Origin of the sequence: Tropicibacter alexandrii (genome assembly GCF_003667315.2) — a bacterium.
GTDB classification, from domain to species: Bacteria; Pseudomonadota; Alphaproteobacteria; order Rhodobacterales; family Rhodobacteraceae; genus Tropicibacter; species Tropicibacter alexandrii.
This window is the reverse complement of record NZ_RCTZ02000020.1, coordinates 1-55,464: the sequence shown is the minus strand read 5'-3', so window position 1 is coordinate 55,464 and position 55,464 is coordinate 1. Positions and strand designations below refer to the sequence as shown.

Below are 55,464 nucleotides of genomic sequence, written 5' to 3'. Positions count from 1 at the left end.
CGCCGCCCTGCCGACGCTTCTCGTCTACATCGTGGCCGGACGGTATTTCGTGCGTGGCCTGATGGCCGGATCCGTAAAGGGATGAATACCATGGGTTTTCTCGACATCCGCAACGTCACCAAGTCCTACGGCGCGGTCGAAGTGCTGCATCAGGTGGACATTTCCGTGCAAGAGGGCGAGTTCCTCGTGCTCGTCGGCCCTTCGGGCTGTGGCAAGTCCACGCTACTGAACATGATCGCCGGGCTCGAAGGGATCACCAGCGGCGAGATTGCCATCAACGGGCGCGTGGTGAACGCCGTGCACCCGTCGAAACGCAACATCGCCATGGTGTTTCAAAGCTACGCTTTGTACCCGAACATGAGCGTCGCGCAGAACATGACCTTTGGCCTCGAAATGCACGGCGTGCCCAAGCCCGAACGGGACAAGGCGCTGAAGGACGTGGCCGCGCTCCTTCAGATCGAGCCGCTTCTGGACCGCAAGCCGGGGCAACTGTCCGGCGGGCAGCGGCAGCGCGTCGCCATGGGGCGCGCCTTGGTCCGCGATCCGGACGTGTTCCTGTTCGACGAACCGCTCTCGAACCTCGACGCCAAGCTGCGCGTCGACATGCGGACCGAGATCAAAAAGCTGCATGAAAAGCTCAAGACCACCGTCGTCTACGTCACCCATGACCAGATCGAGGCGCTGACCCTGTCCACCCGGATCGCGGTGATGAATGGCGGCTATGTCCAGCAGCTTGGCACCCCGCAAGAGGTCTATGACGACCCGGCAAACGTTTTCGTCGCCAGCTTCATGGGGTCGCCCTCGATGAACCTGATCCCGGCCCGGTTGCGGCTGAACGGGCAGGCTGCGGTCGAGATCGCGGATGGGGCCGGTCAGCCGGTGGCGCTGCCCCTCACCGGCACGCCGGGGGGCGCGCAAGATGGGGATGCCCTGCTGTTCGGCCTGCGCCCCGAGGCGCTGACTGACACCGAAGGCGCGGACCGCCACGCCCGCAATATCGTGACCTTTCGCAACCCTGTCGACGTGGTCGAACCGGCCGGCTCCGATACCTTCGTCACCACGACGCTGGGCGGCAAGGATGCCATCAGCCGCATGCGCGCCGACACCCGCCTGACCCCCGGCCAAACCTGCGATTTCGCCGTGAACATGGACAAGGCCGTGCTGTTCGACCCACGCACGGAGCAGCGCCTCCGTCTCACCTGAGCCGAACCACAGGCCAAACGCCTGCGCCCGCCCTCATACGGCCACGGGCACCAGCCAGACCGGCTGTTCGCTTTCGGCGCTGTCGACCACGGCCTCGACGAATGCCACCCCCTTGAGCCCGTCATAGGCCAAGGGCAGGTTTTGACCCAAGAGACCCGGATCACGCCCGGCGGTACGGGCGCGGATGGCCTCGGCAAAGCCTGCATAGAGGTTGGCAAACGCTTCGAGATAACCTTCGGGATGGCCCGGCGGGGTCCGCATCCGCACCTGTGCATCCATCGACACTTCGTCAGAGCCGCGCTTGATCAGCTGCACCCGACCGCCCAGCGGCTGGTAGACCAACTCGTTCGGCTGCTCCTGAAACCATTGAAACGAGCCCGTCTCGCCAAAGACCCGCAGCCGCACGCCGTTGGAATTCCCCAAGGCCACCTGCGACGACCATAGCAAGCCCCGCGCGCCCCCGTCGTAGCGCATCATCACATGCGCATTGTCATCCAGCGCGCGGCCATCGACAAAGGTGGCCAGATCGGCGGTCAGGCTTTCCAGCGTCAGACCGGTGACGAACCCGGCCAAGTGATAGGCGTGGGTGCCGATATCCCCGATGGAGCCGCCGCGCCCGTTCTTCGTCGGGTCGGTGCGCCATGCGGCCTGCGCATTGCCCTGCTGTTCGATGGCCGTGGCCATCCATTCCAGCGAGTATTCCACCTGCACCGTCCGCACCGCGCCGATCTCTCCGGCGGCGATGCGCACGCGGGCCTCGTGGACCATCGGGTAGCCGGAGTAGGTATAGGTCACACCGACGAACCGGCCCGAGCGGCGCGCCAGCTCTTCCAGCGCGATGGCGTCCTGCAACGTGGCCGTCAGGGGCTTTTCGCAGATGACGTCAAAGCCAGCTTCGATCAGCGCCTTGGCGATCGGGTAATGGGTGAAATTCGGGGTGCAGATGGCGACCGCGTCGACGCGATCGGCGCGCGCCGCCTCGCCCGCGATCAGGGCCTGATAATCGCCATAGGCGCGGGTCTCGTCCAGCCCTTGCGACAGCGCAAAGGCGCGGCCCTTGTCGGGGTCCACATCGAAGGCCCCCGCCACCAGATCCCATTGCCCGTCCAGACGGGCGGCGATGCGGTGGATGTTGCCGATATAGGCCCCCTCCCCGCCGCCAACCATGCCGAGGCGCAGCTTGCGTTCGTAGCTCATTCTCAGTTCTCCAGTCCAAGCATCGCCCGGTTTGCCTGACGGTCCGCGCCGGATTTGACAAAATCGTCAAACGCCCGGTCCGAGACCTTGATGATGTGATCGGCAATGAAGCGCGCACCTTCGGCGGCGCCGTCCTCGGGGTTCTTGATGAAACATTCCCATTCCAGCGTGGCCCAGCCGTCGAACCCATAGGTCGACAGCTTGGTAAAGATTGCGCCGAAATCCACCTGTCCGTCGCCGGGGCTGCGGAACCGCCCGGCCCGTTTCGACCACGGCATGAAGCCGCCATAGGCCCCGGATTTGCCGTCGGGGCGGAACTCGGCATCCTTGACGTGGAACGCCTTGATCCGGTCGTGATAGTGGTCGATGAAGGCCAGGTAATCCAGCGCCTGAAGCACGAAGTGGCTGGGGTCATACATGATATTGGCGCGGGGATGCCCGTCCAGCTTGTCGAGGAAATACTCCCACGAATGGCCGTCATGGACGTCCTCGCTGGGATGGATTTCGAAACAGGCATCCACCCCATGCGCGTCGAAATCGTCGAGGATCGGCCGCCAGCGCGCGGCGAGTTCGGTGAAGGCCTCGTCGATCAGTCCCTCGGGCCATTGCGGATAGGGATAGATATAGGGCCAAAGCAGCGAGCCGGGAAAGGTCGTATGCGTGGTAAGCCCCAGCTTGGCCGAGGCGCGGGCGGCGTAGCGCAGCTGGCGCTCGGCCCAGTCGCGCCGGGCGGTGGGATTGCCGCGCACGGCCTCGGGGGCAAAGCTGTCCATGATCTGGTCATGCGCCGGATGCACCGCCACCAACTGCCCGGTGATATGCGAGGCGAATTCGGTCAGCACCAGCCCCTTGTCCGCCAGCATCCCCTGAAGGTCGTCCAGATAGCTGTCGCTTTCGGCGGCCTGCTGCATGTCGATCAGGCGCGTGTCCCATGTGGGGATCTGCACCCCCTTGAAGCCCTTGGCCACCGCCCAGTCCGCAAGGCTGCCCAGCGAATTGTACGGCGGCTCATCGGCGGCGAATTGCGCGAGGAAGACCGCCGGTCCCTTGATCGTCTTCATGTCACAGGGCCTTGTCCGGGGTCGGCGCATCGTCATAGGCGCCCCAGATCGACTGGTCGAAATTGACGATGGCGCCGGTCATCATGCCGCTGTCGTCGGAGGCCATCCAAAGCACCGCCTTCGCGACCTCGACCGGGTCGAGAATCCGCCCAAAGGGCTTGCCCGCCGCCGCGCGGTCGATAAAGCCCGCATCGCCGGTTTCCGCCTCGATCAGCTTGCGCTCATGGTCGGAATTCATCCAGCCGATCGCCAGTTGGTTGACGTGAATCCGGTTGCGCATCAGCGCGTAGCCCGCATTGCGCGTCAGCGTCGCCAGCGCGCCTTTCGAGGCGGAATAGGGCGCAAGGAACGGCTGGCCCGCATGTTCGGACATCGAGCCGATATTGACGATGCGGCCCTCGATGCCTTCGCGGATCATCACCTTGGCCGCGTCTTGGATCAGGAAGAAGGGCGCGCGGGTGTTGACGGCGAACATGCGGTCGAACAGCTCGGGCGAGGTATCGAGGATATTGCCGCGATCCGTCAGACCGGCGGCATTCACAAGGATATCGACCCGGCCAAAGGCGGCGTCGACCTGCGGGATGAGGGCCTGCACATCGTCGATCACGCCCAAATCGGCGGCGACGACGCGCACATCGGTGCCATGCTCGGCCTTGATCGCATCCGCGACGCGCTGGCCCTTTTCGACGCCGCGCCCGACCAGCACGATGCCCGCCGCACCGGCGGCGGCAAATACCCGCGCGATGGCCGCGCCCAGACCTTGCGTGCCGCCGGTGATCACGGCGACCTTTCCATCGATGCTGTTCATGTCGTCACCTCGTATCCGCTTGCGTCCATGACGCGTTTCAGTTCCTTGCGCCCCTTGATCGCCATCTCAAGCGGCGGGCTGACCTTCGGGTCCTGTTCCGCTTCGATGACGAACCAGCCCTCGTAGCCCGTGTCGGCCAGCGCCCTGACGATGGCCTCGAAATCGAGCGAGCCGTCGCCGGGCACGGTAAAGGCCCCCTTGATCACCGCTTCGAGAAAGCTTTCCCGCGTGCGGTCCAGCCCATCCACCACGGCGCGGCGAATGTCCTTTGTATGCACATGGGTGATCCGGGCGTGGTGATTGTCGATCACCCGGAAATTGTCACCCCCGGCAAAGGCCATGTGGCCTGCGTCGAACAACAGCGACACCGAGGAATGCTTCATCAGCAGGTCAAGTTCGGCCTCGGTTTCCACGACCGCCGCCATGTGGTGGTGATAGGCGATGGGCATCCCCTCGCCCGCGCACCAATCGGCGAAATCGCTGATCTTGCGCCCATAGGCAGCCATCTCGGCCTCGGTCAGGACCGGCTTTTGCGCCAGCGGCGTTTGGCGTTCGCCCTGCACCGACCGCGCCGTTTCGCCATAGACGATGCAAGGCGCGCCCGCCGCCTTGAAGAACGCAAGCTGCTGCGCGATCCGCTCTTTCTCGACCTCGATATCGCCGTCCAGAAGCAGGCCGGAAAACCAGCCGCCACACACAGACATCCCGTGCCGCGCAAGGACCGGCCCCAGTTCGTCCATGTCCATGGGAAAGCGCCGCCCGGTCTCCATCCCGGTCAGGCCCGCCTCGGCGGCCTGTCGCAGGCATTCGTCAAGGCTGACATCGTCGGACAGCTCTGCCAGATCGTCATTCCACCACGCAATCGGCGCGATGCCCAGTTTCGCCTTTGGCATCAGACCCCCCGTCGCTGCTTGGCGCGGAAGGCTTCCTGCCCCTCGCGGGCCTTGCGGATGCTGTCGCGGTCGTTGATCTCGGGCACGCCGACATACCAATCGGCCCCGCCATCGGTCCATTTGTAGGCATCCGAGTTGATCACCAGAACGGTCGTGCGGTCGGTGCCCTGCGCCCAATCCATCGCGTCGCCCAGATCGGCGAGGCTTTCGCAGAACCGCGCCTCGGCCCCCATGGCGCGGGCATGGGCGGCGAAGTCCACGTGTTGCGGGTTGTCCTTGTTCTGGATGCGCGCATCCTTGAGCAGGCAGTTGAACCCCGGCACGCCCATCCCCGTCTGAAGCCGGTTGATGACCCCGAACCCGCCATTGTCGCAGACCACGACGATCATCTTGTGGCCGGTCAAGACCGTCGAGTAGATATCCGAGTTCATCATCATGTAGCTGCCATCGCCGACCATGACGATGGGCACGCCCTTTTGGGTGCCATCGGGCTGGACCTTGGCCATGGCATGGCCCCAGCCCCCGGCGATCTCGTAACCCATGCAGGAAAAGCCGAATTCCAGATCATAGGTGTTGGGCGCCTTCACCCGCCAGTTCTTGGCCGTCTCGCCGGGCAAGCCGCCCGCTGCCGTGACCATGGTATCGTCCACCGTGGCGTGATCGTTCACCACCTTGATGACCTGCGCATAGCTGGGCACCTCGGCGTTGTCGGCGGCCTGCCACGCGTCGAGCCCCTTGTTCCACTCGGCATAAAGCTCCTGCGCGCGGGTCATCTGCGCCGGATCGCAGGCCCAGTCCCCCAGCGCCGCATCCAGCTCAGACAGGCATTCCAGCGCATCGCCCACGACCGGCTGGGCAAAATGCTTGGACGCGTCAAAGCGCGCGGCGTTGATGTTGATGAACGTCGCATCCTTGGCAAAGGTCGTCCACGACCCGGTGGTGAAATCCTGCAAGCGCGTGCCCACGGCAATCACCACATCCGCCGTCTCGGCCATGGCTTTCGCCGCGTCGGTGCCCTCGATCCCCATCGCGCCGGTATAGGCCGGGTGGTCATGGACCACCGCCGCTTTGCCCGCGATGGTCTCGGTAAAGGGGATGCCGCGTTTCACCGCGAACTCCGCCAGCGCCTGACCGGCCCCGGAATAGCGCACGCCACCGCCCGAGATGATGAACGGCGCCTTGGCAGTCTTCAGCAAGGCCACCGCCTTGTCGATCTCGCTGCGCGCGGGGCGCGGGCGCGGGATTTCCCAGACCTTCTCGGCAAAGAACGCCTCGGGATAGTCGTAGGCGATTTCCTGAATATCCTGCGGCAGCCCGATGAAGGCCGGGCCGCAATCGGCGGGGTCCAACATGACGCGCAGCGCATTGGGCAGCGAGGACAGGATCTGCGCCGGATGCACGATCCGGTCCCAATAGCGCGACACCGCCTTGAACCCGTCATTCACCGTGATCGTCGGATCGCCGTAATGCTCGACCTGTTGCAACACCGGGTCCGGCAGGCGGTTGACATAGGTGTCCCCGGCCAGCAGCAACAGCGGCAGGCGGTTGGCATGGGCCGTGCCTGCGGCGGTGATCATATTCGTCGCCCCCGGCCCGACCGAGGAGGTCGCGATCATGATCTGACGGCGCAGTTTCGCCTTGGCAAAGCCCACCGCCGCCAGCGCCATGGACTGCTCGTTCTGGCCGCGCCATGTCGGCAATTGGTCCTGCACCTGTTCCAGCGCCTCGCTGAGGCACGTCACGTTGCCATGGCCGAAGATGCCGAACACGCCCGCGAACAAAGGCACCTTTTCGCCGTCGATCATCGTGAATTGCGCACACAGGTAGCGCACCACAGCCTGCCCCATCGTCAGGCGAATTGTCCCGTCGGCCATGAGCCGTCCTCCCGTCAGATTCTCCTCATTTCAGAAATGTATATTGACAAAGTTTTCATTCCGCAACGATCATTGCACAAATTCCGAGGGAGGATTCCATGTTGAAAATCGCCGTGCTCGGCTGTGGCCGGATTGGCCGCATGCATGCCGAGAACATCCACACCCATCCCCGCGCAACGCTGGCGGGGGTGTTCGATGTGGTCGACGCCGCCGCGCAGGATATTGCCGAAACACTGGGCGTGACCAAGTTCGACAGCGCCGAGGCGGTGCTGGCCTCGACCGAGGTCGACGCGGTGCTGATCGCCACCTCGACGCCCACCCATGCGGACCTGCTCGAAGCGGCCATCGCGGCGGGCAAGCCGGTGCTGTGCGAAAAGCCCATCGACCTGTCGCTGGACCGGGTCAAACTCTGCGCCGAGCGGATCAAGGGCACGGATTTGCCGATCATGCTGGGCTTTGTCCGCCGTTTCGACCGTGGTCATGCGGGCGTCCGGCAGGCGATCGAGGCCGGGCAGATCGGCGAGGTACATCAGGTCACGATCACCTCGCGCGATCCGGGCATGGCCCCCGCCGCCTATATCGAGGTCTCGGGCGGCATTTTCCGCGATATGACGATCCACGATTTCGACATGGCGCGCTTCATCATGGGCGAGGACTTCACCACCGTTTCGGCCATCGGCGCGCGCCTTGTCGACCCCGATCTGATGGCGCGCTGCGACGATTACGACACGGTGACCGTGACCATGACGACCGCCAGCGGCAAGCAATGCGTGATCTCCAATTCGCGCCGCGCCGTCTATGGCTATGACCAGCGGGTCGAGGCCTTTGGCGATGCGGGCATGGCGCTTTCGGAAAATCACCCCGAGCGCACGGTGCGCCTGTTCAACGCAAGCGCCACGGAGAGCCAACCGCCGCTGCTGAACTTTTTCATCGAGCGGTATGCACAGGCTTTCGCCGCCGAAATCGACGCCTTCGTCGATGCGGTCGAGCAGGGCAAGCCCGCCCCCGTCGGCTTTGACGACGGGGCCAAGGCGCTGGTTCTGGCCGAGGCCGCGATCCTGTCGGTCCGCGAAGGACGCCCCGTCAAAGTGGAGGAACTGGCATGACCCTTTACGCCGATTTCGGCTGTTTCATCGGGGGCGGCTGGCAGGCGGGCGGCGCCGATTTGGCGGTCTTCTCTCCGGTATCGGAAAAGCCGCTGGGGACGCTGGCCGCCGCCACCGCCGACGACACCCGCGCCGCCGTCGATGCCGCCGCCGATGCCCTGCCCAAGCTGCGCGACATGGGTGGTTTTGACCGCGCCGATGCGCTGCACAAGGCCGCCGATGCCATGCTGGCGCGCACCGATGACGCCATGCAGATGATCTCGACCGAGACCGGCAAGCCGCTCGCGCAGGCAGGCCGTGAATGGGCGCTCGCCTGCGACCAGTTCCGCTGGTACGCCGAAGAGGCCCGCCGCATCTATGGCCGCATCGTCGAGGCCCGCGTGCCCGGCGGGCGCTTCGAGGTGACGCAGGAGCCGGTCGGCATCGTCGGCGCCTTCACCGCGTGGAACTTCCCCGCCGCGCTGCCCGCCCGCAAGCTGGCCCCGGCGCTGGCTGCGGGATGCCCGGTGGTGCTGCGGCCCTCCTCGCAGACGCCGGGTGTGGCGATGATCATGACCGACTGCCTGCGCGATGTGGGCCTGCCCGAGGGGGCCGTGAACCTTGTCGCAGGCACGACCGCCGCGACCTATGACGTGATCATGGCCGACACGCGCGTCCGCAAGGTGTCGCTCACCGGATCGACCCGCGTCGGTCAGCAGATGATCCGCGACGCCGCCGAGACGGTGAAGAAGGTCTCGATGGAACTGGGCGGCAACGCGCCGTTCATCCTCTATGACGATGCCGATCTGCAGGCGGCGCTGGACGCGGTCGTTCCGACGAAATTCGCAAATTGCGGGCAGGTCTGCGTCACGCCGGACCGCTTCTTTATCCACGAGTCGCTGCATGACGCCTTTGTCGAGGGCTTCGTGACCCGGGCGCGGGCCATCACGCTTGGCGACGGGCTTGCGCCTGCCACGACCATGGGCCCGCTCATCAATGCGCGCCGCCTGTCCGAGATCGACGGCATCGTGCAGGACGCGGTTGCGCAGGGCGCGCGGCTGGAAACCGGCGGTCAACGGGCGGCGGGCTTCAACGAGGGGCATTTCTACGAACCCACCGTGCTGACCCATGTCACCGACGACATGACCGTCTTTGCCGACGAGAATTTCGGCCCCGTCGCGGCGATCACCCGCTTTGCCGACGAGGATGAGGCGCTGAGCCGGGCCAATGCCTCGGATATGGGGCTGGCCGCCTATGCCTTTACCCGCTCGCCGGACCGCGCGCGCCGCACGCAGGCCGCGCTCAAGGCCGGGATGGTGGGCATCAATTCCTTCGCGCTGGCCGCGTCCGAGGTGCCCTTTGGCGGTACGAATTTCTCGGGCATGGGTCGCGAAGGCGGCGTCGAGGGGATTGCCGATTACCTCGACACCAAGCTGACCCAAATGGTCTTTTGAGGGGGGAAGGACATGATCGAGAACAAGGTCAAGGGCCTGTGGGATCAGGGCAAACCGGTGCTGCATGGCTGGCTGTCCATCGCCAGTCCCTTTGTCGCGGAAATCATGGCGGCGCAGGGCTATGACGCGATCAGCATCGACTGGCAACACGGCGCGGTCGATTATTCCGACCTGCTGCCGATGTTTCAGGCGATGCGGGCCAGCGGCGTCACCATCGGTGCGCGCGTGCCGTGGCTGGACCCGGCCGCCATCATGAAGGCGCTGGATGCGGGCGCGATGCAGGTCATCTGCCCGATGATCAACACCCCCGAACAGGCCGCCGAATTCGTCAGCTATCTGCGCTATCCCCCCCTGGGCCAGCGCAGCTTTGGCCCGACGCGGGCGATGTATGCGCAGGGGGCAGGCATCCCGCAGGAGGCCAATGACAAGATCATCGGCTGGGCCATGGTCGAGACGAAACAGGCCATGACCAATCTCGAAGCCATCGCCACCACGCCCGGACTGGACGGCATCTATGTGGGCCCTGCGGATCTGACCTTTTCGCTGCATGATGGCAAATACCCCCCCGGTTTCGACCGCGAGGAACCCGAGATGATCGAGGCGCTTCAACGCATCGTCGCGGTATCGCACGCGCAAGGCATCAAGGCGGCGCTGCATTGCGGCACGCCCGACTATGCCGCGCGCGCGGTCGGCTGGGGCTTTGACATGGTGACGGTGTCCGGCGACACGCGGTTGCTGGCCGGGGCGGCCAAGGCCTCGGTCGATGCGTTCCGAGGGCTGTCGGCGCAGCCGGACAAGACCCCGACCGAAGGGGCCTATTGATGCCACAGGTACTAGTCGCGGGAAAACTGCACCCCGTCGGGCGGGCCGTTCTGGACGGCGCTCCGAACATGTCCGTGCGCTATATCGACGAGATTTCAGAGGAGAGCTACGCCCCCTTCATCGCCGAGGCCGACGCGCTGCTGATCCGCACCCAGCCGCTCAGCGCCGAAACGGTGGCAAAGGCGGACCGCTTGCGCATCGTCTCGCGCCACGGGGTCGGCTATGACGCGGTGGACGTGGCGGCGCTGACCGCGCGGGGCATTCCGCTGGCGGTTTGTGGCGATGTGAACAGCTATTCGGTGGCCGAGCATGCCTGCATGATGATCCTCGCCTGCGCGAAACGCGCAGTGCGGGCCGACGCATCGGTGCGCCAAGGCCCGTGGGGCTGGCGCAACACGCTCGAATCCCAAGACCTACGCGGGCGCTGCCTGCTGATCGCGGGCTTTGGCCGGATCGGGCGGCACGTGGCGCAGATGATGGCGGGCTTCGGCATGGACATCCGCGCATATGATCCGTGGCTGTCACGGCACGGCTGGCCCGACGGGCCGGTCGCCGCGATGGACGATCTGGCCGAGGCGCTGGCCTGGGCCGATGTCGTCTCGATCAGCGCGCCCAAGGGCGAGCGCCCGCTGATCGGCGCGCCCGAACTGGCGATGATGAAACCCGGCGCGATCCTCGTGAACACCGCACGCGGCGGCATCGTCGATGAGACCGCGCTGGCAGACGCCCTGCGCAGCGGCCATCTTGGCGCCGCCGGGCTGGATGTGTTCGAGCAGGAACCCCCTGCCCCGGACCACCCGTTGCTGCAATTCGACCAGCTGATCCTGTCCCCGCATATCGCGGGCGTGACCGAGGGCGCGGCGGAACGCATGGCCATCGGCTCGGCCCAGAACATCCTCGATTTCCTGTCCGGGACGCTGGACCCGGACCTGATCGTCAACAGGACCCAGATATGAAACCGACCCTGACCATCGGCCTGATCGGATCGGGCTTCATGGGCAAGGCCCATGCCTTTGGCTATGCCACCGCCGAGAAAGTCTTTGACCTGCCCTACCGGCTGGCCTTCCACACGCTGGCCGACGCGACCATGCCCTTGGCCGAACGCGCCGCCAGCGCCTTTGGCTTTGCCCATGCGACCGACGATTGGCGCGCGATGGTCGCAAACCCCGAGATCGACGTCATCAACATCACCGCCCCAAATGCCCTGCACAAGGAGATGGCGCTGGCCTCCATCGCCGCCGGGAAACACGTCTATTGCGAGAAACCGCTGGCCCCCTTGGCCAGCGACGCGCGCGCGATGGCCGAGGCGGCAGAGCGCGCCGGGGTGACAACGCAGGTCGGCTTCAACTATCTCTGCAACCCGATGCTGCGGCTGGCGCGCGACATGATTGCCGGTGGCGAGCTGGGCGAGATCCGTGGCTATCGCGGCCTGCATGCCGAGGATTACATGGCCGACGCCACCGCCCCGTTTACCTTTCGCCACGATCCGGCGGGGGGCGGCGCGCTGGCTGACATTGGCAGCCACGCGCTTGCCACGGCGGAATTCCTGCTGGGGCCGATCACCCGCGTCATGGGCGATTGCGTGACGATGATCGGCACCCGCCCCGACGGCCAAGGCGGCACCCGCGCGGTCGAGGTCGACGATGTGGGCCGCGCCTTTCTTCGGTTTGAAAACGGTGCCACCGGGTCGATCGAAGGCAACTGGATCGCCACGGGCCGCAAGATGCAGCACGATTTCGAGGTCTACGGAACGCGCGGCGCGCTGTGTTTTTCGCAGGAACGCTTCAACGAGCTGCATTTCTACAGCACCGGGGACGCCCCCGGCAGGCAAGGCTTTCGCCGGATCGAGGCCGCGCCGGATCACGCGCCTTATGGGCGGTTCTGCGTCGCGCCGGGGCACCAGATCGGCTTCAACGATCTCAAGGCAATCGAGGCGGCGGGCTTTCTGGACGCGGTGGCGGGCAACACGCCCGAGCCGTTCAACTTTCGCGCGGGCGCGCGCATCCAGCACCTTGTCGAGACGATCCAGTCCTCGTCCCGCGCGGCGGCTTGGAAAGACGTCTGACACCGGGCTTCGCGCCCTGCTTCCAGACAAGGCGACACCAAAAATTGCAGAAATTCTCGAAACGGAATAGAATTTGCCGGAGTTCCAATCAATATGGAACCTGCGAGGCTGCGAGGGATCGATGGACAGAGCGGAACAGAAGCCACCGGAAGATTACGAGGCGTTGATCCGCCTGATTCATGAACGTTTCGACGGCATGAGCAAGACCTATCAACTGATTGCCGAGTATCTGACCCAGAATCCGAACGACGTTGCGGTGTTGGCGGTGAACGCCATGGGCCAGCAATGCGGCATTCACCCGTCAAGCTTCGTGCGCTTCGCCCAGAGTCTGGGATATTCGGGCTTCAAGGATTTGCAATCGCTGTATCAGCGCCGGTTGACCACCGCCGCCCCCGGCTTCGAGGCCCGCAAGAAGGCGCTCGAAGGCGAGTTGTCGCTGCGCGACGGCGAATCCGAATTGAATGTCCTGCGCGACCTCGTGGTGCGCGACATCGCATCGCTGCAAGACCTGCTGGACAAGGTCGATGCCGCCGATTTCAGCCGGGCCGCCCAGATGATCGAAGAGGCGCGCACGGTCTACCTTGCAGGGCAGCTTCGGTCCGAGCCGATCGTGATCCTGCTGCGCTACATCCTGACGATGCTGGGCCGCCCCTGCGTCTTGCTGGATTCCAGCGGTGGGCTGGCCACCCATGTCGCGCGCACCATGACATCGGAGGATCTGCTGATCGCGGTCTCGTTCCGGTTCTACGCCAACGAGGTGGTCAACATCGTCGAAGAGGCGTCCAAGGCCGCGGTGCCGATCATCGCGATTTCCGACAGCAGCCTGTCCCCCTTGGCCAAACCCGCCGCCTTGCTCTTTACCGTGGCCGAGCACGAATACACGTTTTCACGCTCGCTCGCCGCGCCCATGTGCCTGGCACAGGGGTTGATGGTGGCCTTGGCCGCGCGGTTGCAAAAGGACGACACGGAACCGCGCATCCCCTTCGTCACGGCCCGGCCCTAGCGGCTGGGTCACCGTTCCACGGGCAAGCCGGACGGCACCGAGGCGGGGATGCCCATACGGCCCCCGGCGCGCGCCACCGGGTCCTCCAGCGTCGACAGAAACGCGACCAGCGCGTCCAGATCATCAGGGTCCAGCGCCCCGCGCATCTGCGAGGCCGCAGCGATGGCCGTGAAATCCGCCCCGTCGGCGCCCGGTGCCAGATCGGGTTTCGGCCCCTCCAGCGGCACCAGCACCGCGTCGCCCAGATCGTACTGCGCCAGCGCCTCCCCACCCGAGCCATGCTGCGCCAGATAGGCCCGCAGGTCGCGCACCGCCCCCGCATGGCCATAGGGCGCGGTCAACGTCACGTTGCGCAGCGACGGCGTCCGAAAGGCATAGGCATCCTCCGCGCGTCCCGTCACGCGCATCCGCCCGGTGTCGCGCTGGTGGCTTTCAAAGCGCTCGCTCTTGCCCGGACCGATCTGCGCGTCACCCATGGCATGAAACCGCATATCCGTCAGCAGCGGGCCGGAATGGCAGGTCGCGCAGCCCGCCTCTCCGTAGAACAAAAGCGCCCCGGCCTGTGCCTCCGGCGGCAAGGGAGCCTCGGCGCGCAGGGCCGCATCGAAGGGGCTCGTGTCGGACCGGAAATCGAAGGTCATATAGGCGGCGATGGCATTGGAGATATCGGTGAAATTCAGCGCCCGCCCCTGCGCCACCTCCGGGTAGACCCGTTCGAACCGCTCTTGATACTCGGGAATGGCCGCGATGCGCGCAGAGATCGCCGCCCATGCGCCATCCTCCCCGGTCAGCCGCCCTTGCCGCACCAGCCGCGAGATCTCGTTCTCTTGGTAATGCCCGGCCATCTCGTCCGGGGACAGCACCGGGAACATGGTCTGGGCCGACAGAAGCGAGGCGAAACCCGCCACCATGTCATCCTCCAGCGGGGTGCGAAAGCCGGTCGGGCGGGTCGGATCGCGCTCGATCCGGCCATCGTGAAACATCACGGTAAAGCCCTCCGCCCCCACGTTCCACAGCGCCGGGGCGTTGCGCGGGATGCGCTGTTCGGGCAGGTTCGACGGGTCGGCGCGGCGGTCGGGGCCAAGGCCGGTGCCGCCCTCGCCCATGCCCAGCGACAGCCCGTCCGAGGTGCCAAAGCGCGGGTGGTGGCAGGTGGCGCAGGAAATGTTGCGGTTGCCCGACAGCTCCGCATCCCAGAACAGCAATTGCCCCAGCGCGACCTCTTCGGCCGGATGCTCTGGGAAATCCGCATCCGTCAGCGGCGGCGGCAGATCCTGCGCCGCCAGCGGCGCGGCCAGAACCGCAAGCAGGACAAGGTGTTTCATGGCTCCCCTCCGGTGCGGGTGATCCGCACGCTTGCATCGGCCGCGACACGCTGCCAGTCGCCGGTCTGCCCATCGGGCCAGATCACGCGCAGCTCCGCCTGCTCGGCCGCACCCAGCCCGAAATGCTCGGGTCCCAGCGTGCCCGAGGCATGACCGCCGCCCGAGGTGATCTCGCGCGTTTGCAGCCTGTCGCCGCTGCGCACCTCGATGAAGGCGCCGATGGCGCGGGTATTCGGCCCGGGCTGCCGCAGGTCCACGGCCAGCCAATGCCCCGCGCCCTCGGTCACGTTTTGCCAGACCTCCAGCGGCGCGCGCCGGTTGTTGACCACGAGGTCCAGCAACCCGTCGCCGTCGAAATCCACCAGCGCCGCGCCGCGCGCCCGCGCCACAGACCCGACCCCCGCCGTATCGCCACGCTCCACGAACCGCCCGTCGGTCTGCTGCATCAGCAGGTTGTTCGGATCGGCCATGGCGTTGGAGGGCATCTGGTCGACATTGCCCTTGGCGATGAACAGATCGTCGCGCCCGTCATTGTCCACGTCGCCCCATTGCGCCTGCCAGCCGGTCGAGGGCCGACCGTCATCGCCCATGTAAGGGGTCGTCGCATAGGTGCCCATGTCATAGGGCGCAGGCTCCATCACGCCCTGCCCCCGGTTCAGCATCAGCGGCTGATCCCCCATCGAGGTCAGCGCCACCTCGGGCAGACCGTCACCTGTGATGTCCCGGCTGGCGATGCCCATCCCCCAAAGCTTCATCGTGGGCCAGCCATCCGCCTCGGTATATTCCCGCAGCGGGTCCAGCGCGAACATCTGCTCGCGCCCGTTGCTGACGTAATATTGACGGTCGTTCGAGATGCGCAACTCGGGGCGCCCATCGCGTTTCCAGTCAGAGATCAGCATGGACAGCGCGCAAAAGCCCGGCTCCAGCGGCTGGCGCGGGCCAAAGGCGCGACCCGCGGGGCGCATCAGGTGATTGACGTCGCAGGCCTCGAACGGGCCGTCCGGGTCGGTCTCGTCCACGTAATTGCCAAAGACGAAGGTCGGCCAGTCCTGCCCCGCCTCGAATGTGGCGGAAAAGGCGGTGGTCCATTCCGTGCCGCCGTCGAAATTCCACGCGGCGGGGGCCGGGGTGAACTGGCAGGTGCCGTCGCCGCGCAGCAACAGGTTCTCGCCCGCGCGCAAAACGACGAGGTCCAGCAGGTCGTCGCCATCCACGTCGAAGGGATAGGCGCCGGTGGTTTCCACGATCTCCGGGAAAGCGGCGGTCTCGAAGGACACCGCGCCCTCATCCGAGGTGTTGCGCAGCAGCAGCGCGGGCGCGCTGCCCCCGGCGGCGAACAGGTCGGGCCGGGCGTCGCCGTCACAGTCGAACACCGCCACCCCGCCGCCGACGAAATGCGTCCAACCGCCGGAATATTCATGCGCGACGGGCAAGGACACCGGGGCAAAGGCCACATCGGCCCGGGCGCTGCCGCCCGTGCCAAGCATGTGAAAGGTCAGCAGAACTGCCAGCAGACGCGACATCACGCCGCCAGATGCGCCGGTTTCTTGCCGAGGATGATCATGCCGAGAATGTCGTCATCCGTCACCTCGTCCACGTTCACCGTGCCCACCAATTCGCCATTCTTCATGACGCTGGCGCGGTCGCACAGCTTCATCACGTTGTGGATGTCATGTTCGATCAGGAAGATGCCAAGGCCCTGCGCCTTCAACTCGCTGATCAGTTCCGCCACCATCTGCGTCTCATGCGGACCCAGCGCGGCGGTGGGTTCGTCCATGATCAGGATGCGGGCGTTGAAATACACCGCGCGGGCGATGGCGACGGATTGGCGCTGACCGCCCGACAGCGCCGAGACCGGCACGTTGAACTTCTTGAAGTTGGGATTGAGCCGACCCATGATCTTGCGGGTCTCCGCCTCCATCTTGGCATCGTCGACCAGCCCGTTCTTCACCAGTTCGCGCCCGAGGAACAGGTTCGACGCCGCATCGAGATTGTCGGCCAGCGCCAGCGTCTGGTAGATCGTCTCGATATTGTGGGCGCGGGCGTCGCGCGGGTTCTCGATCGTGGCTTTCTTGCCGTTGATGCGGATCTCGCCGGCGTCCATCTGGTAGGCGCCCGACAGGATCTTGATCAGCGTCGACTTGCCCGCGCCATTATGGCCCAGCAGGCCCACGACTTCGCCCGGGTAGAGGTCGATGGACACGTGGTCCACCGCCTTGATGCCACCGAAAGAGATCGAGACGTCCTTCATCTCGACGAGGGGTGTCTGTCCGTTGCGGTTCATTTCGTGATCCCCATGCGCTTGCGATAGATGATGTCGACCCAGACGGCGATGATCAGCACGAGGCCCACGATGATGTTCTGAAACGGCGTGTCGACCCCGACCATCGCCATGCCCGATTGCAGGCTTTGCATGATCAGCGCGCCCAGCACGGCGCCGTAGATCGTGCCCACGCCGCCCGAAAGCGCCGTGCCGCCGATGACCGCCGCAGCGATCACGCGCAACTCTTCGAGCATGCCGATATCGTTGCCGTGGCTTTGCAGGCGGGCCTGCGCGATCAAGGCCGCGAGGCCGCACAGAAAGCCCATCAGCGCAAAGATCTTGACGTTCAGCAGGCGGGTGTTGATGCCGGACAGCTCGGCCGCATCCGGGTTACCGCCCGCCGCAAAGATGTAGCGGCCAAACCGGGTCTTGCGGGCCACGACGGTCATGACGACCGCCACGAGGATCAGGATCAGCACCGAAATCGGCAGGCCATGCATGGCGGTGTAGCCCTCGGGCACGGTCTCGCCGCGCGCCTCGAACATGCGGCGCAGCTTCGATGGCGGGATGGGGTAGCGCGACAGCCATGTGACGAACATCATGATCGCGGCCACGATCACCGCCATCATGGCGGTCTCGGCCCACATCGGCTTGACGGTGAAGCCATGGCCGACCTTGTTCTTGCGGGCGGCGAGGATGACCAGCACCGCAACGACGGAGGCCGCAACCCCCAAGGCGTAGCTGACCGGCGCGCCAAGGACGCCTTCGGTGCCGCCGAACATCAGCAGGTTCGGATCGGTCAGCGAAACGGATTGGCCATTGGTGGTGAACCAGTTCACGTTGCGCCAGATGAACAGCCCGCCCAGCGTCACGATGAACGAGGGGATGCCCTGATAGCCGACGAGCCAGCCGGTCGCCGCCCCCATCAAGGTGCCCGCGCCAAGACCGATCAGGATCGTCAGGATCAGGATCAGCGGATTGCCGTATTCAAGGCCAAGCAGCGACGGCAGCCAATAGGCCTGCATCATCGCCATCACGGCCGAGCACATCGCCAGCATGGAACCGACGGACAGGTCGATGTGACGGGAGACGATCACGAAGACCATGCCGCAGGCCATGATCGCAACGGGCACCGTCTGCACGGTGATGTTGAAGATGTTGCGCGGGATCAGGAACGTCCCGCCCGTCCAGATGGTAAAGATCACGGCAATCGCGAAGAAGGCAACCAGCATCCCGAGCAGCCGGATATCCAGTTCCAGCACGTCGATCAGGCTGCGCTTCGTCGCCGAGTGGCCCGGTGCCTGCGCGGTGTCAGTCATTTATGAATCCTCCCTCGGGCGTGGCCTTGGCCCCGCGCCCGTTCTCCCTTTGAACGATGCCCGGGACACACCCGGGCATCGTCGCTGTCATCGTGACGAGACGGTTACTCGCAGACGGCTACGCCGGAAACGCCAGCGCAGAGGGCCTCCTTGGAGATCCAACCGGCTTCGAGCACGAGGTTCAGATTGTCCTTGGTGATCGGCTGCGGGGCCAGCAGGGTGGCGGTCAGGGTCTTGCCGCTGGGCGAGGTAAAGGTGCCCGCGCCCTCGACATCGGCCATCGCGGTGCCAGAGGCCAGCGCCACGGCGATCTCGCCCGCTGCCTTGCCAAGCGCACGGCTGTCCTTCCACACCGACACGGTCTGGGTGCCCAGAGCCACGCGGTTCAGCGCGGCCATGTCGCCATCCTGACCGGAGACCGGGATACCTTCCATGCCCTGCGCGGTCAGCGCCGCGACCACACCACCGGCGGTGCCGTCGTTGGAGGCCACGACCGCATCGACGCCGTTGTTGGTCTGGGTCAGGATCTGCTCCATGTTCTTCTGCGCGTTGGCGGGCTGCCAGTCATCAGTGTAGGACTCGCCCACGATCTCGATGTCACCGGCGTCGATGGCCGCCTGCAGGACTTCTTGCTGACCGCCGCGCAGGAAGTCTGCGTTCGGATCGACGGGCGAGCCCTTGATCATGACATAGCGGCCCTTCGGCTGGGCCTTGAGGACTTCGCGCGCCTGCATGCGACCAACCTCGACGTTGTCGAAGGTCAGGTAATAGGCGCGGGGATCGTCGATCATCCGGTCATAGCCAACCACGGGGATGCCCGCATCCTCGGCCGCATCCAGAGCCGGCCCGATCGAGGCGGAGTCCTGCGCCAGAATGATCAGCGAGTTGCACCCTTGGGTGATCATGCCTTCGATATCGGCCAGCTGCTTGGTCGCCGAGGTCTGCGCGTCAGCCGAGATGTATTCTGCATTGGCCGCATCCAGCGCGCCCTTGATGGCGGCCTCGTCCGTCTTCCAGCGCTCTTCGCGGAAGTTCGACCAGCTGACGCAGACCTTCAGATCTTCGGCGGCAACGGACGTTGCCAGAGTTGCGATCGCGACACTCGCGAACAGGATCGTCTTTTTCATGTAATTCCTCCCTGGAACCAAGGGCCCCTCCGGCCCTTCAGGCGAATATCGCCTGCTCTTTCATCCCCGATTCATGGGTTGTTGTCAATTTTTGATTTGCTGCAATTTACGTTGCAACTCATGTCGCAACTGCGTTTCCATCCAAACCCGTCATTCGGACAGGTTGGATGACGGGGCTGCAACCCCTCTTGATGACCGTTTTGCCAGTTTGATCTTGGGCAATAGGCTCTGACAAGGCGTTTGTGACCTGTCGGCCCACCTGTGGCCGGGGTGTGACCCCAAGGGCTGCACCGTGCCGGTGGGCTCAGTGCGTTGCGGGATGGTCGGCCCGGCGCGGCGCCGTGCGGGTCAGCACCTCCATGAAGGCCGTGGCCGCCGGGGACAGCGACCGCCCCGGTTGCCGCACCAGCCCGATCCGGCGCCGGATGCCGAAGTCGCGGATTTCGCGCCGGACAAGCCGATCCGAGGGCAAGACCGCAAGCGCCAGTTCGGGCAGCGCGGTCACGCCCAGCCCCGCCGCCACGAAGGCACCCGCCGTGGCCAGATGCGCCACCTCGAAGCGCGGCGACAGCGGACGGCCCAGCCGCAGGCAGGCGCTGTCCAGAAGCTCGCGCACCGACGTGCCCCGTGCCATGGCGATGAACGGCATCTCGACCAGTTCGGCCCAGTCATAGGCCCGGTCCTCGGCCAGCGGACCATCCGCCGCGCCGATTGCCAGAAACGCGTCCTCGGTGACCGGCTGGAAGGCCAGCCGCGACCGCGCCGACCCGGTCCCGGCGGTGAACCCGATCTCGGCCCGCCCGGATTCGACCACGTCGATCACGCTGTCGGACAGGGCGTCGATGATCTTCAGGTCGATTTCGGGATGGGCCACGGCGAAGCGGCGCAGGATGCCCGGCAGCAGCGCGGCGGTGACAGAGGGCAGGCCCGCAATCGTCAGATGCCCGCGCCGCGCCGACAGATGCGCGTCGAATTCGGCCTGCGCGTCCTCGGCGGTGTTGACCATGCGCTCGGCGATCCCGGCCAGCACCGCGCCGCTGGCGGTTAGGGCGACGTTGCGCGTATCCCGGTCGAACAGCCGCGTGCCCAGCCGCGTCTCCAGCGCCGAGACCTGCCGCGACAGCGCAGAGGGCGACAGCTTCAGCGCCTCGGCGGCGCTGCGGAACGTGCCGGTCTGCTTGAGGACAAGAATGGCGTGATAATCCGCCAGAGATATATTATTGCGATTCATGCATCAATTATGCAGACATTGTCTATTTTCGCAACAGACGCCATGGCGCACCATGGTCGCGATCCGCAAGGACATGTCAGGGAGGACACCATGAAACATACGCTCGCCGCGCTTTTGGGCGCGACCCTTCTCGCTTCGCCGCTGGCCGCGCAGGAAACAGACCTGCTGATCGGCTCGACCTCGGCCTCGTCCAGCCATTACGGCTATTTCGTCGCCGTCGGCCAGCTCATCAACGAGAATGTCGAGGGGCTGAAGGCCTCGGTCGTCGAGACCGGCGCGACGCTCGACAACATCCGCCGCATGGCGCGCGGACAGATCGACCTCGGGCTGGTGACGACCAATGCCGTGCAACATGCGGTGGCGGGGACCAATGCCTTTGACGGCAACCCGCAGGACCTGCGCCTGCTCTGGGTCTACACCAACGCGCCGCAAAACGTCATCGTGCGCGCCGATAGCGGTGCCGAAAGCCTCGCCGATCTGGCGGGCAAGCGGTTCAACCCCGGCATCAAGGGCGGCTCGACCGAGGCCACGACCGAGGCGGTGTTCGCCACGCTCGGCCTGTCCGCCGACTATGTGCGCGGCTCGACCACCGACATCGTCGGCGCGATCAAGGACAACCGCGTGGCGGGCTACGTCAAATCCGGCTCGGGGACAAAACTGGACGGCTCGACCATGGACATCGCCGTGGCGACCGACATCAAGGTGCTGGGCCTGTCGCCCGAGCAGGCCGACAAGCTGCGCAGCGACATGCCCGACATCTCGGTCGTCGAAATCCCCGAAGGCGCGGCTGACGGAATTCCCGCCTACAGCACATGGGCCTTTGGCGTCGGCGTCGCTGCCCCCGCCAGCATGGATGACGAAACCGCCTACCAGATCGTCGCGGCGATCATGGCCGACGACTCGGCACAGGCCAATGCCATGGCCAGCCTCAAAGGCGCCGATCTGGCGCAGATGACGCTGGATTACGGCACCGTGCCGCTGCATCCCGGCGCGCTGCGCTGGTTCGAGGAACAGGGCATGGATGTCCCGGCCAAGCTGAAGGCCGACTGACATGGGTCTCGCGCAACTCCAGACCATCCAGAAGGGGCTGGCAATCCTTGTCGGTGTCTTCGTCTTCTACACCGCCGCCACCGGCCCGTTCGAGGGCCTGATCCAGCGCGCCCTCTTTCTGGCACTGGTGACGGCTCTGGGGTTTGCGCTGTATCCGCTGGGCGCCGGCAAAGGCTGGCGCCCGGTCGGGCTGGCAATCGATCTGGCGCTCTGCGCCGTGGTCCTTGCGGCCTGCGGCTACGTGGTCTGGCACTATGACGAGATCATGACCTCGCTGCCTTGGGCCACCGCGCTGGACAAGGCGCTGACCGTGGGGCTGGTCCTCGCCGTGCTGGAGCTGGGGCGGCGCACCGTCGGGCTGATCTTTCCGGTGCTGGTGCTGGCCGGGATCGGCTATGCGCTGTTCGGCAACCTGCTGCCCGGTCCGCTGCGGCATCGCGGCTTTGACACCGCCTTCGTGACCGAAACCATCTTTCTCGGCGATCTGGGCATCTGGGGCATGCTGACCGGCGTCGCCGCCACCGTGATCGCCGCCTTTGTGCTGTTCGGCGCGCTCCTGCTGCATTCGGGGGGCGGGCAGGCCTTCATGGACCTTGCCATGCGTCTGGGCGGCCGCCAGCCCGGCGGCGCGGCCAAGATCGCCACCATCGCCAGCGGTCTGTTCGGGATGATCTCGGGCTCGGCCGTGGCCAATGTCGCCACCACCGGCAATTTCACCATTCCGATGATGATCCGGCTGGGCTACCCCCGCCCCTTCGCCGCCGCGGTCGAGGCCGTGGCCTCGACCGGTGGGCAGATCGCGCCGCCGATCATGGGGGCCGCCGCCTTCGTCATGGCCGAGATTCTGGGCGTGCCCTACACCACCATCATCCTTGGCGCGATCGTGCCTGCGGTGCTGTTCTACGCCTCGGTCTTCGTCACCGTGCATTTCGTCGCGATCAAGCGCGGCCTCGCCATCGTCCCCGAGGACGAGCTGCCCGCGTGGAAAGCCATCCTCGCGCCGCGCCGCGTCGCGCCGATCCTCTGCGCGCTTGGCGGTCTTGGCATCGGCATCTGGCTGGGCCGCTCGATCGCCACCGCCGCCTTCTACGGCGTCGTGGGCCTGCTGATCGCCTTCGTCGTGACCGAGGCCGGGCGGCTGTCGCCGCGCCAGATGGTCGCCAAGATCGTCGACGGGCTGGAGGATGCGGGCAAGGGGCTGGTCATCATCGGCGTGCTGCTGGCCGGGGCGCAGATCCTCGTCTCGATGATCAACCTCACCGGCATCGGCGTCACCCTGTCGTCGCTGATCGTGTCGATGGCCGGGGACAGTGTGCCGCTGGTGGCGCTGATCGTGGGGCTTGTCTGCCTCATCATGGGCATGGGCCTGCCCACCACCGCCGCCTATGTGCTGGTGGCCGCCGTGCTCGCGCCCGCCATGACCGCCGTGGGGGTCGATCCGCTGGCCGCGCACTTGTTCGTCTTCTACTTTGCCACCATCTCGGTCATCACGCCGCCGGTCTGCGTTGCCGTCTTCGTCGGATCGGGCATCGCGGGCACCAACTGGCTGCCCGCCGCCGGTCATGCCGTGCGCCTTGGCGCGGTGACCTATCTCGTGCCCTTCCTCCTGCTGCTCTATCCCGGCATGTTGCTGCAAGGCGGGCCGCTGGCCATTGCCGATGCGCTGATGGGCGGTGCCGCGCTGGTGCTGGCCGTCCCGGCCCTGCTGGTGGGCGCCGCGCTGACCGGTTCGCGGCTGCTGGACACCGCCATCCTGCTGGTGGTGATCGGGCTGGCGATCTGGCCCAACCCCGTGACCCCCCTGCTGGCGCTGGCGCTGCTGATCGGCGCGTTCAAGCTGGGCCAACGGCAAAAGGGAGCGATCGCATGAGTTTTCGCATCGGATGCGGCGCAGGCTTTCAGGGCGACCGCATCGACCCGGCCCAAGACCTTGCCGAACGGGGCGCGCTGGATGTCCTCGTGTTCGAATGTCTGGCCGAGCGCACCATCGCGCTGGCCCAGCAGGCGCGGCTCGCCGATCCGGGCGCGGGTTTCGACCCGCTGATGGAGCGCCGCCTGCGCGCCTGCCTGCCCGCCTGTGCCCGCAACGGCACCAAGATCGTGACCAATATGGGCGCCGCCAACCCGCGCGCGGCGGCACAGCGCGCCCGCGCCATCGTGGCCGAGCTTGGCCTGTCGCTGACCGTGGCCGCGGTGACCGGTGACGACGTCTCGGACCGCGTCGCCAAGCACGTGCTGGACGAGACCGGCCAACCGGCAAGCGCGCTTGGCCCGCGTCTGGTCTCGGCCAATGCCTATATCGGCGTCGGCGCCATCGTCGAGGCGCTGGCGCGCGGCGCCGATATCGTGATCTGCGGGCGGGCCTCCGATCCGGCGCTGTTCCTTGCGCCCTTGGTGCATCACTTCGGCTGGGCGATGGACGACTACACCCGCCTCGGGCGCGGCACGCTGATCGGGCACTTGCTGGAATGCTCCGCGCAGGTCACCGGCGGCTATTTCGCCGATCCCGGCGTCAAGGACGTGCCCGATCTGGCGCATGTCGGCTTTCCGCTGGCCGAGGTCGGGGCCGACGGCAATGCCACCCTGACCAAGCTGCCGGGCACCGGCGGGCTCGTGACCCCCGCCACCTGCACCGAGCAACTGCTCTACGAGATCCACGACCCCGCCGCCTATCTGCAACCCGACGTGATCGCCGATTTCTCGGGCGTCACGCTGGAGCAGACCGGCCCCGACCGGGTCGCCATCGGCGGGGCGACGGGGCGCGCACCGACAGGCACGCTCAAGGTCTCGGTCGCCTATCGCGATGGCTGGCTGGGCGAGGGGCAGATTTCCTATGCCGGGGCCAATGCCCGCGCCCGCGCCGATCTGGCCCGCGCGATCCTCGACGAACGGCTGACCGCGCCCGGCATCCAAGACAGGCTGGCCCATGTGATCGGCAACGACACCGAACAGCGCCTGCGCTACGCCACGCGCTGCACCGACCGCGCCACCGCCGAAAGCGTCGCGCAAGAGGTCGAGGCGCTGTATCTCTGCGGTCCGGCTGCCGGGGGCGGCGTGACCAAATCGGTCAAGGAGATCATCGCCATCGCCTCGACCCTGATCCCCGCCAGCGCGATCACCCCGCGCGCCGACCTGCTGGAGCCGCTCCATGAGACTGCATGACCTCGCCCACGGACGCACCGGTGACAAGGGCGATGTCTCGAACATCTCGGTGATCGCCTACCGGCGCGCGGATTTCGGGCTGTTGCGGGACAGGCTGACCGTCGCCCGTGTCGCCGCCCGCCTTGGCCACCCGCCCGAAGCGGTGACGCGCTACGACCTGCCGCAACTGGGGGCGCTGAACTTTGTCCTGCGCGGCGCGCTCAAAGGCGGGGTGACGCGGTCGCTGGCGCTGGACGCCCATGGCAAATGCCTGTCCTCGGTGCTGCTGGACATGCCGCTGGACCCCTAGCGGCCCCGACCCCGCGTCCACGGCTCGGCCCCTTCGGCATCGACGAAGACGCGATAGACCGAGGAGGTGGCGGTGATGAACATCCGCCGCCCGTCCACGCCGCCGAAACACAGGTTCGACACGGTTTCCGGCACAAGGATCTTGCCCAGCAGCGTGCCATCGGGAGCAAAGCAATGCACCCCGTCCGCCGCCGAGGACCACAGGTTGCCCGCGCTGTCACAGCGCATCCCGTCGGGCAGCCCCGTGTCGATGGTGGCAAACACCCCTTGGTCGGCCAGCCGCCCACCCTCGACCGCGAATTGCCGGATCACGGACGGCACGCTGTCATCATGGCTCGACCCGCTTTCGGCGATATAGAGCACCGTCTCATCGGGCGAGAAACACAGCCCGTTCGGCTGGGTGAAATCATCAACCACCACGGTCAAGTCCCCTTCGGGCGACAGGCGAAAGACGTTGCGCGCGTCCTGTTCCGGCGCGCTGCGATAGCCCTCGAAATCCGAGATGATCCCATAGGTCGGATCGGTGAACCACACCGCCCCGTCGCTGCTGACCACCACGTCATTGGGCGAGTTCAGCCGCTTGCCGCCATACTCCGACGCCAGCACCGTCAGCCGCCCGTCATGCTCGGTCCGCACCACGTCCCGCGCGCCATGGCGACAGCCCACCAGCCGCCCCTGCCGGTCGCGCGTATTGCCATTGTTGAAGCCGCTCTCGCCCCGGTACAGCGTCACGCCGGTGGTCTCGCTCCACATCAGGATGCGCCGCGAGGGAATGTCTGAAAACAGCAGCGCGTCGCGATCCCCGAACCAGACCGGCCCCTCGGTCCAGGTAAAGCCCTCGGCGATGCGGTCCAGCCGCGACATCGGGTGAACCAGCGACAGGAACCTGTCGTCCTGAACCTGCAAATGCGGGGGAAGGGTGATCATGCGCGGGGTCTCCGGGTGCTGGCGGCAATGACGATGGCAATGATGATGGCGCCGGTCAGGACGCTCTTGACGCCCGCCCCCGCGCCGTAGCTGTTCAGCATTGACACCACGAGGAACATGAACAGCGACGCGCCGATGACGCCGGGCACGTTGGAATTGCCCCCGGCGATGGAACTGCCGCCGATGACGACGACGGCGATGGACATCAGCAGGTACTCGGCCCCCATATTCAGCGCCGCGCCGCCGGAAAAGCTGCTCAGCAGGTAGCCCGCCAGCGAGGCGAACACCGCCACCGCCACATAGGTCGCCGCGCGCACCGCCTGCACCGGCACCCCGGCCAGCCGTGCGGCGCGCAGGTTCTGCCCCGCCGCCAGCAGCCACCGCCCCCAGACCGCGCGTTCCAGCAGCACCCAGACGACAATCGCCAAGACCAACGTCACCCACGCCACGTTCGGCACGCCCAGCAGGCGGCCCGTGGCGAAATCCGCCAACCCCTCGGGCGGCTTGATCCGCAGGCCCCGGTTCGACCAGATCGCCACCGATTGATAGACCAGCGACGCCGCCAGCGTCGCGATGATCGGCGGCAGCCGCAGCAGCCAGATCAGCGCGAAATTCGCACAGCCCACCGCCAGACCCACGCCAAGCGCCACGATCAGCCCCAGCCAAGCCGTGCCGGGGTCCGACCCCATCACCTTCAGCGCAAGCGTGCCCGCCAGTGTCATCGTCGCCGGGATCGACAGGTCGACATTGCCCGGCCCCAAGGTGATGACCAGCATCTGCCCCATACCGACGATGGCCGCAAAGGCGCCAAAGGACAGCGCCGCATAGGCCAGCTCCCCTGCCCCGCGCCCCGAGGTCAGCACCAAGGTCGCCGCGAAGGCCTGCGCGGCAGCCAGCCACGCCCAAACCCACGGTTTCACACTCATAGTCATGCCGCCGCCCCCCTGCGTGAGAACAACAACCGCGCCGTCAGCACAAGGATCAGGATCGCGCCCTGCGCGCCGATCTGCCAGTCCGGCGACAGCCGCAGGAAGGACAGGAAGGACGCCGCCAGCGTCAGCGTCAGCGCGCCGATCACCGCGCCCACCGGGCTGACCTTGCCGCCGATGAACTCGCCCCCGCCAAGGATCACGCCCGCGATGGACAGCAGCGTGTAGCGCAGCGCGATATTGGCATCCGCCGAGGTCGTCAGCCCCACCAGCGCCATCCCCGCCAGCACGCCGAACAGCCCAGCCAGCCCGTAGGCCGTGGCCTTCAGCACCGTCACGTTCCAGCCCGCCCGCGCGATGGACCGCGCATTGCCGCCGACCCCGCGCAAGACCGTGCCCAGCCGCGAGCGGATCACCAGCAGATGCGTCACCAACGCGATCAGCACCGCCGCCAAGACCGCCATCGGCACCAAGGCCGGCTTGACCGTCATCAGCGTCCGGATCCAGCCCGGCGCGGCGCCGCCCGGCGTCGGCAGGATGAACAGCGCCAGCCCGCCCCAGACGAACGACATGCCCAGCGTCACCACGATGGCGGGCAGGTCCAGCGTATGGATCACCGCCCCCATCAGAGCATAGCTCGCCACCAGCCCCAGCAGGATCAGCACCCCCAACAGCGGCGTGTCGTTCAGGTAGGTCGCCGTGATGCAGGCCGCGAGGCTGACGAAGGCCCCAAGGCTCAGGTCGATATCGTTGACCATGATGATCATCATCTGCGCAATCGTCGCCAAGGCGATCGGCACCGCGAGGTTGAACAGCAGGTTCAACCCGAAATAGCTCATGGCGCGGGGCTGCATGTAGAAGGTCGCGGCCAGCAGCACGGCCAGCGACACCACCGGAAGAATGATCCGATATCGGGAAAGCATCACGACGCCTCCTGCATTTCAAAGGACGCTTCGAGGATGCGCTCCTCGGTGATCTGCTCGCCCGTCAACTCGGCGCTGATCTCGCCATTGCGGAACACGAAGACCCGGTCGCACTGACAGACCTCTTCGGTCTCGGTCGAGTACCAAAGGAAGGTGCGGCCCTTGGCGGCCTCGGCGCGGATCATCGCGTAGACATCCTGTTTGGTGCCCACATCGACGCCGCGCATCGGGTCATCCATCACCACGATGGGCGCGTCACTGGCCAGCGCGCGGGCAAACAGCACCTTTTGCTGGTTGCCCCCCGACAGCGACAGGATCGGGTTGGTCAGGTCGTCGGTGCGGATGCCGATCCGCTTGCGCCAGTCCTCGGCCAGCCTGCGTTCCGCCGCACGGTCCACCAAGCCCCGCCCCAGCACCGAGATCGAGACATTGCGCAGGATCGACCACAGCGGCAGCACCCCGTCGCGGGGCCGGTCCCCGGCGACGAACACCGCCCCGGCCCCCCTGCCCCGCCGCCAGTCGGAACTCAGCCCCAGATACAGCCGCGCCAGCGCCGCCGCCTGCCCGTGGCCCGCCAGACCCGACAGGCCAACGACCTCGCCGCGCCTTGCCTCCAGCCCCTCGGCGCGCAGGATCACCTCGCCCGGGGCGCTGCGGGCGGCCTGTTGCGCCGCGCCCTCGGTCGCCACGTGGCCCATGGCATCGACCAGCCCGGCTCGCGTGAAATCCCCGACCGGGCGATCCGCCACCACGGTGCCATCCTTCAAAACGACGATGCGCGAGGACACGTCGAACACCTCGCCCAGCATATGAGAAATGAAAATCACCGCGCCGCCCGCCGCACAGAACGCCTTCACATGGCTCAGCAATTGCCGCGCGATCCCCTCGTCCAAGGAACTGGTCGGCTCGTCCAGAATGACCAGCCGCGCCGCGCCGCCACGGGGGGCAAAGCCGATGGCGATCTCGACCATCTGCCGTTCGGCAATCGTCAACGTATCCACCTCGGCATCCGCATCGATCCCGTGATCGGGGAACACCCTGTCCAGCGCCGCCCGGATTTCAGCCCCCGCGGGCCGCCGCCAGCCCACCCCCTTCAACGCGGGATGCGCCATGGCGAGGTTCTCGGCCACGGTCAGGTTCGGACACAGGGACAGTTCCTGAAACACCGCCCGCACGTCCCCTGCCCCGCCGGGAAAGTCGACCGTCCCCGAAGACGGCCCGAACGTGCCGTTGATCAGGTTCACCAGCGTCGATTTCCCCGCGCCGTTATGGCCCACCAGCCCAAGACACTCGCCGGGCGCAACGCTCAGCGATACGCCATCCAGCGCCTTGACCGGGCCAAAATGCTTTGCCGCGTCGCGCAGGGCGACCACGGGCTTGTCCGTCTCTGTCATGTCGATCCCATGCGGCCAAAAGCGCCCCGCACCCATCCGGGGCGCGGGGCGTCAGCAGTCTCAGGCGCTCACTTGGCGTCGGCGATCACGCCCTGCGCATCCTCAAGCGAGTAGGACACGTTCGCCACCGATCCTTCGGGGGTGGAGGCCAGCGCCGCGTCCAAGTCATCTTGGGTGATCTTGAGGAATGGCACGGTCAGGTCCTTGGGCACCTCTTCGCCCGCGAGGATCTGCTGCGCGACCCAGAAGGCCAGCGAGGCCACGCCCGGCGCAATCGACAGCGACAGCGTTTCATAGCCGTTGGCGTCGCGCTGCTCGGCCCACCATTTCAGCTCGTCCTGACGGTTGCCCAGCACGATCAGCGGGGTCGGACGGCCCGCCGCGGCAAAGGCCTGCGCCGCACCGTAGCCATCGCCGCCTTGGGTCACGACGCCGACCACCTCGGGCAGCGAGGGCAGGATGCCCGCCACGGCCTTTTGCGCCACGTCCTGCGCCCAGTCGCCATGGACCGAGCCGACGATCTCGAACTGGCTGTGCTCGGCCACGCCCTCGTGGATGCCCTTGGAAATCTCGTCATCGACAAAGACCCCGGCAAGGCCGCGGATTTCCAGCAGGTTGCCGCCATCGGGCAGGCGCGTTGCCAGATAGTCGACCTCTTCCTTGCCCATGGCCGCGAAATCCACCGCGATCCGCCATGCGCAGGGTTCGGTGACGATGCCGTCAAAGCTGACGACCACAACGCCCGCATCGCAGGCTTCCTTGACCGCGCCGTTCAGCGCCGTGGGCGAGGCCGCGTTCAGCACGATGGCGTCATAGCCCTGCAGGATCATGTTCTGGATCTGCGCCGCCTGTTCGGTGGCCTGATTTTCCGAGGTGGTAAAGGCATCGCCCGCCGCCACGACCCCGTCGGCCACGGCCTGCGCGGCGGTGTCCTCGTAGGTCTGCAACATGGCCTGCCGCCAAGAATTCCCGGCATAGTTGTTTGACAAGGCGATCCGCTTGTCACCCGTCGATACAAGATGGCTTTCGGCATGCACGGCCCCAGCCAGCAGGGCCAGCGTGGCTGCGCCCGTCAGTAACGTCTTCATGGTTGTCCTCCCTTTCGCGCGCATCGCGCTCTCCATCCCCGGCCGATCTTATGCTGTTCGGTTCCGGAACTGGCGGCGATGGTGCCGGGGGGCAATCGACCTGTAAAGGCTGTCAGCCGCAGAAGTGTTGCGGGAACCCGCAAGAGGGATGCGGGTTCGGGTGTTTTCTTTTGCCCTCAATGGGCGCAAACTTGCGGGATCGCGCAAAGACCCACCCAAACGGCCCGCGCGAGGGAGGATACATGACCGCAGCACCCCGCCTTGACCGGGACCCGCCCGACGCCGTCTTGGCGCAGATCGCCGCGCGCCTGTCGGACCAGACCGACATCGCCACCGCGCTCGGCGCGGTCGAGGCGGATATCGCCGCGCTCATCCCCTTTGTGCATTGCGACATCTGCCTGCTGGACCGCCCCGGCTGGCTCGTCAGTTTCGAGGTCGGCATCCGCACCCGCTGGTCCCGCGCCTCGGGCCGGATCGACCACGCGCCGATCCGCGAGTTGCTGCAGGGCCACTGCCCGCACATGCTGACCGAGGACGCCACGACCGATCCCCGCTACACCTATCCCGGTGCCGCCTGCGAGCCGATCCTGAACCACAACCTGCGCAGCCGCGTGAACGTGCCGCTGCGGGTCATGGGCGCGCTGATCGGGACGCTGAACCTGTCGGATACGCGGATCGGGGTCTACGACATGTCAACCGTCACGCTGGCGCAGCAGATCGCCGATGTGCTGGCGCCGTGGTTCCACATCCTGCACCTCGCCGAACGCGCCCGCCGCACCGGGCGTGCCCCCGAAGCCGGGCGGGCCTCCGAGGAAGGGCTGCGGCGGGGGGCGCTGGAACTGACGCAGGCGCTGGAGCACGAACGCCAGCGCGTCGGCATGGACCTGCACGACCAGACGCTGGCCGACCTGTCGCGCCTGCTGCGCGAGGTCACGTCAGAGCCTCCCCTGCCCCGCGACCTGCTGGCCCGCCACCTGCGCGAGACCATCACCGACCTGCGGCGGATCATCGACGAGGCGGTGCCGACCCTGCTCGACCTGTTCGGCTTTGCCCATGCGGTGCGGGTGCATCTGGAACGCGCCTCGGGCGATGCGGCCACCGAACTGGACGTCACCGACCGCACCGACGGCGCCCCCGACCAGCTGGACCCGACCGTGCGCAGCGCGCTGTTCCACATCACCCAAGAGGCGATCAACAACGCCACCCGCCATGCCCGCGCCAGCCGCATCGCCGTGACGGTTGACAAGCCCGGCCCCTCGACTCTGACCGTCACCGTGCAGGACGATGGCTGCGGCATTCCCGCGACGCCCGCCCGGCAATCCGGGCTGATGCACATGCGCACCCGCGCCCGGCTGATCTCGGCCGGGTTGGACATCATCCCCGATCAGGGCACCACCATCCGCGTCACCTTGAGGGTCCAGTCATGAAGGTCTTGCTTGTCGAGGACGACCAGTTCCACGCCTCCTACATGGAGGATGTGCTGGTCGAGACCCTGCCCGAAGTCACCCAGATCTTTCACGCGCAGAATGGCGACGAGGCCGAACAAGAGGCCCGCGCCATGGCCATCGACGCCGTGGTGATGGACCTGCGCATGTCCCAGCGCAACGGGATCGAGGCGGCCCGGACGCTGTGGCAGGAACGCCCGGAAACGCGCATCCTGTTCTGGTCGAACTACGCGGACGAAGCGTATCTGCGCGGCATATCTGCCATCGTCCCCGAGGACAGCGCCTATGGCTACCTGCTCAAGACCGCGCCGCGCGACCGGCTGAAACTGGCGCTGCGCGCGGTGCTGATCGAAGGCCAGATCATGGTCGACCGCGAAATCCACCGCCTGCAACGGGCCAAGGGCCAGCCCCGCACCTCTCTCGATGACAGCGAGTACGCGGTGCTGCTGGACCTCGCCATCGGGCTTCAGGACCGGCTGATCGCAGAGCGTCGGGGCATGTCGCTGCGCACCGTGCAGAACCGCCTCTTGTCGCTCTATGACAAGCTGGGCGTCGATGACGCGCACGAGGACCTGCCGATCAACAAGCGGGTGCGGGCGCTGAACAGGGCGCTTGTCACCCGGACGCTGAACATCGAAACGCTGGAAACGGCGCAGCGTGATTTCGACCGGTGGCAGGCGGGCAGAGGCTAGGGCGGAAAAATTGTCAGCTGACAATTTAGCCCGCAACTTTTGCCAGACCCCCAAAATTGTCAGCTGACAATTTGCCCCGCAACTGGCGCGCCTTCAGCGATTTCACCATGCCGGGCAGGTTCAAAAGCCCCTTTTCGCCGCGCTGCACCAGCGCCCTCAGATAGGCGCCGGGCTTGCGAATGGTCTCAAGGCTTTCAAGCATGCACAGCACGATGGTCGCCGTCCGTTCCGCCCCAAGCGTCTGCCGGGCTTGGGCATAGACCTGCTGATCGATCCCAAGCATCGGGTGCAACCGGTCGGACACCGAGACCAGACCGCGCCAATCCGGGTGCTCGGTTGGAAAATAGGCTTGGTATTCCTTGCAAACTGACTGCACCTCCTCGATGGCGGGCGGTCGATCATTTTGCGCGGGGGCGGGGTTATATACAGAAATGGATTTATCTGTAGTCTGTATGTGCCGCTCAGTCTGGCTGTCGCTGGCGCTCATTTTCGCGGGGCGCGCGGGGATTGTCAGCCGGTTTTCCACCCGCTCGGACAGCTCTTCGAGCACCTCCAAGGGCAGTTTGCGGCGCTGGCACAGCCGGGCCTCTTCGAGCAAGGGGTCGTCCGCCGGGGTGCCTTCCTCGATCAGCCTTTGGCGCGTGGCGGCGATGACCGCGCGCAGGGCGTCCTCTTGGGCCTTGCGGTGCTGCGCCTGATGGGCGGCGGCAAACACCGCCTCGGCAAAGCGGGCGAGGGGGGACAGGTCAAAGCCAAAGCACACCCCGAACCGGGCAAAGCGCTTGCGGTTGGCACTGTCCTGCCGGTCGATCAAGCCGCTGCGCACCAGCGTTCCCAGATGCCGCCGCAGGGTGCTTTCGGGCATCCCGTTCAGCCGCTGCGACAGGGTCCGGTTCGATGGATAAACGACACCCGCGCCACGCTGCGCGGGTAGGGTGCGATCCGGGAAGAAGGTCAGCAGCGCGCGCAGCACGCTCAGCGTGCGGTGGCTGATGCCGAAATCCGGGGCGGCATGGGTCAGCGCGTCGAGAAGCGCCCATTTGTCAACCGGCGCGGGGCCAGCCTGTGGGCATGTCTCGACCGGCTGCCCGCCGGGAATGGGGGACAGGTCCGTCATGTTTTGCATCACGAAAGGCAAAAAAATCCCGTCCACCGAATCGGTGGCGTTGACAGGATCAGGGGGGACCTGCTATCTCAAGAGTGCGAGAAATGAGTGAGCTCTCCGGGACCTGTCCTGGGGGGCTTTTTTCGTCTTTGGGTCGTGCCTCCTTTGTTACTGCTCGTTTTGTTGATCCGCGCGGGATTTGATCCAGCGGGCATAGAGGTCCTGCACGAGGTCCTCGGCCTGTTCATCGACCCAAGCGGTAAAGGCCGGGGCGTCGCCATGGGGCAGGGTCAGGGTCAGCGCCGCCTCGGTGCGCTTGACGCGGGCGATGGTGTATCCGGCGGTGCTGGTAACCTTGCGGGTCGGCGTGTTGGGGCTGCGCGAGGGCTTTGGCGCGGCTTGGCCCTCGGCCCAGGCGAGGACCTGCTCGAAGCGCGCATCGCTGTCCTCGATGCTGGTCAGCTGCGGCAGGTGGGCGTTGACCTGATCGGCGCGGCCGGGGCGTTGCAGCACCTCGGACAGCTTCAGCCAGCGGTCGCGGCCAATGCCGGGCGCCGAGCCGATATGGCGGAGAAAGTCGATATCGAAGGCGCGCCCGACCTTGAGCATCCGGCTGACCATCGGCATGTCGATCGACAGCGCGGCGGCGATGGTCTGGCGGTCATAGGACAGCGCCTCCATCTGGGCGGCGAAGCTGGCCTTCTCGATGAAGGACAGATCCTTGCGCGCGGTGTTTTCCTGACCCTGCGCCAGCACCAAGGCCTGATCGTCGAGATGGCGCACCAGCGCCTTGACCGGCAGACCCAGCGCCTTGAGCGCGCGCAGACGGCGACGGCCATAGACGATCTCGAACTCGCCGGGATGGTCGGCATCGGGGCGGACCAGAACGGGGACCTGCTGGCCATAGGTGGCGAGGCTGTCGCGCAGCTGGGCGTCGTCCTCGGGATGCGCGCCCAGACGGTCGACAACCCCGGCATCGTGGATGCGCGCAGCGTCGATTTCCTGAACGGCGTTTTCCTGCAATTTGGTCAGCGAGCTTTGCAGCGCACCCACGGCACCGCGCGGCGCGGCGGGGGTCGGACGACGCGAGGGGGCAGGGGTGTCGGACCCGGTGCTCAGAATGCCTTTACGTGCCATGTCGTGTCCTTTCTCAGCGGCCCCATGCGGTCTGCAAAAGCGTCTCTATCTCGTCGTTGACGGCGTTCAGGCTTTCCATCGCGCGGTCATAGGTGGCGCGGTGAAAGGCGCTGCGCTCGACCTCGTAGATGGTCTGCTGGGTCAGGCCCGCATCCGAAATCGCGGTGGATTTCAGCATGGGCGAGGTCATGACCTCGGAACTGAACAACTGCCGCAGGAAAGCCACGACCTGCTGTTGGGGGCCATCGGAGGGCTCGTAGCGGTTGATGAGGAAGCGCAGGAAGTCGAACTCCATCCGCGCGCCCGCATTGGACACCACGTCGAGCAGATCGGCGCTCATTTGCAGGAATTGCGACATCGAAGCGACGTCGAGCATGTTCGGCACGACGGTGATCAGCACCCCGGTCGAGGCACACAGCGCCGACATGGTCAGATAGCCCAGTTGCGGCGGGCAATCGAAGACGATGATGTCGTAATCCTGCTCGACCTCTTGCAGCGCGGCGGCCATGCGCGCGTAAAACGGCGGCTGGATGTTGGTGCGCAGCGCGGTGGGGGTCTCGTGCTCGAATTCCTGAAGGATCAAACCACCGGGGGCGAGGTCGAGACCGGGGAAATAGGTCTTTTGGATGATCGAGGAAAAGGGCAGGGGGTTTTCGTATCTTATGGCGTCATAGAGACTGCCTTCGTGGAGGAAATCGTATTCCGGCTGGTAGCCGAACAGCGAGGTCAGCGAGGCCTGCGGGTCGATATCGACCGCCAGCACGCGATACCCTTTGAGCGCGAAACGCTGTGCGGCGTGGATCGCAGAGGTTGTCTTTCCCGAGCCGCCCTTGAAGTTGAGGAAGGACAGGACCTGCACCTTGTCGCCGTCGCGCCGCCCCTTGAGATAGGTGCCGGTGGTGCGCGAGTTGTCTTCGAGGATGCGGCGGATCGCCAGCAGATCCGTGGCGGAATAGTGCCTGCGCCCGCCCGGCGTGGTGTGGACCTCGGGCACACGTTCCTCGAAATGCAGCTTGCGCAGGAAGCTGGGGGAAATGCCCAACAGGTCCGCCGCCTCTCCGGCGGAGAAGAGCCGCAACTGCTTGCGCGCATCGGGGGCAAAGCTTTTCAGCAGGTGCTGTTCCAGCGCGCTGGCCAGACTTTGCGCATTTTCCCGGATACGGGTATTGATATGGATGGGTTCTGTCACCGCCATCTGTTCTGCGCCTCGTCAGGAACGCTGGTTTCCGCCAACGCCATATTTTCCGTTTCTTTACGAAAGGGGAGGGGGTGTTGGCAACTGTTTCCTGTGTCCGGCCCGGACAGGCCGCGCGCCGCGTTTCATGTTTTGCACAAGGATTGGCGGCTTATCCATTGAAATAAAACGGTAATTCATGATTGGACGCCTGTGGACGAAATTTTCGGCCATCTGGCCGAAGCGCAAGCCCGCGCGGGCCGGTCGGCGCGCCCATGCGCGGGTGAGTCGCGCCCGTCAGGCCGGGGGCCCGCCCGGATTGCGGTCCTGCACCAGACAGGCGGCGCGGTGGCCGGGGCCTTGCGGGGTCAGGGCAGGGCGGGTCTCGGCGCAGCGCGGCTCGGCCAGCGGACAGCGGGTGCGGAACGGGCAGCCGGAGGGCGGGTCGAGCGGGCTGGGCAGGTCGCCTTGCAGCAGCACGCGGTCACCACGGTCGCGCCGGGACGGGTCGGGCAGGGGGATCGCCGACATCAGCGCCTGCGTATAGGGGTGTACCGGGTCGGAAAACACCGCACTTGCGGGGCCGTCCTCGACCACGGTGCCCAGATACATCACCGCCACCCGGTCGGCGATGTGGCGCACCACGCTGAGATCGTGGCTGATGAAGAGGTAGGACAGGTCAAGCTCGGCCTGCAGGCGCATCAGCAGGTTGAGGATCTGGCTCTGGATCGAGACATCGAGCGCGCTGACCGGTTCGTCGCAGATGATCAGCCGGGGATTCAGCGCCAGCGCGCGGGCGATGACCACCCGTTGACGCTGCCCCCCGGACAGGGCTTGCGGGCGACGGGTGCGCTGGTCGGCGTTGAGGCCCACCAGCTCCATCAGCTCGGTCACGCGGTCGGGGATACTGCCGGACCAGCCGTGGATGATGAGCGGCTCGGCGATGCTGCTGGCGATGCTGCGGCGTGGGTTCAGGGCCGAGACCGGGTCTTGGAACACCACCTGCATGTCGCGCCACAGGCGTTTGCGGGCGGCGGTGCTTAGGGTGCCAAGGTCCTGCCCGTCGAACTGGATGGTGCCGGCGGTCACCGGGGCGAGGCCCAGCACCGCGTTGCCCAGCGTGGACTTGCCGCAGCCCGATTCGCCCACCAGCGCCAACGTCTCGCGCGCATCGATGGACAGGCTGACGCCGTCGACGGCGCGCACGGTGCCCTTGCCGCCGCCGAAACGTCCGGTGCGCACGGGGAAGTGCACCTTGAGGTCTTCGATCTGCAGAAGCGTCATGTCGGCCTCATCGGGTGAAAGCAGGCGGCGCGGTGGCCATCGCCCTGCAGCGGGGGGCGTTCGGTGCAGGCTGCATCGGCGCGCGGGCAGCGGCTGCGAAAGCGGCAGCCACTGGGCCAGTCGCGCGGGCCGGGCACGCTGCCCTTGATCGCGAAAAGCGGTTCCTTGGGTGGGTCGTCGGGGCGCGGCATGGTGCGCAAGAGCATGTCCGTATAGGGGTGGCGCGGGGCGGCGAACAGGTCGTGTACCGCGCCCTGTTCGACCACGCGCCCGCCATACATGACGCAGACGCGGTCGGCCATTTCCGCCACCACCCCCATGTCATGGGTGATCAGCAGCACGGCGGTGCCCTGTTCGCGGGTCAGGTCGCGGATCAGCGACAGGATCTGCGCCTGAATGGTGACGTCGAGCGCGGTGGTCGGCTCGTCCGCGATCAACAGGCGCGGGCGCGAGATCAGCGCGGCGGCGATCATCACCCGCTGGCACATGCCGCCCGACAGCTCGGCGGGCAATTGCGTGGCGCGGCGGTCGGGATCGGGGATGCCGACGCGGCGCAGCATGTCGATGGCGGCGCTCTGCGCCTCGCTCTCGGAGGCGGTGCCGTGGACGATCAGGCTTTCGGCGACCTGCGCGCCCACGGGCATCAAGGGGTTCAGGCTGGAGACCGGTTCCTGAAAGATCATGGCGATGTCCTGCCCGCGCAGCTTTCGCAGGCGTTTTGGCGTCAAGTCGGCCCCGTCGAACCGGCGGCTGCCGCGCGTGACGCGCAGCCCCTCGCCCAGCAGGTCGACGATGGACAGGGCGGTCAGCGACTTGCCAGAGCCGCTTTCGCCGACCAGCGCGACGATCTCGCCCGGGTGCACGTCGAGCGTGACGCCATCGACCAGCGACAGCTCCCCCGCCTGAATGGCAAGGTCGGAGAGGTCGAGCAGGCTCATGCCGGGGGGGCCGCCACGGCGCTGGCCCAAGGGCTGTTGGGATGCGCCGCGCCGATCGCGCCGCCAGCGCTGGCCTGCACCAGCGAGGGGATGGCGAATTGCACGGGATAGACCGTGTCCTCGGTGATCTGGACGGGGTGGCGGGCGCTGATCGCGGTGGCGACGTCGCTGCCCGCGCGGCGGTTGACCAGAATGGTCGGCGTGCTGGCATCGATGCGGGGCGCGTGCATGGCGTCCTCGGGGGAGAGGCCAAGGTCGATCAGGTTCGACAGCACCTGCAGGATCGCCGGAAAGATCTGCCGCCCGCCCGCCGCGCCAAGGGCGATCTCGGGGCGACCGTCGCGCAAGGCGATGACCGGGGTCATGTTGGCCAAGGGGCGCGCGTTCGGCGCGATCGAATTGGGCTGGCCGGGGCGGGGGTCGAACCACATCATGCCGTTGTTCAGCAATAGCCCGGTCGCGGGCGAGACCACCTTGGACCCGAAGCGCGACAGCAGCGTGTTGGTCAGCGCCACCATGTTGCCCGCCGCGTCGATCACCGAGACATGGCTGGTGCAGTCGCCGGGGCCCGCCGCGTGGCCCAGCGTCTTCAGCCGGTGTTCATAGGTGGCGCGGATGGCGTCGGCGATCTGTGCGGCGCGCTCGGCCTCGGGCCGGGGGGCGAGCGGGTCGGGCAGGCGGGCCAGCGCCGCCAGCAGGCTGGGCCCGCCGGACAGGCCGGGCGTGGTGCAGATTTCGCGGTCGCGATAGGGGGCGCGGGCGGGGGTCAGCCAGCGCGGCTGGTAGGCGGCCAGATCGGCGGCGGTGACGGGTGCGCCCATGGCGGCGAGGTCACGCGCCAGATCGGCGGCCACCGCGCCCTCGTAGAAATCGCGCGCCCCGGCGCTGGCGAGCCGTTCCAGCATCGCGGCCTTGGCGGGCATCGGCAGGCGGCGCGCGGTGGGGTCGTCGGGATCGGGGGTGCGGGGACCATCGAGGAACAGCGCGGCGGCGGTGGCATCGCGGCGCAGCCCCGGCGTGTCGATGGCAAGGGCGAGATCGGCGAACCAGTCCACCCGCATCCCGCGATGCGCCATGTCGATGGCGGGAGCCAGCGCCTCGGTCCAAGACAGGGTGCCGTGACGGGCCAGCGCCTCGGCCAGACCGGCGACGGCCCCGGGCACGCAGATCGAGGTCGGGCCGATCAGGTTGCGGTCGTCCTTGACCGCGGGCCAGTTGAACCAATCGCCGCCCGAAGCGCCCGACAGCGGATAATCGGCCGGATCGGTGCCCGACCCGGTCACAAGGTTGAAGTCCAGCGCCTGCACGTCACCGGTGGCGGTTGCGTGCAGAAGGAAGCCGCCGCCGCCAAGGCCCGACAGCCACGGTTCGACGACGGACAGCACGCAGGCGGTGACGACGGCGGCGTCCATCGCGTTGCCGCCGCGCGCCAGCACATCGGCCCCGGCCTGCGCGGCCTCGGCGTTTTGCGCGACGACGAGACCGTGCGATCCGCGCACCTGCGGTTTGCTGATGTCCCAAGACTGCGCGGCTGTCATCGGCTGTCCCTTTCGTTCACGGCGCGGGGCAGGGTGGGGGCCACCTCCAGCGCGGTTTGGGTGGCGTGATGCGCGGCGATCTCGCCGCAGGTGGCCACCCAGACATCGGGGTTGTCCGCGAGGTCTTGCCAGATCTCGCGCAGCATGGCGATGCGGGCGGCGCGGCCGGAAATCCAGTCGTGCACGGTCAGCATGAACAGCCCGCCATCGTCGATCTGGGCTTCGGCCTCGTGCCGCCAAGTCGCGCCGATCTCCAGCGGCGAGCGCGGCGGGCGGTCCCCGGCACCGAGGAATTTGAAGAAGATCGCGTCGTCATTGTCCCAGCGCACGGGAATTTCGGTCACGCCGCCGATGGTGTAGGGCAGGTCGTGCCCCATCAGCGAGGAATCCCACAGGTTCAGGCGGTGCAACTCGGCCAGCATATGCGGGGTCATCTCCCACGCGGGCGAGCGGAAGCCGCGCGGGCGTTCGCCGGTCTGCGTCTCGAAGAGGTCCAGAGATCGTTCCAGCGCCTCGGTGAATTGCGCGTCGGTGATGTCGCCGACAAGCTCATGGAAATAGCCGTGCAGGGCGACCTCGTGGCCACGGGCGACAAGGCCGGGCAGAAGCGAGGGGTTGTCCTCGGCCACCACGCCGGGCACGAAGAACGAGCCGCGGATGCCAAGGCTGTCGAGCATGTCGACCATGCGCGCAAGGCCCCGCCGCATGCCGTAGGCGCGATGCTCGATCCGGGCCAGCGTGCCGGGCATCTGCGCGCGCTGTTCCCACAGATAGGGCGAATTGGCATCGACATCGACGCTGAAACAGGCGGCGGCGCGGTGGCCGTGGGGCCATCTATAGGGGGGCGCTTCCCAGATCATAGCGGGTGCTTCTTGTCCTGATAGACGTCCATGACGCCCGCAGAATTGCCGCCATCCACCGCCAGCGAGGTGCCGGTGACGTTCTTTGCCGCGCTGGACGACAGGTACAAGGCGGCGGCGCCGATATCGGCCTTGGTCGTCTGCGCCTTGAGCGGGATGTTGTTGGTCACGCGGTCGATATGTTCCTGGCTCAGCGCAGAGACCGCGCTGCCGGGGGCGAACCCGGGTTCGAGACAGTTCACCCGGATGCCGAATTCGGCCAGTTCCAGCGCGAACCCCTTGGTGAAGCGGTCGAGCGCAGTCTTGGACGCGCAATAGGTGACGGCGGTGCGGCGCATCTTGCGCGCGGCCCCGGATGAGATGTTGACGAAACAGCCCTGCACGCCCGCGCGGATCATCTGAAGCGCAAAGCCCCGCATCAGCATCACCGGCGCGCGCACGTTCAGGTCCATGATCGTGTCCCAGTCGGCGGGTGTCATGTCGAGCAGGAAGGCGGACGGGTAGACGGCGGCGTTGTTCACCACCACGTCGGGCGCGCCCCAGCGGTCCGCGACGGCGTCCAGCAGCGTTTGCAGGCCTTCGTCCGTGGTCAGGTCGGCGGCGACGGCAAACCCCGGCAGGCCATCGGCGGACAGGTCGGCGCGGCAGACCTCTGCCCCGGCCGCGTCATAGGTTTCGGCCAGCGCGCGGCCCATCACCCCCGCAGCCCCCGTGACCACCACGCGGCGGCCTTTGAAGTCGTCTCCGAAATCCATGGTCAGCGTCCCTTTCCGATCAGATCGCCCAGCCGGTCGCCGATCAGGTTGGCCGACAGCACCAGCAGGAACAGTGCAAGCCCCGGGAAGGTGGCGATCCACCAAGCCGTGGCGATGTAGTTGCGCCCCGTCGACAGCATCGCGCCCCAGCTGGCCATGGGCGGTTGCACGCCAAGGCCGAGAAAGCTGAGCCCCGCCTCGAACAGGACCATCAGGCCGAATTCCAGCGTCGCGACGACCAGCAGCGGGCCGATGATGTTGGGCAGGATGTGCAGCGCCAGCACGCGCGGCGTCGACGCCCCCATGGCGCGCGACAGCCGGACAAAGGGCCGGTCTGCAAGCGCCAGCGTCTGGCCATAGGCGACGCGCGCATAGCGCGGCCAGCGGGTCAGGGCGAGCACGAGGATCACGTTGATGAAGCCCGGCCCCAGAACGGCGACGGTGATGATCGCCAGAAGGATCGCCGGGATCGACAGGAAGATGTCCACCAGCCGCATCAGCACGGTTTCCACCCAGCCGCGCAGGTAGGCGGCCAGCATCCCCACGGCGACGCCCACCACGCCCGACAGCAGGACCGACGACACGGCGACGACGATCGACACCCGCGCGCCATGGATCACCCGGCTCAGCACGTCGCGGCCCAGCTCGTCCGAGCCCAGCAGATACAGCGCGCCGCGCGCTTCGAAACCGGGGGCTTTCAGGCGGGCCATCAGGTTCTGGCGGTCCGGGTCCATCGGTGCCAGCCACGGCGCAAGGATCGCGCAGGCCACCAGCGCGGCCAGCAGCCCGGCGGGCCACCATGCCGCGAGGGTGCGGGGGCGAAAGGCGAGGGCGGCGCTCATGACTTGGTCAGGCGGACGCGCGGGTCCACCACCGTGTAAAGGATGTCGGCGGCGAAATTCGCCGCGATGGTGACGAAGGCCCCCAGCAGGACCACCGCCTGCACCACCATGAAATCGCGCGCGGCGATGCTTTGGACCGTCAGCAGGCCGAGCCCCGGCCATGCAAAGACGGTTTCCACGATCACGGCGCCTGCCAGCAGCTGCGAGATCTCCAGCGCGGTGATCGAAATGACCGGGATCGCGGCGTTGCGCAGCAGGTGACGGCGCACCAGCCGACCGGTGCCGACACCGCGCATCCGGGCCGAGCGGATGTAGTCCTTGGACAGTTCATCCAGCACCGAGGCCCGCGCGATCCGCGCATAGGTGGCCAGCGACAAAAGCCCCAGCGCGATGGAGGGCATCACCAGATGCGCCAGCGTGCCGGTGCCCGAAGGCGGCAGCCATTTCAGCGTGACGCCGAACAGCAGGATCATCATGATCCCGCTCCAGAAGGTGGGCAGCGATTGGAATGCCAGCACGATGCCCATGATGACGCGCGACACGGGCCGCCCTTGGGTCAGCGCCATGACCAGCCCCAAGGGCAGGCCGATGACCAGCGCCACGACCAGCGCCCCGGCGGCCAGTTGCAGGGTCTGCGGCAGGCGGCTGAGCAGGATGTCCCAGACCGGGGCGTTGCGGATATAGCTGCGGCCAAGGTCAAAGGACGCCATGTCGCGCAGGAAATCGAGGTATTGCACCCATAGGGCGCGGTCGAGGCCAAGCGTGCGCCGCATGGCCTCGATATCCTCCTGCGTGGCGGTTTCCGGCACCAGAAGCAGCACCGGATCGCCGGTCAGGCGCTGGATGAAGAACACCAGCGTGACGACACCAAAGATCGCCACCAGCGCCTGACCGCTGCGTTGCAGGAGGAAGCGGCCCATTTACTCGGACCAGCTCATGCGGTTGAGGAACAGGCTTTCGTTGGCCGTCGGCGTGAACTCCAGCGCCGCATTGGCCCCATACAGCACCGCCGCCTGATAGATCGGGCGGGTCAGGTATTGCTCGCGCACGATCTGGTGGACCTTTTCATAGGCCGCCTGCCGGACGCTTTCGTCCAGCGAGGTGCGGGCCTCGTCCAGCAGGCTGTCCAGTTCGGGATCGTTGATCCGGCTCCACGAGCTGCCCGAATGCAGCAGCGGATAGGCGATGCCGTCGGCATCCTGACAGGCGCAGGACCAGCGGCCAAAGCTGAGCTCGGGGCGTTCCGCCCGATCCGCCGCGCGGGCGGCGGCCAGATAGGTGGGCATGTCGGTCATCGAGATCGACACGTCGAAGCCCACATCGTTCAGCATCTGCTGGATCGCCTGCACGACTCGCTGGTCAAAGACCGGCGCGGTGGCAAAGGTGACGGGCGTGGCGGCAATGTCCGCCTTGGACGCCACGATCTCGGCGGCCTGTTCGGGGTCGTATTCGAAGGGCGCGATGCCCTCGGCATAGCCGAAATGCGCGGGCGACGAGAGCTGCGCCATCGGCACCTCGCCGGCACCCAGAAGGCCCTCGGCAATCCCGGCGCTGTCGATCGCCAGCGAGGCGGCGCGGCGCAGGTCGGGGTCGTTGAAGGGCGGCTTGTCCACGTTCCAGCCCAGATAGGCCACGCGCTCGGTGGGCGCGCTCAGCACCTTGACGTCCGGGTTGCCCGCCAGTTGCAGGGCGCCGTCGCTGTCGAGCCCCACCACGAGGTCGGCAGCCCCGGCCTGAAGATCGGCGATGCGGGTCGCCGCATCGGGCACCGCGCGGAAGACGGCGGTTTCGAACGGGCCCATATCGCCCCAGTAGTCGCCGTTCTGGGTCAGGGTCACGGACACGCCCTTGTCCCATGTGTCAAAGGCATAGGGGCCGGAGCCCACGGGCGCCTCGTTGAAGGCATCGGTGCCGACCTCTTCGACGATGGCCTTGGGCACGACCGACAGCTTGACCAGCTGCGCCAGCAGGGCGGGGTAGGGGCTTTTGGTCGTCAGCTTGACCTTGTTGCCGTCCATCACCTCGGCGCTGGTGATCGAGTTGAACTGACCCAGCTGCGGCGAGCCGAACTCGGGTTCGATGATGCGCGACACGGAATAGGCCACATCCTCGGCGGTCAGGGGCGAGCCGTCGTGAAAGGTGACGCCCTCGCGGATGGTCAGCACCAGTTCGGTGTCCGAGGTGTATTCCCACTCTGTCGCGATCTGCGGCACGATCGTGCCGTCATTGTCGCGCGTCACCACGTTGTCGAAGATGTTGCGGTAGACGTAGTAGCTGTCCGGGTTCCACTGCTGGTGCGGGTCCAGCGTGGCGGGTTCGCCCGACAGGTCGATGGTCAGGTCCCGCGCCATGGCGGGCAGGCTCAGCGCGAGGATCGCGGCGCTGGTATATAGTCCTTGTCTCAGGGTCTTCATGAGGGTCTCCCTTGTGCGGCAGCCTGTTTTCTGGACGCGCCAAGCCCGCTGCCGGGGCCAAGCGCCGCTTCGCTTTTCAGCATCTGGTGCAGAACGAACCGTTCCTGCGCGTCGATCAGGGCATGCCGGGCGCGGGCGATGCCATCGGCATCGGCGTCCACCACGGCCTGCACGAGGTCAAAAATCTCGGCCCGGCGGAACATGTGCCCGGCCCCGGCATCCTCAAGGTAGCGGACCATGCGCGCCGAATGGTGCCACAGCTTGCGCAGGTGGCGTGCGCTGAACGGGTCGATCGCGCCCAGCAAGTGGCTGTCGATCTCGTCGACGAAGTGGCGAAAGGCCACGACCGCGCCGCCGGTGTTCTGGTCCTGCATGGCGCGCAGGATGTCGCCGATCCGGGCCACGTGATCGCGTTGGGTCCGGGTCAGCGGCGCGGCGGCCAGCGCGGTGGGTTCGACCATGCGCCGCGCGGTCAGCACCTGCCCGACCAGCGCGCCCGTGACCGGCAGGATCTGCCAGCCCAGCCGCGCCTGCGGGCTGGCCCAACCGTCATAGCCCAGCCGGGTCAGGGCGGCGCGGGCGGCGGCGCGGGTCAGGCCGAACCGGTCCATCACGTCGGCCTCCGTCACCGTCTCGCCCGGCAGGACCTCGCACCAGATGACGGCATCCAGCAGGCGATCCTCGGCAAAGCGGGCCTTGGCCTCGGGCTGGGGCAGGCCATCCGGCGCAACGGAACTGCGCAGAAGCGGGGAATGGGGGTCGTACATCGCGGCGTCCTTTTACAAACATGTTTTAGGACCCGTCCTGACATGTCAATAACGTGGTTAAGACATTTCATGTGATCGTGAAGCCCGCGGGCCCCGGGCTGCCCACCCGGCACGCAGCCGTGCTTGACCGGCCTACCCATCGCTGCCACACCTTGGGCACCGGGACCGGCAGCTGGGCCGCAAGGTCAGCCCTGCGACCGCGCCACAGACAAGAGGATCTGATTGAGAATGCCGGGAAAATTCTGGGTGTCGTCGAACTGGAGGGGCGTGTCTCGCAGCTGTGGCGAAACGGTCGTGACGCGTTACGCTGCCGCCTGCGCCGTGGCGCGGCGCTGAAACCTGCAAGGAGCACGGACCATGGCCAAAGGACCCCGCAAAGTCATCATCACCTGTGCCGTCACAGGGTCGATCCACACCCCGTCGATGTCGCCGCATCTGCCCGTGACGCCTCAGGAAATCGCCGACGCAGCCATTGGCGCGGCGGAGGCGGGCGCGGCGATCATCCACCTGCACGCCCGAAACCCCGAAACCGGCATTCCCGACCAGTCCGTCGAGGCCTATGCCGGCATCCTGCCCGTCGTCAAACAGCGCACCGGCGCGGTGCTGAACATCACCACCGGGGGCGCGCCGACCATGGCCGCCGAAGAGCGGCTTGGCCCGGCGCTGCATTACAAGCCCGAGGTGGCGAGCCTGAACATGGGCTCGATGAATTTCGGCCTCTACCCGATGCTCGACCGCTACAAGACGTTTGAGCACGACTGGGAAGAGCCCTATCTGCGCGGCTCCGACGACCGGGTGTTCAAGAACACCTTTCGCGATATCGAGATGATCCTGACCAGATGCGCCGATAACGGCACCCGGTTCGAGATCGAGTGCTACGATATCGGCCATCTCTACACGGCAAAGCATTTCGTCGATCGCGGGCTGATCAAGGCACCGATCTTCATCCAGTCGGTGTTCGGCATCCTTGGCGGCATCGGCCAGCACCCCGAAGACGTCATGCATATGAAGCGCACGGCGGACCGGCTGTTCGGCGACGATTACCGCTGGTCGGTTCTGGGCGCAGGTGCGAAACAGATGCAGATCGCCGCGCAATCGGTGATGCTGGGCGGCAATGTGCGCGTGGGGCTGGAGGACTCGCTATGGCTGGGGCGCGGCAAGCTGGCAGAAAGCAACGCGGCGCAGGTGGCGTTCGCGAAAAAGATGATCGAGGATCTGGGGATGGCGGTCGCCACGCCCGACGAGGCGCGCGAGATCCTGAACCTGAAAGGAGGCGATGATGTCAACTTCTGACACTGTTCTGACCGAGCGCGCGGGCAATGTCCTGCGCCTGACCATCAACCGCCCCGAAAAGCGCAACGCCATCAACGACGAGGCCATCCTTGCGCTGACGGCGGCGTTCGACGCGGCGGCGCGCGAGGCGGACATCCGCGCCATCGTGCTGACCGGGGCAGGGGAGAAGGCCTTCTGTTCCGGGGCGGACCTTGGCGGCGGGGTGTTCGATTTCGACTATTCCGAGCCGATTTCCAACTATGCCAACATGCTGCGCGCCGCGCGTCGGACGACGGTGCCGGTGATCGGGCGCATCAATGGGTTTTGTCTGGCCGGGGGCATGGGCCTGCTGGCGGTCTGCGACATGGCGGTGGCTTCGTCGACAGCCAAGTTCGGCCTGCCAGAGGTCAAGGTCGGCCTGTTCCCGATGCAGGTCGCGGCGATCCTGCAAAGCATGATCCCGGCGCGCAAATTCGCCGAGATGTGCTACACGGGCGAGATGCTGACCGCGGACGAGGCCTTGGCCTGCGATCTGGTCAACTACGTGGTGGACCCCGCCGAACTGGACGCAAAGGTCGACTGGCTGGTGGACCGCGTGGTGACGAAATCCCCCAGCGCCATCCGCCGGGGCAAATATGCGCTGAACGCCACATCGGGCATGACCTTCGAACAGGCGATCAGCTTTCTCGAAAGCCAGATCGGCCTGATGCCGCAGACCGAGGATGCGCGCGAGGGGCTGGCTGCCTTTGCCGAAAAGCGCAGCCCCAATTGGACGGGCCGCTAGGCTCATCCCTCACACAGGAGCACCAAGATGAAGATCACCCGCGCAGGCAGCACCCCCTCCACCGTCGGCCCCGAGGACTGGTTCACCGGCACCGTCCGCATGGACAGCCTGTTCAAGGCCGACGCGCCCGGGCGCGCCGCCGGGGCGCATGTGACCTTTGAGCCGGGCGCGCGCACCGCGTGGCACACCCATCCCGCCGGGCAGACGCTGATCGTCACCTTTGGCCGGGGCCGTGTCCAGCGCCAGGGCGGCCCGGTCGAGGAAATCACCCAAGGCGATGTCGTCTGGTTCCCCGCCGGGGAAAAGCACTGGCACGGGGCCGCCCCCGACACCGCCATGAGCCATATCGCCATTCAGGAGGTCGTCGACGGGTCGGCGGTCACTTGGCTCGAACATGTGACCGACGCGGATTATGCCGGTTGACCCGCAAGCCTATCTCAAGGGACTGACATGGATTTCAAAATCTCCCCCCGCATCGAGGATTTCCGCGCCCGCATCGCGCGCTTTGTCGAGGATGAGATCCTCCCGCTCGAAGCCGACCGCGCCAATTACGATGCGCATGAGAACATCCGCAAGGATGTGTTGGCCGGTCTGCGGGACAAGGCCAAGGCCGAGGGGCTGTGGTGCCTGCAACTGAAGCAGGAGACCGGCGGGCAGGAATTGGGCCTGATGGGCATGGCGGTGTGTTACGAGGAAATGAACCGCTCGATCTTTGGGCCCTGTGTCTTCAACGCCGCCGCGCCGGATGATGGCAACATGCAGGTGCTGGAAAAGATCGGCACCGCGCAGCAGAAGGAAGAGTGGTTGCAACCGATCGTGCGCGGTGACGTGCAATCGGCCTTTGTCATGACCGAACCGGCGCCCGGCTCCGGCTCCGATCCGGGCGGCATGATGCTGACCCGCGCGGAAAAGCGCAATGACCGCTATATCATCCGTGGTCGCAAATGGTTCATCACCGGGGCGGAGGAGGCCGAGCATTTCATCCTGATCGCCCGCACCTCGGACGACCCGCGCAAGGGGCTCTCGGCCTTCCTGCATCGGCGCGACACCCCCGGTTTCCGCATCGAGCGCCGCATCCCGATCATGGGACCGGAGGAGCATGGCGGCCATTGCGAGGTGGTCTACGAGGATATGGAAATCCCCGCCGAGAACCTCTTGATGGAGGAAGGCGACGGGCTGAAGCTGACGCAGATCCGGCTTGGACCGGCGCGGCTGACCCATTGCATGCGCTGGCTGGGGCTGGCGAAACGCTGTGTCGAGATCGCCAGCGAGTATTCCCAGAACCGCTTTGCTTTTGGCGAACGCCTGTCGAAACGCGAAAGCGTGCAGATGATGATGGGCGACATCGCCATGCAGATCGAGATCGGCCGCCTGCTGGTGATGAAAGCCGCATGGGAGCTGGAGCGCGGCGGCTATGCCCGCAAAGAGGTGTCGATGGCCAAGGTCCATGTCGCCAATGTGCTGCACAAGGCGGCGGATGTGGCGATCCAGATCAACGGCGCGCGCGGCTATTCCAAGGACACGCCCTTGGAATGGATCTACCGCTACGCCCGTCAGGCGCGGCTGGTCGATGGCGCGGACGAGGTCCACAAGATGGTCCTGCACCGCAATGTCGAGAAAGAGGGCCGCGATTTCTGGAAATGGGACGTCTCGGAATGAGCCTCGATTTCGACGCGGCGCGGCTGGACGGGTTTTTGGCCGGGCAGTTTGGCCGCGCGCCGATGCAGATCGACCGCATCGCGGGGGGCCAGTCCAACCCGACCTATTTCGTCACCCATGGCGACCGGCGCATGGTGCTGCGCAAGCAACCCAATGGCCCGATCCTGCGCGGCGCCCATGCGGTGGATCGCGAATATCGGGTCCTGTCGGCGCTGCACCCCACCGGCGTGCCGGTGCCGCGCCCGGTGGTCTTTTGCGACGATCCGGATGTGCTGGGCACGCCGTTCTACCTGATGGACCGGGTGGACGGGCGCGTGTTTCCCGACGGCGCCCTTGCAGAGGCCGATCCGGCGGAACGGACCGCGCTGTGGATGGGTCTGGCCGATGCCATGGCCAAGATGCACGCCGTCCGGCCCGAGGACGTGGGGCTGGGCGACTATGGCAAACCCGGCAACTATTTCGAACGGCAGATCGCGCGTTGGTCGACGCAATGGGCGGACAGCCCCCATGACCCGATCCCCGAACTCGACCGCTTGCGCGATTGGCTGATCGCCAACCAGCCCGAGGATGATGGCCGCGTCAGCCTTGCGCATGGCGACTACCGCATGGGCAACGTGCTGTTCCACCCGTCCGAGCCGCGCGTCGTCGCGATCCTCGATTGGGAACTGTCGACGCTGGGTCATCCGCTGGCTGACCTTGGCTATTGCTGCATGGCGTGGCACACCTCGCCCGACGAATATGGCGGCCTGCTGGGGCTGGACCGCGACGCGCTGAACCTGCCCTCCGAGGAGGCTTTCGTCGCCCGCTACATGGACAACAGCCCCGGCATGGCGCCGCTGACGACCTTCCACAAGGCCTTTGCCCTGTTCCGGTTCGCGGTGATCTGGGTGGGCATTGCGGACCGCGTCAGGGCCGGGACCGCCGTTGTCGAAAAACCGCCCGAAGGCATGGCGGCGAAATTCGCCCGCCGAGGGCTAGACGTGATCGAAGGCAAACAGTGATGAGCAGAATTCAAACCGTCGGCATCGTCGGCGCCGGGACCATGGGCGCGGGCATCATGATCAACTGCACCAGTTCGGGTCTCGACGTGGTGCTGGTCGACCGCAGCGCCGAGGTGCTGGACGCCGCGCAGGCGAAACAGGCGAAATACCTCGCCCGGCAAGTGTCCAAGGACCGGATCACCCAAGATGAGGCCGATGCCGCCGCCGCGCGTCTGACCACTGCCACCGACAGCACCGCGATGGCGGAGTGCGATCTGGTGATCGAGGCGGTCTTTGAAAACCTCGACCTGAAGAAGAATATCTTTGCCGAACTGGACATGATCGTGCGCCCCGATGCGATCCTTGCGACGAATACCAGCTGCCTGCGGCTGGCCGACATCGCCGAGGCGCTGACCGATCCCAGCCGTTTCTGCGGGATGCACTATTTCAGCCCGGCCGAGATCAATCCGGTGGTCGAACTGATCGAAGGCCCGCGCACCCGCCCCGGCGTGCTGGCTGCCGCGAAAGGCTTCCTTGAGCAGACGAAAAAGACGGTCATCGCCTGCAAGGACCAGAACGGGTTTGCGCTGAACCGCTTCTTTTGCCCCTACAGCAACGAGGCGGTGCATATGCTGGATGAGGGGATCGCCACCACCGGCCAGATCGACGCCGCCGCCCGCGCGGCGTTTGGTCTTGCCATGGGGCCGTTCGCGGTGATGAACATCATCGGCACGGCCACCAACCTGAACGCGGTGCGCAACCTGTCGTCGCTGGGGCCGTTCTATGCGCCTGCCAAAGGGCTGGAAATGCAGGGCGCGGACAATAGCCCGTGGCAGATCGAAGAGACACCCGCGCCGCTGGACGACGCGACGCGGCAGGCCTTGATCGACCGGTTCGTCAATTCCGTCCTGCTGCCCGTCTGCGAAGAGATGACCGAGGGCACGGCGACGCTGGAGGCGATCGACACGGGCGCGCGGCTGGCCTTCCGGTTCGAACATACCCCCGGTGCGCTGCTGGCGGAACTGGGCGAGGGGGCGCGCCCGCGCCTTGCGGCCTTTGCGGCCAGCCGGGGGCATCCGACCGACAAGCTGTGACGCGGCGGCGCCCCCGCATGCGGGGCGCCCGACGACGTCGAAGCTTGTTTCATCACGAGACATGTGGTACGGAGTGACATGCCGAGGTCGCGCCGCAGCAACGTTCGGCGCCCTTTTCATGACATGAATGAACACGGCCATGACTGGACCAGTCAGGATTGATTGGCCGTAGCCCATCCGCCGGACGTGGTTCGCGCGACGGTCGCGCGCTTGCCGGTGGATGTCGTTTGAAAATTTGCCACCGCATCGCAGAGCGGTGTCGGGCGCGTCCGGTGACGGATGGCCCGGCCAACGGGATTTCCCTTGAATGATGGAGTTTGCGCACTTGGACGATGACCAATGCATGAGACCCGCCGACACCGGCACATCCGGCCTGAGACTGCATATCGGCTGCCGTATCAGCCACACCTTGACGCAACCGACCCCGATGATCGCGCTTCTGAACGTGCATTATTCGCGCTTCGGCGATCTTGAGCGGGCGGATTACCTCGTGACCGAACCCAGCGTTCCGCTGGAAAGCTACCGCGACGGGTTCGGCAACTGGTGTACGCGGATGATGGCCCCTGCGGGCGAGTTCACGGTGACCACCGACGGGATCTTTCGCGATGCCGGGCTACCCGACCCGTACAAGCCGGACGCCCAACAGCATGCGGTGCAGGACCTGCCGTTCGAAACCATCGTGTTCCTGCTGGGAAGCCGCTATTGCGATACGGACCTGCTGTCCGAGCGGGCTTGGGCCTTGTTCGAGAACACCGCGCCCGGATGGGCGCGCGTGCAGGCGATCTGCGACTACGTGCATCACGGCATCACCTTTGACTACATGCAGGCCGACCCGACCCGGACGGCGTCGCAGACCCTTGCCGGGGGCGTCGGCGTCTGTCGCGACTTCACCCATCTGGCCATCGCCTTTTGCCGCTGCATGAACATCCCGGCGCGCTATTGCACCGGCTATATCAGCGAGATCGGCGAACCCTTGCCCCATCCCGACGATGATTTCGCCGCGTGGATGGAGGTGTTTCTGGACGGCCAGTGGTGGACCTTCGACCCGCGCAACAACAAGCGCCGCACCGGTCGCATCCTCGTGGCGCGGGGGCGGGATGCGGCGGATGTGCCGCTGACGCAGATGTTCGGGCCGGGGACGCTGTCGGATTTCAAGGTCTGGACACGCGGCATCCAGACCGGGGACACCGGCGCGCAGCCCCCGGCAGCGGCAAGCCAAGATGGCAGCCCGGCCCGGTCCTGAGCCCCGTCGCCACCCCACACCACGTACCTGCCTGTCGGGCGGACCGCGACCCGCGTGTCTGCCGACCCATCAAGGAAATTGACATGACCCATCCCATCACAGCGACCTTCCAGTTCGAAAACCCGTTCGACCTTCCCGACTTCGGGGAAAGCATCAGGACCGACAGCGGCGAGCCCGACAGCTATGTCGACCGGATGCTGGCCGACCCGATGACCCGCCTCGTCATGGCGGCAGACGGTGTTTCGGATGCCGAGGTCCGGGGCTTTTACCGACGCCGGATCATCCAGACATCGCGGCCCGTCCTGCCCGGCTTTGCCTTCGCCGATCAGCCCGGCCCGTTTCCGGGCAGTCCGCGACCGGGCATCGGCGAATGAGCGACCAGACCTCCGAATTGCAGGACCTCGACACGGCGCGCGCAAAGGCGGATGTCGAAGCGGATCGCGCCTGCCTGTGCTGCCGCAAGACGTTCCGAAGCGCGGGCTTCGGTGCGCGGGTCTGCCCGCGCTGCAAGACGACGACGGCGTGGCGCACCGGCGCGGGACTGCTGGGGGCATGACCCGCCTGTCGATCGTTCACAAGACCCGCTACACGTTTCGCCGCGACATCGCCCTTGGGCGGCATCGCTTGATGCTGCGCCCGCGCGAGACACGCGATCTGAGCCTCGTTTCGTTCAGCCTCGATATCTCGCCCACGCCCGTGCTCGACTGGTCGCATGACGTGTCCGGCAATGCCATCGCGTCGGCGTATTTCCCGTCGGACGCGGCAGAGCTCGACATCACGGCCCGGATGGTGGTCGATCTGACGGCACCGGTCTGGCCGGTCTTTCCGATCGCGGCCTCGGCCCTGCACTATCCGTTCACCTATGCCCCGGATGAGTTGACCGACCTTGGCGCGCTGTCGAGCCCGCAATATTTCGACCAGTTCGATCACCTGCGCGGCTGGGTGGAGCCGTTGATCGCGGCACAGCCCACCGATACCCTTGCCCTGCTCAAGGACATCTGCAACGCCATCTTCGCCCGGATTCGCTATCAGGGCCGCGAGACGGAGGGCACGCAGGGGCCGCTTGAGACCCTTGCCCGAGGTTGGGGCACCTGCCGGGATTTCGCCGTGCTCTATGCCGAAGCGGTGCGCACCTTGGGGTTCGGGGCGCGGCTGGTTTCGGGCTACCTGTACAACCCGACGGGCGACAGCCTTGGCACGACGGATGCGGGCGCCACCCATGCCTGGGTCGAGGTGTTCGTGCCCGGCGCGGGGTGGATCGCCTTAGACCCGACCAACCGGTCCGTGGGTCCGGCAAACCTGATCACCGTCGCGGTTGCCCGCAACATCCACCAGATTTCGCCCGTGACGGGAAGCTTTCACGGCACGCATGCGGACTTCCTCGGGCTCGAGGTCACCGTCGACGTGCGCAGCGACCCCGATCTGTCGGCGGGCGTGGCGGGCAACGCGCCGGACAAGGCGCAGGGCGGCCCCGCAGCCGCGCCCTGACGGGTCGGTGCTCCGGGACCACGCCGCACCCTGTCGCCGCGCAATTCTTTTTCGATCCGCAGCGCCGCGCCCTTGTGCTTTGCCCGGCCCACCCCCATATGTCTATGGCTGACGTTTCTTCTCTTCGTAATGCTGCCACCGCTCATTCGGTTTCGGTTTATCGACTTGGATCGACTTTGCCGGGCTGCCGCGATCCTGCGGGTGGCATTTCAGAAGGAGATCACGGATATGGCCAATGGCACCGTGAAATGGTTCAACACATCCAAAGGCTTCGGCTTCATTCAGCCGGAACAGGGCAGCAAGGATGTCTTCTTGCACGTATCTGCCGTCGAGCGGGCTGGCATCGGTCGTCTCGACGACGGTCAAGCCGTGACGTTCGACGTCGAATCCGGCCGTGATGGCCGCGAATCCGCCACCAATCTGGCGCTCGCATGAAGCCGACGCTGGAAGACTTGCTTGCAAGTGTTCCGGCTCGGGAAGGGAACGGTGGGAAGCCTCTGGCGCCCAGCGTTTCCGCCTCGAAGGCACGGGGCGCCGAGCCGGTCACCCAGATCGACAAGACGTCGGCGAACGCCAAGCGCGTTCTCGACGAAGAAGCGCAGGCCCGTGCCGACAAGATGGCGGACCTCAAGGCCGCCCGCGAAGCGCGGGACGCCTCTGACAAGACCTGAACGCGCCGGCCATACCGGCTGCGCGACGTGTCCACCCCGTACAACATTTTCCAGATGTTCCGGTGCGGGCAACCGCAACGACATGAGGAGATGACGATGGGCTATTCCGTCCCGAAGAAGCAGCTGGACCTGAAAGAATTCCTGAGCACGCCTGCCAAGAAGCGGCCTATGGTCCGCAGGTTTGGCAGCTTCAAACCTCAGCCGCAGGCCCCACAGGCTGCAACGCCGCCCGTGGCCAAGCCGGACGACGCAACAGAGTGATCTCGCGCGACTATCGCAGCCGGATACGTGCCTGACCGCAAGGTCGTGGCACCCGCTGCATCACGTAAATGACCCTCCTTCAGACCGCGTCACGCGCGCCCGCACGCCCGATCCGGGGCGGCGGAGCAAGGAGTCAGACCGAAAGATACAAAGACACATGATGGAAATCCAATGGGGCGCACCTGTCGCCCTTCTTCAACCGCGCGATGGCGCTGTCGAACAGTTCAGCACGATCGAGAAGGTCCGGTACTGGTTGCGCCGGAAATGGCCGGTCACGGACGCACAGCGACAGACGGCGCTGGCGAAAGTCGAGGCGGCCATGGATTGCATGAGCCCGGTCGAAGACGCCCGGCACGCCTTCCTCGTCGCGGCGCTGTCCGCCGGGTTCGTCCCCGAGCGCGCGCTGTAGCTAGGGCCTATTGCATCGTGTCGATCGGGGCCAGGACCTGCGCCCCGTCGGCACGATGATCGCGACCTGCGTGCTCTTTGCCGATGTTGCAACCAAGTTGAAATGTCGCGTGGTTGGCAAAGCAGAAATGTCCCACCTGGAGCGCCGTGAGCGCAGCCGGG

General features: G+C 66.5%; 56 protein-coding genes (1 of these 56 only partly in view). 28 read left to right on the top strand and 28 right to left on the bottom strand.

Annotated elements, in window-relative coordinates; all coding sequences use genetic code 11:
- A protein-coding gene (locus tag D8Z78_RS19740) for a carbohydrate ABC transporter permease (RefSeq protein ID WP_121631927.1) crosses the window boundary here: on the top strand, positions 1 to 85 show its end. The gene continues 797 nt to the left of window position 1, outside the view; 85 of the gene's 882 nt are visible here — the last part of the coding sequence; its start codon lies off the left edge, out of view; it ends in the stop codon at positions 83 to 85.
- Between the two features lie 5 nt (positions 86 to 90).
- Positions 91 to 1,203, top strand: coding sequence for an ABC transporter ATP-binding protein (locus D8Z78_RS19735; RefSeq protein WP_121631926.1), 1,113 nt, complete (start codon positions 91 to 93; stop codon positions 1,201 to 1,203).
- Positions 1,204 to 1,236: 33 nt separating this feature from the next.
- Here D8Z78_RS19735 and D8Z78_RS19730 read toward each other — a convergent pair whose 3' ends face one another.
- From D8Z78_RS19730 to iolD, 5 genes are read right to left on the bottom strand one after another with little or no spacing between them, the layout of a single operon-like run.
- Positions 1,237 to 2,370, bottom strand: a complete 1,134-nt coding sequence (locus tag D8Z78_RS19730; RefSeq protein ID WP_121631980.1) for a Gfo/Idh/MocA family protein — start codon at positions 2,368 to 2,370, stop codon at positions 1,237 to 1,239.
- A 32-nt stretch (positions 2,371 to 2,402) separates the two neighbouring features.
- Positions 2,403 to 3,461, bottom strand: a complete 1,059-nt coding sequence (locus D8Z78_RS19725) for a sugar phosphate isomerase/epimerase family protein (protein ID WP_121631925.1) — start codon at positions 3,459 to 3,461, stop codon at positions 2,403 to 2,405.
- A gap of 1 nt (position 3,462) precedes the next feature.
- Positions 3,463 to 4,269, bottom strand: coding sequence for an SDR family oxidoreductase (locus D8Z78_RS19720; RefSeq protein ID WP_121631924.1), 807 nt, complete (start codon positions 4,267 to 4,269; stop codon positions 3,463 to 3,465).
- Positions 4,266 to 5,162: a myo-inosose-2 dehydratase gene (iolE, locus tag D8Z78_RS19715; protein ID WP_121631923.1), complete on the bottom strand. Its 897-nt coding sequence runs from the start codon at positions 5,160 to 5,162 to the stop codon at positions 4,266 to 4,268. Before iolE ends, D8Z78_RS19720 begins: the two co-directional genes overlap by 4 nt.
- Positions 5,162 to 7,036 (bottom strand): 3D-(3,5/4)-trihydroxycyclohexane-1,2-dione acylhydrolase (decyclizing), encoded by a 1,875-nt coding sequence (gene iolD, locus D8Z78_RS19710; protein ID WP_121631922.1) that lies wholly within the window; start codon positions 7,034 to 7,036, stop codon positions 5,162 to 5,164. The genes iolE and iolD overlap by 1 nt, the downstream gene beginning before the upstream one ends.
- Before the next feature lie 98 nt (positions 7,037 to 7,134).
- Between iolD and iolG the strand changes: the two genes are divergently transcribed.
- From iolG to D8Z78_RS19680, 6 genes are all read left to right on the top strand, one after another.
- Entirely contained in the window at positions 7,135 to 8,142 is a 1,008-nt protein-coding gene (gene iolG / locus D8Z78_RS19705) for an inositol 2-dehydrogenase (protein WP_121631921.1), read from the top strand.
- Positions 8,139 to 9,575: an NAD-dependent succinate-semialdehyde dehydrogenase gene (locus D8Z78_RS19700; RefSeq protein WP_121631920.1), complete on the top strand. Its 1,437-nt coding sequence runs from the start codon at positions 8,139 to 8,141 to the stop codon at positions 9,573 to 9,575. The genes iolG and D8Z78_RS19700 overlap by 4 nt, the downstream gene beginning before the upstream one ends.
- Before the next feature lie 12 nt (positions 9,576 to 9,587).
- Positions 9,588 to 10,397: an HpcH/HpaI aldolase family protein gene (locus D8Z78_RS19695; RefSeq protein WP_121631919.1), complete on the top strand. Its 810-nt coding sequence runs from the start codon at positions 9,588 to 9,590 to the stop codon at positions 10,395 to 10,397.
- Positions 10,397 to 11,353: a hydroxyacid dehydrogenase gene (locus D8Z78_RS19690; RefSeq protein WP_121631918.1), complete on the top strand. Its 957-nt coding sequence runs from the start codon at positions 10,397 to 10,399 to the stop codon at positions 11,351 to 11,353. Before D8Z78_RS19695 ends, D8Z78_RS19690 begins: the two co-directional genes overlap by 1 nt.
- On the top strand, positions 11,350 to 12,462 hold the full coding sequence (locus D8Z78_RS19685) for a Gfo/Idh/MocA family protein (protein WP_121631917.1): 1,113 nt from the start codon (positions 11,350 to 11,352) through the stop codon (positions 12,460 to 12,462). The genes D8Z78_RS19690 and D8Z78_RS19685 overlap by 4 nt, the downstream gene beginning before the upstream one ends.
- Positions 12,463 to 12,583: 121 nt before the next feature.
- Complete coding sequence (locus D8Z78_RS19680; protein ID WP_121631916.1) at positions 12,584 to 13,465, top strand: MurR/RpiR family transcriptional regulator; 882 nt, start codon at positions 12,584 to 12,586, stop codon at positions 13,463 to 13,465.
- Positions 13,466 to 13,473: 8 nt separating this feature from the next.
- On the opposite strand, the gene D8Z78_RS19675 is transcribed toward D8Z78_RS19680, so the two are convergent.
- From D8Z78_RS19675 to D8Z78_RS19650, 6 genes are all read right to left on the bottom strand, one after another.
- Positions 13,474 to 14,790: a cytochrome-c peroxidase gene (locus tag D8Z78_RS19675; RefSeq protein WP_121631915.1), complete on the bottom strand. Its 1,317-nt coding sequence runs from the start codon at positions 14,788 to 14,790 to the stop codon at positions 13,474 to 13,476.
- Entirely contained in the window at positions 14,787 to 16,313 is a 1,527-nt protein-coding gene (locus tag D8Z78_RS19670; RefSeq protein WP_121631914.1) for a CRTAC1 family protein, read from the bottom strand. Before D8Z78_RS19670 ends, D8Z78_RS19675 begins: the two co-directional genes overlap by 4 nt.
- Complete coding sequence (locus tag D8Z78_RS19665; protein WP_121631913.1) at positions 16,313 to 17,074, bottom strand: ATP-binding cassette domain-containing protein; 762 nt, start codon at positions 17,072 to 17,074, stop codon at positions 16,313 to 16,315. The genes D8Z78_RS19670 and D8Z78_RS19665 overlap by 1 nt, the downstream gene beginning before the upstream one ends.
- Positions 17,071 to 18,372, bottom strand: a complete 1,302-nt coding sequence (locus tag D8Z78_RS19660; protein WP_121631912.1) for a sugar ABC transporter permease — start codon at positions 18,370 to 18,372, stop codon at positions 17,071 to 17,073. The genes D8Z78_RS19665 and D8Z78_RS19660 overlap by 4 nt, the downstream gene beginning before the upstream one ends.
- 104 nt (positions 18,373 to 18,476) lie before the next feature.
- Positions 18,477 to 19,499 (bottom strand): D-xylose ABC transporter substrate-binding protein, encoded by a 1,023-nt coding sequence (gene xylF / locus D8Z78_RS19655; RefSeq protein WP_121631911.1) that lies wholly within the window; start codon positions 19,497 to 19,499, stop codon positions 18,477 to 18,479.
- A 304-nt stretch (positions 19,500 to 19,803) separates the two neighbouring features.
- Entirely contained in the window at positions 19,804 to 20,730 is a 927-nt protein-coding gene (locus D8Z78_RS19650) for a LysR family transcriptional regulator (protein WP_121631910.1), read from the bottom strand.
- Between the two features lie 90 nt (positions 20,731 to 20,820).
- On the opposite strand from D8Z78_RS19650, the gene D8Z78_RS19645 reads away from it, so the two are divergent.
- The 4 genes from D8Z78_RS19645 to D8Z78_RS19630 are packed head-to-tail and all read left to right on the top strand — an operon-like array spanning position 20,821 to position 25,231.
- Positions 20,821 to 21,780, top strand: a complete 960-nt coding sequence (locus D8Z78_RS19645) for a TAXI family TRAP transporter solute-binding subunit (protein ID WP_121631978.1) — start codon at positions 20,821 to 20,823, stop codon at positions 21,778 to 21,780.
- A 1-nt stretch (position 21,781) separates the two neighbouring features.
- The gene (locus D8Z78_RS19640) at positions 21,782 to 23,650 is read left to right on the top strand and encodes a TRAP transporter permease (protein WP_121631909.1); all 1,869 of its coding nucleotides are present in this window, start codon (positions 21,782 to 21,784) and stop codon (positions 23,648 to 23,650) included.
- Entirely contained in the window at positions 23,647 to 24,942 is a 1,296-nt protein-coding gene (locus D8Z78_RS19635) for an acyclic terpene utilization AtuA family protein (protein ID WP_121631908.1), read from the top strand. The genes D8Z78_RS19640 and D8Z78_RS19635 overlap by 4 nt, the downstream gene beginning before the upstream one ends.
- Positions 24,929 to 25,231 carry an AtuA-related protein gene (locus tag D8Z78_RS19630; RefSeq protein ID WP_121631907.1) on the top strand — a complete coding sequence of 101 codons (303 nt, stop codon included), beginning with the start codon at positions 24,929 to 24,931 and terminating at the stop codon, positions 25,229 to 25,231. The genes D8Z78_RS19635 and D8Z78_RS19630 overlap by 14 nt, the downstream gene beginning before the upstream one ends.
- Here D8Z78_RS19630 and D8Z78_RS19625 read toward each other — a convergent pair.
- From D8Z78_RS19625 to D8Z78_RS19605, 5 genes are all read right to left on the bottom strand, one after another.
- A complete protein-coding gene (locus D8Z78_RS19625; protein ID WP_121631906.1) occupies positions 25,228 to 26,157 on the bottom strand; it encodes an SMP-30/gluconolactonase/LRE family protein in 930 nt (309 codons plus the stop codon). The two genes, D8Z78_RS19630 and D8Z78_RS19625, sit on opposite strands and share 4 nt — an antisense overlap.
- Positions 26,154 to 27,089 carry an ABC transporter permease gene (locus D8Z78_RS19620; protein WP_121631905.1) on the bottom strand — a complete coding sequence of 312 codons (936 nt, stop codon included), beginning with the start codon at positions 27,087 to 27,089 and terminating at the stop codon, positions 26,154 to 26,156. The genes D8Z78_RS19625 and D8Z78_RS19620 overlap by 4 nt, the downstream gene beginning before the upstream one ends.
- On the bottom strand, positions 27,086 to 28,009 hold the full coding sequence (locus D8Z78_RS19615) for an ABC transporter permease (protein ID WP_121631904.1): 924 nt from the start codon (positions 28,007 to 28,009) through the stop codon (positions 27,086 to 27,088). Before D8Z78_RS19615 ends, D8Z78_RS19620 begins: the two co-directional genes overlap by 4 nt.
- On the bottom strand, positions 28,009 to 29,403 hold the full coding sequence (locus tag D8Z78_RS19610) for a sugar ABC transporter ATP-binding protein (RefSeq protein ID WP_121631976.1): 1,395 nt from the start codon (positions 29,401 to 29,403) through the stop codon (positions 28,009 to 28,011). The genes D8Z78_RS19615 and D8Z78_RS19610 overlap by 1 nt, the downstream gene beginning before the upstream one ends.
- A gap of 68 nt (positions 29,404 to 29,471) precedes the next feature.
- The gene (locus D8Z78_RS19605; RefSeq protein WP_121631903.1) at positions 29,472 to 30,491 is read right to left on the bottom strand and encodes an ABC transporter substrate-binding protein; all 1,020 of its coding nucleotides are present in this window, start codon (positions 30,489 to 30,491) and stop codon (positions 29,472 to 29,474) included.
- Between the two features lie 242 nt (positions 30,492 to 30,733).
- On the opposite strand from D8Z78_RS19605, the gene D8Z78_RS19600 reads away from it, so the two are divergent.
- The gene (locus D8Z78_RS19600; protein ID WP_121631902.1) at positions 30,734 to 31,918 is read left to right on the top strand and encodes a GAF domain-containing sensor histidine kinase; all 1,185 of its coding nucleotides are present in this window, start codon (positions 30,734 to 30,736) and stop codon (positions 31,916 to 31,918) included.
- The gene (locus D8Z78_RS19595) at positions 31,915 to 32,628 is read left to right on the top strand and encodes a response regulator transcription factor (protein WP_121631901.1); all 714 of its coding nucleotides are present in this window, start codon (positions 31,915 to 31,917) and stop codon (positions 32,626 to 32,628) included. Before D8Z78_RS19600 ends, D8Z78_RS19595 begins: the two co-directional genes overlap by 4 nt.
- 25 nt (positions 32,629 to 32,653) lie before the next feature.
- On the opposite strand, the gene repC is transcribed toward D8Z78_RS19595, so the two are convergent.
- The 12 genes from repC to D8Z78_RS19535 form a co-directional block, all read right to left on the bottom strand.
- Entirely contained in the window at positions 32,654 to 33,745 is a 1,092-nt protein-coding gene (repC, locus tag D8Z78_RS19590) for a replication initiation protein RepC (protein ID WP_164933020.1), read from the bottom strand.
- A gap of 156 nt (positions 33,746 to 33,901) precedes the next feature.
- Positions 33,902 to 34,870 carry a plasmid partitioning protein RepB gene (gene repB, locus D8Z78_RS19585; RefSeq protein ID WP_121631899.1) on the bottom strand — a complete coding sequence of 323 codons (969 nt, stop codon included), beginning with the start codon at positions 34,868 to 34,870 and terminating at the stop codon, positions 33,902 to 33,904.
- A gap of 13 nt (positions 34,871 to 34,883) precedes the next feature.
- A complete protein-coding gene (repA, locus tag D8Z78_RS19580; protein ID WP_206169716.1) occupies positions 34,884 to 36,065 on the bottom strand; it encodes a plasmid partitioning protein RepA in 1,182 nt (393 codons plus the stop codon).
- A gap of 276 nt (positions 36,066 to 36,341) precedes the next feature.
- Entirely contained in the window at positions 36,342 to 37,328 is a 987-nt protein-coding gene (locus D8Z78_RS19575; RefSeq protein WP_121631898.1) for an ABC transporter ATP-binding protein, read from the bottom strand.
- Positions 37,325 to 38,266 carry an ABC transporter ATP-binding protein gene (locus D8Z78_RS19570; protein WP_128910868.1) on the bottom strand — a complete coding sequence of 314 codons (942 nt, stop codon included), beginning with the start codon at positions 38,264 to 38,266 and terminating at the stop codon, positions 37,325 to 37,327. The genes D8Z78_RS19575 and D8Z78_RS19570 overlap by 4 nt, the downstream gene beginning before the upstream one ends.
- Positions 38,263 to 39,804, bottom strand: coding sequence for a gamma-glutamyltransferase (locus D8Z78_RS19565; protein ID WP_121634570.1), 1,542 nt, complete (start codon positions 39,802 to 39,804; stop codon positions 38,263 to 38,265). The genes D8Z78_RS19570 and D8Z78_RS19565 overlap by 4 nt, the downstream gene beginning before the upstream one ends.
- Positions 39,801 to 40,664: a polysaccharide deacetylase family protein gene (locus D8Z78_RS19560; RefSeq protein WP_121634568.1), complete on the bottom strand. Its 864-nt coding sequence runs from the start codon at positions 40,662 to 40,664 to the stop codon at positions 39,801 to 39,803. The genes D8Z78_RS19565 and D8Z78_RS19560 overlap by 4 nt, the downstream gene beginning before the upstream one ends.
- Complete coding sequence (locus D8Z78_RS19555; RefSeq protein ID WP_121634567.1) at positions 40,661 to 41,419, bottom strand: SDR family NAD(P)-dependent oxidoreductase; 759 nt, start codon at positions 41,417 to 41,419, stop codon at positions 40,661 to 40,663. The genes D8Z78_RS19560 and D8Z78_RS19555 overlap by 4 nt, the downstream gene beginning before the upstream one ends.
- Before the next feature lie 2 nt (positions 41,420 to 41,421).
- Positions 41,422 to 42,261, bottom strand: coding sequence for an ABC transporter permease (locus tag D8Z78_RS19550; protein WP_121634565.1), 840 nt, complete (start codon positions 42,259 to 42,261; stop codon positions 41,422 to 41,424).
- Complete coding sequence (locus D8Z78_RS19545; protein ID WP_121634563.1) at positions 42,258 to 43,181, bottom strand: ABC transporter permease; 924 nt, start codon at positions 43,179 to 43,181, stop codon at positions 42,258 to 42,260. Before D8Z78_RS19545 ends, D8Z78_RS19550 begins: the two co-directional genes overlap by 4 nt.
- Positions 43,182 to 44,675, bottom strand: a complete 1,494-nt coding sequence (locus tag D8Z78_RS19540; RefSeq protein ID WP_121634561.1) for an ABC transporter substrate-binding protein — start codon at positions 44,673 to 44,675, stop codon at positions 43,182 to 43,184. It abuts the gene before it with no gap.
- Positions 44,672 to 45,442 (bottom strand): GntR family transcriptional regulator, encoded by a 771-nt coding sequence (locus tag D8Z78_RS19535; protein ID WP_121634559.1) that lies wholly within the window; start codon positions 45,440 to 45,442, stop codon positions 44,672 to 44,674. The genes D8Z78_RS19540 and D8Z78_RS19535 overlap by 4 nt, the downstream gene beginning before the upstream one ends.
- Before the next feature lie 357 nt (positions 45,443 to 45,799).
- Between D8Z78_RS19535 and kce the strand changes: the two genes are divergently transcribed.
- From kce to D8Z78_RS19470, 14 genes are all read left to right on the top strand, one after another.
- Complete coding sequence (gene kce, locus D8Z78_RS19530; RefSeq protein ID WP_121634557.1) at positions 45,800 to 46,735, top strand: 3,5-dioxohexanoate:acetyl-CoA acetone transferase; 936 nt, start codon at positions 45,800 to 45,802, stop codon at positions 46,733 to 46,735.
- Positions 46,722 to 47,498, top strand: coding sequence for an enoyl-CoA hydratase/isomerase family protein (locus D8Z78_RS19525; protein ID WP_121634556.1), 777 nt, complete (start codon positions 46,722 to 46,724; stop codon positions 47,496 to 47,498). Before kce ends, D8Z78_RS19525 begins: the two co-directional genes overlap by 14 nt.
- A 27-nt stretch (positions 47,499 to 47,525) precedes the next feature.
- A complete protein-coding gene (locus D8Z78_RS19520) occupies positions 47,526 to 47,921 on the top strand; it encodes a (R)-mandelonitrile lyase (RefSeq protein WP_121634554.1) in 396 nt (131 codons plus the stop codon).
- Positions 47,922 to 47,948: 27 nt separating this feature from the next.
- Complete coding sequence (locus tag D8Z78_RS19515; RefSeq protein ID WP_121634552.1) at positions 47,949 to 49,157, top strand: acyl-CoA dehydrogenase family protein; 1,209 nt, start codon at positions 47,949 to 47,951, stop codon at positions 49,155 to 49,157.
- Positions 49,154 to 50,158: a phosphotransferase family protein gene (locus tag D8Z78_RS19510; RefSeq protein WP_121634550.1), complete on the top strand. Its 1,005-nt coding sequence runs from the start codon at positions 49,154 to 49,156 to the stop codon at positions 50,156 to 50,158. Before D8Z78_RS19515 ends, D8Z78_RS19510 begins: the two co-directional genes overlap by 4 nt.
- Positions 50,158 to 51,231: a 3-hydroxyacyl-CoA dehydrogenase family protein gene (locus D8Z78_RS19505; RefSeq protein WP_121634549.1), complete on the top strand. Its 1,074-nt coding sequence runs from the start codon at positions 50,158 to 50,160 to the stop codon at positions 51,229 to 51,231. The genes D8Z78_RS19510 and D8Z78_RS19505 overlap by 1 nt, the downstream gene beginning before the upstream one ends.
- A gap of 343 nt (positions 51,232 to 51,574) precedes the next feature.
- Complete coding sequence (locus tag D8Z78_RS19500; protein ID WP_338064693.1) at positions 51,575 to 52,474, top strand: transglutaminase-like domain-containing protein; 900 nt, start codon at positions 51,575 to 51,577, stop codon at positions 52,472 to 52,474.
- Between the two features lie 83 nt (positions 52,475 to 52,557).
- Positions 52,558 to 52,848 carry a hypothetical protein gene (locus tag D8Z78_RS19495; RefSeq protein ID WP_121634547.1) on the top strand — a complete coding sequence of 97 codons (291 nt, stop codon included), beginning with the start codon at positions 52,558 to 52,560 and terminating at the stop codon, positions 52,846 to 52,848.
- The gene (locus D8Z78_RS19490; protein ID WP_121634545.1) at positions 52,845 to 53,030 is read left to right on the top strand and encodes a hypothetical protein; all 186 of its coding nucleotides are present in this window, start codon (positions 52,845 to 52,847) and stop codon (positions 53,028 to 53,030) included. Before D8Z78_RS19495 ends, D8Z78_RS19490 begins: the two co-directional genes overlap by 4 nt.
- On the top strand, positions 53,027 to 53,962 hold the full coding sequence (locus tag D8Z78_RS19485; protein ID WP_121634543.1) for a transglutaminase family protein: 936 nt from the start codon (positions 53,027 to 53,029) through the stop codon (positions 53,960 to 53,962). Before D8Z78_RS19490 ends, D8Z78_RS19485 begins: the two co-directional genes overlap by 4 nt.
- Before the next feature lie 228 nt (positions 53,963 to 54,190).
- The gene (locus tag D8Z78_RS19480; protein WP_121634541.1) at positions 54,191 to 54,397 is read left to right on the top strand and encodes a cold-shock protein; all 207 of its coding nucleotides are present in this window, start codon (positions 54,191 to 54,193) and stop codon (positions 54,395 to 54,397) included.
- Positions 54,394 to 54,633 carry a hypothetical protein gene (locus D8Z78_RS19475; RefSeq protein ID WP_121634540.1) on the top strand — a complete coding sequence of 80 codons (240 nt, stop codon included), beginning with the start codon at positions 54,394 to 54,396 and terminating at the stop codon, positions 54,631 to 54,633. Before D8Z78_RS19480 ends, D8Z78_RS19475 begins: the two co-directional genes overlap by 4 nt.
- A 96-nt stretch (positions 54,634 to 54,729) precedes the next feature.
- On the top strand, positions 54,730 to 54,894 hold the full coding sequence (locus tag D8Z78_RS24730) for a hypothetical protein (RefSeq protein WP_164933019.1): 165 nt from the start codon (positions 54,730 to 54,732) through the stop codon (positions 54,892 to 54,894).
- A gap of 157 nt (positions 54,895 to 55,051) precedes the next feature.
- Complete coding sequence (locus tag D8Z78_RS19470) at positions 55,052 to 55,303, top strand: DUF982 domain-containing protein (protein ID WP_121634536.1); 252 nt, start codon at positions 55,052 to 55,054, stop codon at positions 55,301 to 55,303.
- The last annotated feature ends 161 nt before the right edge of the window (positions 55,304 to 55,464 follow it).

Coding starts and splice junctions, on each gene's coding strand:
- D8Z78_RS19735 (WP_121631926.1), top strand. CDS start 91: ATGGGTTTTCTCGACATCCGCAACGTCACCAAGTCCTACGGCGCGGTC.
- D8Z78_RS19730 (WP_121631980.1), bottom strand. CDS start 2,370: ATGGTTGGCGGCGGGGAGGGGGCCTATATCGGCAACATCCACCGCATC.
- D8Z78_RS19725 (WP_121631925.1), bottom strand. CDS start 3,461: ATGAAGACGATCAAGGGACCGGCGGTCTTCCTCGCGCAATTCGCCGCC.
- D8Z78_RS19720 (WP_121631924.1), bottom strand. CDS start 4,269: ATGAACAGCATCGATGGAAAGGTCGCCGTGATCACCGGCGGCACGCAA.
- iolE (WP_121631923.1), bottom strand. CDS start 5,162: ATGCCAAAGGCGAAACTGGGCATCGCGCCGATTGCGTGGTGGAATGAC.
- iolD (WP_121631922.1), bottom strand. CDS start 7,036: ATGGCCGACGGGACAATTCGCCTGACGATGGGGCAGGCTGTGGTGCGC.
- iolG (WP_121631921.1), top strand. CDS start 7,135: ATGTTGAAAATCGCCGTGCTCGGCTGTGGCCGGATTGGCCGCATGCAT.
- D8Z78_RS19700 (WP_121631920.1), top strand. CDS start 8,139: ATGACCCTTTACGCCGATTTCGGCTGTTTCATCGGGGGCGGCTGGCAG.
- D8Z78_RS19695 (WP_121631919.1), top strand. CDS start 9,588: ATGATCGAGAACAAGGTCAAGGGCCTGTGGGATCAGGGCAAACCGGTG.
- D8Z78_RS19690 (WP_121631918.1), top strand. CDS start 10,397: ATGCCACAGGTACTAGTCGCGGGAAAACTGCACCCCGTCGGGCGGGCC.
- D8Z78_RS19685 (WP_121631917.1), top strand. CDS start 11,350: ATGAAACCGACCCTGACCATCGGCCTGATCGGATCGGGCTTCATGGGC.
- D8Z78_RS19680 (WP_121631916.1), top strand. CDS start 12,584: ATGGACAGAGCGGAACAGAAGCCACCGGAAGATTACGAGGCGTTGATC.
- D8Z78_RS19675 (WP_121631915.1), bottom strand. CDS start 14,790: ATGAAACACCTTGTCCTGCTTGCGGTTCTGGCCGCGCCGCTGGCGGCG.
- D8Z78_RS19670 (WP_121631914.1), bottom strand. CDS start 16,313: ATGTCGCGTCTGCTGGCAGTTCTGCTGACCTTTCACATGCTTGGCACG.
- D8Z78_RS19665 (WP_121631913.1), bottom strand. CDS start 17,074: ATGAACCGCAACGGACAGACACCCCTCGTCGAGATGAAGGACGTCTCG.
- D8Z78_RS19660 (WP_121631912.1), bottom strand. CDS start 18,372: ATGACTGACACCGCGCAGGCACCGGGCCACTCGGCGACGAAGCGCAGC.
- xylF (WP_121631911.1), bottom strand. CDS start 19,499: ATGAAAAAGACGATCCTGTTCGCGAGTGTCGCGATCGCAACTCTGGCA.
- D8Z78_RS19650 (WP_121631910.1), bottom strand. CDS start 20,730: ATGAATCGCAATAATATATCTCTGGCGGATTATCACGCCATTCTTGTC.
- D8Z78_RS19645 (WP_121631978.1), top strand. CDS start 20,821: ATGAAACATACGCTCGCCGCGCTTTTGGGCGCGACCCTTCTCGCTTCG.
- D8Z78_RS19640 (WP_121631909.1), top strand. CDS start 21,782: ATGGGTCTCGCGCAACTCCAGACCATCCAGAAGGGGCTGGCAATCCTT.
- D8Z78_RS19635 (WP_121631908.1), top strand. CDS start 23,647: ATGAGTTTTCGCATCGGATGCGGCGCAGGCTTTCAGGGCGACCGCATC.
- D8Z78_RS19630 (WP_121631907.1), top strand. CDS start 24,929: ATGAGACTGCATGACCTCGCCCACGGACGCACCGGTGACAAGGGCGAT.
- D8Z78_RS19625 (WP_121631906.1), bottom strand. CDS start 26,157: ATGATCACCCTTCCCCCGCATTTGCAGGTTCAGGACGACAGGTTCCTG.
- D8Z78_RS19620 (WP_121631905.1), bottom strand. CDS start 27,089: ATGACTATGAGTGTGAAACCGTGGGTTTGGGCGTGGCTGGCTGCCGCG.
- D8Z78_RS19615 (WP_121631904.1), bottom strand. CDS start 28,009: ATGCTTTCCCGATATCGGATCATTCTTCCGGTGGTGTCGCTGGCCGTG.
- D8Z78_RS19610 (WP_121631976.1), bottom strand. CDS start 29,403: ATGACAGAGACGGACAAGCCCGTGGTCGCCCTGCGCGACGCGGCAAAG.
- D8Z78_RS19605 (WP_121631903.1), bottom strand. CDS start 30,491: ATGAAGACGTTACTGACGGGCGCAGCCACGCTGGCCCTGCTGGCTGGG.
- D8Z78_RS19600 (WP_121631902.1), top strand. CDS start 30,734: ATGACCGCAGCACCCCGCCTTGACCGGGACCCGCCCGACGCCGTCTTG.
- D8Z78_RS19595 (WP_121631901.1), top strand. CDS start 31,915: ATGAAGGTCTTGCTTGTCGAGGACGACCAGTTCCACGCCTCCTACATG.
- repC (WP_164933020.1), bottom strand. CDS start 33,745: ATGACGGACCTGTCCCCCATTCCCGGCGGGCAGCCGGTCGAGACATGC.
- repB (WP_121631899.1), bottom strand. CDS start 34,870: ATGGCACGTAAAGGCATTCTGAGCACCGGGTCCGACACCCCTGCCCCC.
- repA (WP_206169716.1), bottom strand. CDS start 36,065: ATGGCGGTGACAGAACCCATCCATATCAATACCCGTATCCGGGAAAAT.
- D8Z78_RS19575 (WP_121631898.1), bottom strand. CDS start 37,328: ATGACGCTTCTGCAGATCGAAGACCTCAAGGTGCACTTCCCCGTGCGC.
- D8Z78_RS19570 (WP_128910868.1), bottom strand. CDS start 38,266: ATGAGCCTGCTCGACCTCTCCGACCTTGCCATTCAGGCGGGGGAGCTG.
- D8Z78_RS19565 (WP_121634570.1), bottom strand. CDS start 39,804: ATGACAGCCGCGCAGTCTTGGGACATCAGCAAACCGCAGGTGCGCGGA.
- D8Z78_RS19560 (WP_121634568.1), bottom strand. CDS start 40,664: ATGATCTGGGAAGCGCCCCCCTATAGATGGCCCCACGGCCACCGCGCC.
- D8Z78_RS19555 (WP_121634567.1), bottom strand. CDS start 41,419: ATGGATTTCGGAGACGACTTCAAAGGCCGCCGCGTGGTGGTCACGGGG.
- D8Z78_RS19550 (WP_121634565.1), bottom strand. CDS start 42,261: ATGAGCGCCGCCCTCGCCTTTCGCCCCCGCACCCTCGCGGCATGGTGG.
- D8Z78_RS19545 (WP_121634563.1), bottom strand. CDS start 43,181: ATGGGCCGCTTCCTCCTGCAACGCAGCGGTCAGGCGCTGGTGGCGATC.
- D8Z78_RS19540 (WP_121634561.1), bottom strand. CDS start 44,675: ATGAAGACCCTGAGACAAGGACTATATACCAGCGCCGCGATCCTCGCG.
- D8Z78_RS19535 (WP_121634559.1), bottom strand. CDS start 45,442: ATGTACGACCCCCATTCCCCGCTTCTGCGCAGTTCCGTTGCGCCGGAT.
- kce (WP_121634557.1), top strand. CDS start 45,800: ATGGCCAAAGGACCCCGCAAAGTCATCATCACCTGTGCCGTCACAGGG.
- D8Z78_RS19525 (WP_121634556.1), top strand. CDS start 46,722: ATGTCAACTTCTGACACTGTTCTGACCGAGCGCGCGGGCAATGTCCTG.
- D8Z78_RS19520 (WP_121634554.1), top strand. CDS start 47,526: ATGAAGATCACCCGCGCAGGCAGCACCCCCTCCACCGTCGGCCCCGAG.
- D8Z78_RS19515 (WP_121634552.1), top strand. CDS start 47,949: ATGGATTTCAAAATCTCCCCCCGCATCGAGGATTTCCGCGCCCGCATC.
- D8Z78_RS19510 (WP_121634550.1), top strand. CDS start 49,154: ATGAGCCTCGATTTCGACGCGGCGCGGCTGGACGGGTTTTTGGCCGGG.
- D8Z78_RS19505 (WP_121634549.1), top strand. CDS start 50,158: ATGAGCAGAATTCAAACCGTCGGCATCGTCGGCGCCGGGACCATGGGC.
- D8Z78_RS19500 (WP_338064693.1), top strand. CDS start 51,575: ATGAGACCCGCCGACACCGGCACATCCGGCCTGAGACTGCATATCGGC.
- D8Z78_RS19495 (WP_121634547.1), top strand. CDS start 52,558: ATGACCCATCCCATCACAGCGACCTTCCAGTTCGAAAACCCGTTCGAC.
- D8Z78_RS19490 (WP_121634545.1), top strand. CDS start 52,845: ATGAGCGACCAGACCTCCGAATTGCAGGACCTCGACACGGCGCGCGCA.
- D8Z78_RS19485 (WP_121634543.1), top strand. CDS start 53,027: ATGACCCGCCTGTCGATCGTTCACAAGACCCGCTACACGTTTCGCCGC.
- D8Z78_RS19480 (WP_121634541.1), top strand. CDS start 54,191: ATGGCCAATGGCACCGTGAAATGGTTCAACACATCCAAAGGCTTCGGC.
- D8Z78_RS19475 (WP_121634540.1), top strand. CDS start 54,394: ATGAAGCCGACGCTGGAAGACTTGCTTGCAAGTGTTCCGGCTCGGGAA.
- D8Z78_RS24730 (WP_164933019.1), top strand. CDS start 54,730: ATGGGCTATTCCGTCCCGAAGAAGCAGCTGGACCTGAAAGAATTCCTG.
- D8Z78_RS19470 (WP_121634536.1), top strand. CDS start 55,052: ATGATGGAAATCCAATGGGGCGCACCTGTCGCCCTTCTTCAACCGCGC.